Genomic DNA, 57,469 nt, shown 5'->3' with positions numbered 1-57,469 from the left:
AGGGCAACCACGCACCGTCGGTGGCGGCCTGCACCAGGCGGCGCGTCGCGGCGTCGAGCACGCGCGGGGTGAGCCGGTGCAGGGTCTCCCGGTCCAGCCGCACCCGGGAGTGCGGCGCGGGACGCAGGGACGCGAGCTCGACCAGGGCGCCGTGGGCCTGGAAGGCGCTGACGCCCCAAGGGCTTCGCGGCGCGTGCAGCGCCTCGACGTGCCCCTGCAGCACCGTGGTCGCGTCGTGCAGGTCGGTCAGGGTGTCGTGGTGCGGCTCGATGCGGGCGGGCACCGCGAGGGTGGTGATCGGGCCGTGCACGTGCCGCAGGTCCGGACCGTCATGGGCCTCGGTGACCAGGTCGAGCCCGACCTCCAGCAGCCGGGTGCGGACCGCGTCGATGGCGGCCCGCTTGTGCGAGACGAGCAGGGTGCTGCGGCCCTGGGCGGCGAGCCCGGCCACGGCGTTGGCGACGACCTGGGTCATCCCGGTGCCGGGCGCGCCCTGGACGACCACGTCGTCACCGGCCGCGATGGCGGCGAGCGCCGCCCGCTGCGAGGCGTCGGCCGCGAGCACGAGGGGCATCGGCGCCGGGTCGGGCGTCGCGTCCCGCAAGGTCGTGGGCAGTCCTGCCATGGCGCGGACGAGCGGGTGGTCCGCCACCGCGGTGTCGACCAGGTCGGCGACCATGCCGAGCTTCACGTACGGGTAGATCCCCACGCCCAGCCGGCGCGCGATCTGGAAGCCGGGCAGGCGGGCGCACCGGGACTGGATCTCCCGGTAGGCCGCGTCGGGGTCGAACCCGTTGCGCCCCCACGTCATCTCGACCAGGCGGGGCACGTCGAGCTCCACCCCTGCCTCGGTGCGCAGCAGCTCCACGAGGGCGGGGTTGAGCTCGACGCCGGGACCGACCACCACGTCGAAGTCGTCCTGCGCCAGGTCGCGCGGCACCAGCTCGCAGGCCCGCAGGAAGACCGGGGCCGCCGGGATGCGCGAGCCCGCCATCCGCCAGGCCGCCATACCGGCCGTGGAGAAGCAGGACGCCAGCCCGTGCTCCTGCCACAGCCGCCGCTCGGTGCGGCGCAGGGCGCGGGCTTTGACACGGGCGTCGGACAGAGCCGCGGGATCGCGAATCAGGTCCGACAGCCGGGTGTCTCGCCCGGACAGGAAGATCGCCAGCCCCGCCGGGTGCGCCCGCGCGAAGTCCAGCCGGACGACGTCCTCGGTGCGCCACAGCAGGGTGTTGGGACCCCCGATCTCCACCAGCTCACGACGCCACCGACGGACCGCTGCCAGGGCCGGATCGAGCTCGTCCGGTGGGGGCGCGGGGGCGCATGGGGTGGCAGTCACCGGCCCAGGATAGCGATCAGGGAGCGTTCAGGCCGGGCACCGGGCGCCCAGTGACCTGCGGTTCCGTGGATCGTTCGACGCAGCACCGGGACATGGAGGCGGCGCGCATCATGCAGGGGGAGGGATGATGCGCGCCGCTGGTTGAATCATCAGCGACCCACCTGAGCAGGTCAAGAGCAACAAGGATCGCATGTCCGATTTCGCCCGTATGGCGCTTTGGGTGAGGATTTCGTCACGCGTTGTTCATCGTCACCTGGGCCACTCAGGCGTATGCCGTGAACCGCGGAGGGCGCCTCGCCGTGGGTCGCGCCCGAGTCGATCAGGAGGCGCAGGTCGTGCGAGGATAGGTGGCCGTGGCGCCTCGAACGCCACCCCCGCCCTCGTAGCTCAGGGGATAGAGCACCGCTCTCCTAAAGCGGGTGTCGATGGTTCGAATCCATTCGGGGGCACCACACATCACCGCAGGTCAGAGCCCCTTTCCGGGGTCGATCGCCAGCACGTCGAGGGCCTCTGAGGGGCCCTTGTGGCACGTTTGTGGCACACCCTGCACGGGCACCAGTGCGTCAAGGAGCGTCCGACGGCGTCCAGGTCATCGGGGAAGAGCCCGGCGTAGACGTCGAGGGTCATGGCCGCCGAGGCGTGGCCCAGCATCTGCTGCACCGCCTTGACGTTGGCGCCCGCCGCGATCGCCAACGACGCCGCCGTATGCCGCAGATCGTGCGGCGTCAGGTCCACCAGCCCGGCCCGCTCCACTGCGGGGTCGAAGACGCGGCGACGCCAGTTGTTGAGCCGCAACGGGCCACCCATGGGAGCCGAGAACACCAGCTTGTCCACTCCCCTCCCCTTGCACTGCTCCTCGATGTGGCGCATGAGCGCCGGCGGCACCGGCACCGACCGCACCTGATGCGTCTTCGGGGTCGTCCACGCGAGCTTGGACCCGACGACGCTCACGGACTCGGCCACGGTCAGCCGGTTGCGCACCGGATCGACCCGCCCGACCTTGAGCGCCGCGAACTCCCCGAACCGCAGCCCGGTCAGTGCCAGCACGAGCACGTGCAGGCCGCTGTCCCCCGCCGCGTCCACGAGCTGCTGCAACTGCGCGGCGGTCAGGAAGCGCGGCTCACGACGCGACTGACGCGGCAGGCGCACACCCTGAGCAGGGTTGCGGGCGATCCGGTGGTCCGCCACGGCGGCGTCAAAGATCATCGACGCGACGAGGTAGACCTTGCGGACCAGGCCGAGCGACATGCCCTGCCCGACGAGGTCACCGATCCAGGCGGCCACGTCCGAGCGCGCGACCTGGGCCAGCGGCCACGGACCCCACTTCGGGATCACGTGCGTGCGCGCCACCTCCCGGTAGCGGAGCGCGGTGCTCGGCTTGAGGTGCCCGAGGCCGGCCATCCACGTCTTCGCGTAGACCTCGAAGCGCACCTTGCCCGCCGCCGGGTCGAGATAGGCCCCACGGTTCATCTCCGCCTGCAGCTCGGACAGGAACCGCTCGGCGTCGACCTTGCGCCGGAAGGACTTCTTGCGCTGAGCGCCCGTGGGGTCGCGCCAGCGGCCCAGCCACTTCCCGTCGCGCGGGTCCTTGGTGATCGTCGCCATGTCAGGCGGCCTTGGAGACGGCCCACGCCCGCACCACGGCGGGGTCGAAGCGAAGGTGCTTGCCGAGGCGCATGCACGGCGGGCCGTCGCCACGGTGGCGCCACTGATAGATGGTCGGGACGCTCACGCTGAGGAAGGTCGCCACGTCGTCGATCGTCCACAAACGGTCGCAGGCGGGCACGGGCGCGGGCACGGACGACGGCCCCGTCATCCTCACCGACGATCGCCTCAGCAAGATCGGCGTCGGTCTCCGCACGCTCTACCGCCAACGCCTCCGCCAAGGCCACGGCTTCGACGACCGCCACCGCGAGATCCTCCAGGCCTTGCAGCGTGTGGAGGCCGCCCACCGAAACCGCCGGGGAGGCTATTGGATTGCGGGAGACGTCCTCGCTGCGGCAGCTCACGCCCGTGCCACAAAGATCCCCAGGGCTGCAGGGACGCACGTGTATCTCGCCAGCGACGGCGCACCCCCTCCCCACTGTGTCTTGAAATGGGGAGGGGACTGGTCGCCAAATCGTCGCCTACGGGAGCTCGAGAGAATTATTCACAGCGACCTTTCCGCAAAACGCTTCCCGCGAAGCAAACCTCAAGACGATGGCACCGCGATCGCCCTCCGTTCAGGATGAAAGAGAGCAGGGAAATTAGACCGCATACTTTTCCTTGCGCTTCTGAAATGCCTCTAGGCCGCCGTCGAGAATTTCACAGGCATGCTCACGGGTTCCCCCAGAATCCAACACGAAACCCGAGCCCTTCGGTGCGGCCGTCCACTCCAGCGAGCCAGTCAGGTAGTCAAAGACTCGACCCTCAGGGTTCCGCCTATCATCACCATGCCGGTTCGCAACAATGAGCTGCTCCGAATCGGCCCCCACGACCAGGTTTGCATTATGGCTGACCATAATAATCTGACGGAGGCGCTTTCGCCTCAAAAGGAATGGCACGATGGTGCCGTATATCGAACGACTATCGAGGTCATCCTCGGGCTGGTCCAGCAACAGCGGCCACGCATCAGGGGATTCATCGATGATCAAAGTCAACGCAAACAGCGCCTGTTTCCCTGGCGTCATCGAAGACCGCCAGAATCCGCCAATGCGGTCCCCTTCCATATCGGCATAGAAAGCAACCTTCGGCGTTATCGATAGTGGCCCTGCCGCGGCCGCCCTGGCGTCAAATCCGGCCCTCAGCTTCTGCAACCCAGACCGAACATCGGAAAGGAAACTAGACACATTTTGCGACACCTCCCGCAAGTCAACGCATTCTCTCCTCGATCCACCCAGGTATCTGCTTGCCTCTCGCTTATTGAAGGCCTCCGACGCGGCCACCAGGTCTTCTTCGCAGAAATCACTCTCAACACCAAAAGACATCTCGCCAATACGCCTGGGTGATTGATTGAACTCAGAAACAAAGTTATCAATAAGAGTCTGGCGCCTTGTAAGATTGCCCTCGATGTCCCTGATGACCGATGCCTGCTCGTCGCGAATCGCACGAGCTTCTGATTCCCCTTCTCGCAGCTCACCCAAGAGTTTTTCATAGGCATCGATCCGCGCCTGCAGGACACGCGCGCCTTCATCTCCGTCACCCCGAGCAATGAGATCCGAGTTATCACCCGCGACTCGTGTCCGCAAATCCTGAAATTCGGCTATCGCACTTTCTGCAACCCCGATCTCCCATGCAATCATGGCGACAATCTTCGCAGAGATCCGCGCCTCCTCATCCCTACGCAGAGACTCAATCTTCTCCGCAATGGGGCCCGGCACCGGAAGGCCTGAGGTGTTGAACGACAACTCGACGCGCACCCCCTCCCCCAGGTTCGAACAGATGCCATCAGAGCTACGGTCAACCAAACGATTCAGATCAAGGGTCAGCGCACGTTGGCCTTCCTCTTGCCGTTCGAGGTCACTCAGCACCCCCCTTACCCTCCTGAGCTCTGCCTCCTGCTCAGGTGTCAGCCCTCGAATTGAGCGGCGATGTTCTGCCAGTTCATGCGCGACGGTATCCCGGGACGCCGCTATCGCGGTCGGGTCGCCCAAGTCAGAATTTTGGCGTAGCAACCTCTCCAAATCGTCTTGTAGTTCAAACCAACGGTCTACCCGACCACGAATTATTGTAGGAATGCGACCCAACTCGGCGCCCAGCACCTCATAATTCGACACGAGATCAGGAGCCAGCCGCCTGAGGACCGGAACGATCTTCTGCGTCACATCAGCGGGTCGCTCACTGACCCTGAATAGAGAATTCTGCGGAATATAAACAACCTGACCGCGAGTCTCAGCGCCGCTCGCCCACTCGACTTCACATGTCACATCCGCCACATCAGCCCACTTCAGCCCTGCGGCGGGCCCAACCTCGCCCTCTGGGACCCCCGCCGCAATCTGCTGCGCCACTGTGTACTGCGGGTCTACAGAGTGACTCATGTATGCCAAGAGGGCAGACTTCCCTGCAGATCGACTACCAATAATTGAGACCAAGTTTGGATTGAATTCAATCTTCGAATCCGGGAACACCCCAGGCGCAGTGAACCGCACGCTCTTGATGACTCGGAACGCTTCCTTCTGATCCGGAGGATCCAACTGAAGACGAACCCTCTCTTCTGGCTCAATGAGAGTCTGCAGTAAACCCTGATAAGTTAAGTCCGCCTTAACCCACGACACTTCCCGGTTCTCACCCTCACGCTTGACTTGGCGACCAAGCCTCTCCTGAACGTGGTCGAGGCTATGGCAATCACTACAAGCAAACACCGGCTTTGGCAACGAAACCTGGTCCTTGTCGGCATACCTATCCCCCCGCAAATACCAGGCTACATTCTGGGTGCCCCCGAATATCGCATGGCAGAACTTGTCAATTTCATCCGCAATGCTTTCCTTGCGAACTTTCCCGGACTCTGCGCGAATCCCATTATTGCTGGCAGGAACAACAATGAGGGCATCACTTTCACTCCAGGACGGGCCAAAGGAATGGTCAAGACATTCTCTCAGATCCGCTCGGGAAACGACCGCGCTCTCATAATGGGATTTCATGGAGAGTTCCGAACATGGCAGGCGCCTCTCCCTGCTATCCGTCATCTGTGTCAGCAGTCTCCCCGTAATGCCATGGAGCACCGTGTCCGACGTCTCTGGCGGCAGAATTAGGTGACAATCCACCTGATCGCCCTGGCGATTCACGTTTTCGTTAAGGCGCAACTCCATGTTCGGAAAGAGCACCTTTTCAGAAAATGGATACATTTCCACATATCGATTTCTAACCGTTATGAAGCCATCAAACGAGAAGTAGTCAGTGATGCCGAATGCGAATACGTCCGACCCCTCCAGATGAGTGATAAACTTATCAAGAGAGTCCTTTGGGTAGCCATCCGAAAGCTTGGTGCCCGGGGGGTGGAGGTGGAGATCCCACTTTCGCCATTCAGATCCCCGACGGCGCGTCGCCATAATCGCTCCTAGCCCTTGGCGGTTTGATCGGGTCTAGACTATTGTCTGTTCCTTCACGGGAATCATAGTGCGAGGCCGCTACCCACGGGGGTAGGGGCGCACGGTGCAACGATCACCTGGTGGATATAGGCGGAAGTGCTGCCGTGAGAATTTCCTGTACTGGTTCAAGGCCCGTCCGCCTGCGGCGGCCGGCGCTGCGCTGCGGCCTGGCGGCCGTTCTCGCGCTCGGCCGCCGCAGCCTCCCTGGCCCAGGGCATGACGAAGGGCGCCCCGGAACCCTTCCAGGACGCCCCATCACCGCATCGGCGCAACCGTCAGCAAACCCCTCCTCACGCGCCAACTACGCCGCTACCGTCCTCCCCATGGGCTTCCTCTCGCGCCTCCTCGTTCCCCGGTCCGTGCGCCGAGCAGCGCACCCAGTCCGCACTGCCAAGGGCGCCGTCCGCAAGGCAGTCGTGCCCAAGAGCGTCCGTTCGGCGACATACGCCGCGAGCCAATTGAGGAACCCCGTGGGAGCGGCGCTGTACCACGGTGTCGAACGTCCACTGATGACCAGCCGCTCCACCTCCGGCTCCCTGGTGTTCCGACACGGTGAGTGCCCCGTGAAGCACCGCACGGAGGAAGCCGCCCGAAAGTGTCGCAACCGCTAGTCCTTTTATAGGTCGCGAGGCCGTTGGCGGACCTCCCGGGCTTCGCAGCCCGGACCCGCGGCCCGACGCAATCCGCCAAAGTTCTCACGCACGTCACCCACACGAGGAGGTGGCGGATCACGTCGGAACGAGAGGGAGGCGACGCCGGTAGGGAGTACCCGGGCTGTGGCACAGTTGTGGCACACGAGCTCCAGAACCAGCGCTCCCCCACGTCAGGCACCGAGAGACAAGCGCGCAGGTCAGAGCGATATGGACCATCCGAGCTGGGGCGCCGATGCCACTCCTAAAGCGGGTGTCGATGGTTCGAATCCATTCGGGGGCACTACCTCCCATGGGAGTCTGATCGGCAGATGCGCCACCAACCCGATCATGCTGCTGCCCGCAGCCCGCGCCCTCACCACCGGCACGTCTACCCTCGCACCGTGGACAGGCACCCGACGAAACCCGGACTCGCCTCCTGCGTGCCCTGCTCACCCTCGTCGTCGCCGTCCAGCTCGTGAACGGCGCCACGGCGGCGAGCATCAGCACACGTATGGCGGGCCGGTCTGACTGTTTGCGTCTCCGTCAGTAGGGATGACGAGACAAGTCACGCCGCTTCATCGCGGGATCGCGAGCCCTGCACCGCCAGATGTCGAGCCCCAACTTCTTCGAGACACCAATTCCGTGGGATCGCCCACTCATGAGCGTCCACGAGCTGACTGCCTGACGTCCTGCCATGCTTGCCCTACCCATCCGCATCATCACCGCCGGCACTGCACTCGCCGCCCCCACGGGGAGCACTGTGACCGTGTGCAGGATCATCGATGAAAAGCCCTGCTCGGGCGGCTCCTATCCCACCAGAGCCCACGGACCGCTGGGCGATGCTGGCCCGGACGATCCACATCAGCAGCCAGCCGTGGATCAGAGCCCACTCGCGCGATCCGGCCTTCAGGGAGACCCACCTCGGGCGCCTGCATGCCGCCCCCATGCCCGTTGCTCCGCCCGCAGAGGCGACCTGGTGCGGAGCGTCCGCTTCGTCCGCGGACGCCCTGGGTCAACGTCTTGGAGAACGCGGCCGTCGTCGTGCCACCAGCACGTCCCAGAGCACCTGCACACCGCCGCCACCAGTGCGGCGAGGAGCGCGTCGAAGCCAGCGGTGCTGCTGAACCGTCCACAGCCAGACCGTCAGCCACACCAGCCCCCAGACGATCCCGGCCCAGGCGGCACGAGCCGTGCCAAGCGGCCACGAGATCGAGTCCTCCCCCGAGGATTCGATCACTCCATCACCTTACGCAGCCATCAGGACCTGCCAGGACGGCGGACCCGGCCGCGGGACATGCGAGGGCGGCCTGCTCGGTGCCTGGCCACCCGCGAACAGACGCGAGGGACGCGGCGAGACCCCCACCGAAAGATCTCGGTGGGGGCCTCGCCGGTCAGGCAGGAGAGGCTCAGGCGCGACCGTAGGTCACGCGCGAGGACCAGATCGCGTGCAGGCCGGTGGTGCGGCCGGTGCGCGGAGCGTCGTACATCATGCCGCCACCGGCGTAGATGCCGACGTGGTAGGCCGGGGAGCCGAAGAACACGAGGTCGCCGGGGCGCGGGTTGGAGACGCGGCGCGTCGCGCGCTGCTGCTGCGCGGCCGTGCGCGGCAGGGAGATACCGTGGGCGCGGAAGACGTACCCGACGAACCCGGAGCAGTCGAAGCCCGCACGGGTGGTGCCACCCCAGCGGTAGTAGATGCCCGACAGGCTGGCGGCCGTGCCGAGGATGCCACCACGAGCGGCGCGGGGAGCGGGGTTGGCCTTCGCCTTGCGGACCGGACGACCGACCGCACGACGCACGTACGAACGCGAGACGCGACGGTAGGTGCGGTTCACGCGGCGGTAGGTGCGCGAGGTGCGACGGTAGGTACGGCGGTACGTGCGCGAGGTGCGACGCGTCGCGCGCTTGCGCTTGAGGGTCGCGCGCTTGCGCTTCACGGCGGTGCGCTTGCGCACGGTGCCGCGAACCTTCTTAAGGCGCGACTTCTTCAGGCCGACCTTCGACACCTGGCCCAGCTGTCCGGCCGCCGCGACCGTGGCGGTCGTGGAGGTGGTGGACGCAGCAGGCGCAGCAACCGCGGGCATCGCCGCGGCGATGACCATGCCACCGGAGGCGGCGGCCACGGTAGCGACCTTGACCGAGGGGGCGGAGTGGTGCTTGGCGGCGTCGATCAGCAGAGTGGCAGACGAGACATCGGCCGTGCGGTGACGACCGTTGGAGCGAATGGACACGATTAACCTCTCGAACGCCTGCGAAGTTAGCTGTCGGGTTCGGGCGGAAGTTAACGACGCCCGGCCACCTAAGTGGCTTCACCCCGTGGTGCTCGCGCACCAAAGGTGGGTCCCCCGCTCCTGTCAGCGGAATAAGCAACCAGCTGGAGTGACAGGACTCGGCGTCTCCAGCTGCGGACCTTCCAGGGGGAGAAGGGCCACGACGAACGTAGCGGACCTTCCGGGCATTGTCACGCTCAGGTCACGAATGGATTAAGACGGCACCGGGGAGGCAGCACGTGTGGCAACGCTCAGCGACGTCACAGTTCGCTGGGTGATGATGTGTCAGACAGGGGACAGGTCGTCGACGAACACATGTGACGCCACCTCGACCGGCAGTGAAACTCCCTGCTCAGCCGGGGAATTCACGCCGACGACGACGATGCGGTCGCCGTCCGCGGACACCTGGACCCGACTTCCGGGGAGGGCTCCGGCGGTCGTGAGCAGACCCAGCGCCTCCTGGTCAACCTGCAAGGGCTCACCGATCCGGCGCACTCGGACTGTGACACACGTCACGCCGGGACCCACCACCTGGTGCAGGGCGCGCAGCCCATGCACCCCGGTCTCGGGCCCGCCGGCGCCCCCTCCAGGCGCGCCGGAACCCCCGGGCGCCGCACCGCCGTCGGCGCCTGCCGCGCCCTCGGACCCCTGCGGACCGCCCCGCAGCTCCTCCAGGCCCGGGATCGGGTTGCCGTAGGGCGACACCTGTCCCTGCCCGTCACCCTCACCCAGGAGCGCCAGGATCTTGCGCTCCACGCGGTCGCTCATGACGTGCTCCCAGCGGCACGCCTCGTCGTGGACGTACTCCCACTCCAGCCCGATGACGTCGACCAGCAGCCGCTCGGCGAGCCGGTGCTTGCGCATCACGCGGGTCGCCTGCAACCGACCCTGCGGCGTGAGCTGGATCTGACGGCTGCCCGCCACGTGCAGCAGCCCGTCCCGCTCCATCCGCGCCACGGTCTGCGACACCGTCGGACCGGCGTGCCCGAGCCGCTCGGCGATCCGGGCGCGCAGCGGCAGCACCCCCTCCTCCTCCAGCTCGTAGATCGTGCGGAGGTACATCTCGGTGGTGTCGATGAGCTCAGTCACACGTCAAGCGTGCCACGGTGCCCGCTCCTCGGCGACGCCCCCGAGCCAGGCGCGCACGCGCAGGTATGCCGGCACACCCGCGCCTGCGCGAGCAGCGCACGCCAGGTCAGGGCATCAACCGTGTGCGGCGCCAGGACGCGGGGTCGTCCAGGTCGCCGTCCCCCACCCGCTCGTAGACGATCCGGTCGTGCAGCCGCGACGGGCGCCCCGCCCACAGCTCCACCCGCTCGCAGCGGATCCGCCAGCCGCAGAAGGTCTCGGGCATCGGCACCACGAGCTCCTCCCCCGCAGGTCCGGTGAACCGCGCCGCCTGCTCGGCATACCGCCGCTCCAGCTCGGGGCGCCCGGAGACCGGGGTGGACTGCAAGGAGGCCCAGGCGGAGACCTGCGAGCCCCACGGCCGGGTCTGCCAGTAGCCCTGCAGCTCGTCAGGGCCCAGCTCCTGCGCCACGCCCCGGAAGCGGATCACCCGGAACAGGTCGGTCCAGCGCAGGGCGGCCGCCACCCGCGGGTCGGCCGCGAGCTGACGGGCCTTGGCCGAGCCGCGGTCGGAGATGAAGCCCGGGCCCTCGGGGCCGAAGAACTTCATCAGCACGGGCCGCACGTCCGGGGCGCCGTCCTCGCCGACGGTCGCGACCTCCAGGCAGTCCGGCTCGGAGTGCCCGCCGCGCGCCGCGTCGTGGGCCACGGCCTCGGCCATCCAGTCCGAGAGCTGCTGCCACGGCGCCGGACCGAGGCACGCCTCGTCCAGGCCCTCGCCGGAGTAGTCGGTGCGCGGGACCCCGGTCAGGCCGGATGGCTGCTGGCTCATGCCCCGAGACTAGGCTGAGCCCGTCATCGGACGCGAGGAAGGGTGCACCATGACCGCTGGAAAGCCCACGGGCACAGGCAAGAGCTCGGGCGCGAGCCCGAGCAGGGGCACGGACACCAGCGCCCTGGCGAGCGCACTCGTCGCGCTGGGCATGAAGTACGGCCCGACCGTCTACGAGGCCGTCAAGAAGGGCCAGGAGCCGGCCCGCAGGGTGGCCGAGCGCGAGGTGGACCGGGCGGCCATGCGCCGACGGGCCCTGGAGCACGCGCACCACCTCGTCGACGGGTCGGTGCTGACCGTCTTCGACGGCGACCAGCGACTCTTCGTGGTGTTCAACGGTGATCGCCCGATCGCCTCCCACCCCTCCACCACCAAGTCCCTCGAGGTCCTCATCCAGGGCTACGACCTGGACAAGCGGGTGCGGTCGACGCCGCGGCCCCGCCTCACCCCGCGCATCAAGAGCGTGCTGTCTCGACCCCGAGGCGTGACCCCCCGGCGCCCCACCGGTGAGTGAGCGCCCCAGGGCGGACGCCGGGGCCCTGCCCGTCCTCACCACGGCCATCGCCGAGGCGGACGGGGCGAGCGGCACGCTGCGCTACCGCGGGGTCGACGTGCGCGAGCTCGTCGGACGAGTCCCCTTCGAGCAGGTCTGGGGCCTGCTCGTCGACGACTCCCTGACCCCCGGGCTGCCGTCCGCCGAACCCTTCCCGCTGCCGGTCCGCACCGGGGACGTGCGGGTCGACGTGCAGAGCGCCCTGGCCCAGCTGGCGCCCGTCTGGGGCTTCCGGCCGCTGCTCGACATCGACCGCGACCAGGCCCGCGACGACCTGGCCCGCGCGTCGGTGCTCGCCATGAGCTTCATCGCCCAGTCCGCCCGGGGCGAGGACCTGCCCGCCGTCCCGCAGCGCGAGGTCGACCGGGGCCGCTCGCTGGCCGAACGGTTCATGATCCGGTGGCGCGGCGAGCCGGACCCCCGGCACGTCGAGGCCGTCGACGCCTACTGGGTCGCGATCGCCGAGCACGGCCTCAACCCCTCGGCCCTCACCGCGCGGGTCATCGCCTCCACCGGCGCCGACGCCGCCGCCTGCCTGTCCGGAGCGGTCGGTGCGATCAGCGGCCCGCTGCACGGCGGCGCGCCCCGACGGGTCATGTGGCTGCTGGAGGACGTCGCCGCAGGGGCGCCCGTCGAGCAGGTGGTGACGACGGCCCTCGACCGGCGTGGCCGGCTGATGGGCTTCGGCCACAGCGTTTATCGCGACGCCGACCCGCGAGCCGTGATCCTCCGGCAGCTGTGCGAGCGGCTGCGCGCCCCCCGCTACGACGCCGCGTGCGCCCTCGAGGCGGCAGCCCTCGCCGCCCTGCGGGAGCGCTGCCCCGACCGCCCGATCGCCACCAACGTTGAGTTCTGGGCGGCCGTGCTGCTCGACCTCGCCGAGGTGCCCGCCCGGATCGTCACCCCGATGTTCGTCTGCGGGCGCACGGCCGGCTGGTCCGCGCACGTCCTGGAGCAGATGGCCCAGCGACGGATGATCCGACCCCGGGCGCGGTACGACGGTCCGCCACCTCGTCACCTCTCCCAGGTGTCGGGCGGCTGACCCCGCCCACGGGTCCGGTGCGGCGCGGCCGACCCCGCCCACGTCCGCATCGCGGCGTGCCCCGGTCGCCGACGGCATACCGCTGAGACGATGGAGCGCATGGCCGACCACGCCCCCACCCCGCCGATCGTCCTGCCCGCCGAGCTGCGGCCCGCCGACGGCAGGTTCGGCTCCGGGCCGAGCCGGCTGCGGCCCGCGCAGGTGCAGCGGCTCCTGGCGGACGCGCAGTCGGTGCTGGGCACCTCGCACCGACAGGACCCGGTCCTGCGGGTCGTCGCCGAGCTGCGCCGCGGTCTGGCCGAGCTGTTCGCGCTGCCGGACGGCTACGAGGTGGTGCTGGGCAACGGCGGGTCGACGGCCTTCTGGGACGTCGCGGCGCTCGGGCTGGTGCGCGAGCGGGTCCAGCACGTCGTGGTCGGCGAGTTCTCCGCGAAGTTCGCCGAGGTGACGTCCGGCGCGCCCTTCCTCGCCGAGCCGGACGTGCGCCGCTCGGCCCCGGGCACCCGCACGGCGCCAGTGCCGGTCGCCGACGTGGACTGCTTCGCCTGGCCGCACAACGAGACCTCGACCGGGGTGATGCTGCCCGTGGAGCGCATCGGCACGGCCGACCAGCTCGTCCTCGTGGACGCGACCTCCGCCGCGGGCGCCCTCCCGCTCGACGTGTCCTGCTGCGACGCCTACTACCTCGCCCCGCAGAAGGTCCTCGGCTCCGACGGGGGGCTGTGGCTGGCCTTGCTCTCCCCCGCCGCGATCGAGCGCGCCGGGCAGATCGCGGCCACCGACCGGTGGATCCCGGCCTCCCTGTCCCTCACCACGGCGATCGCCGCCAGCCGCAAGGACCAGACCTACAACACCCCGGCCCTGGCCACCCTGCTGATGGCGGCGGAGCAGGTGTCCTGGCTCAACGCCCAGGGCGGCCTGGACTGGGCCTGCCGGCGCGCGGCCGAGAGCTCGTCGCGGGTCTACGCCTGGGCCGGGTCGCGGGACTGGGCACGGCCCTTCGTGGCGGACCCGGCAGCGCGCTCGCCGGTGGTCTGCACCGTGGACCTCGTCGACGAGATCGACGCGGCCACCGTGTCGCGGGTGCTGCGGGCCAACGGGATCGTCGACACCGAGCCCTATCGCCGGCTCGGGCGCAACCAGCTGCGGATCGCGACCTTCCCGGCGGTGGAGCCGCGGGACGTCGAGATCCTCACCCGCGCCGTGGACCACGTGGTGGCGCGGCTCTGAGCCTGGTCAGCGAGCCGATCGGTCAGCGCACGAGCGTGCCGTAGGCCGCCAGGGCCAGGCACAGCGCCAGGACGAGCAGGGTCGCGGTGCGACGGAAACGTGGGGTCATCGGGCCAGCACCTCGGCAGGATCGGGGTCAGGGGCGGACGGGTTGACGACGACGAGGCCGCCGGCGCCGGTGCGCCATCGGAAGCGCACCCCGTCGGACACCATGATGTAGCCCACGGCCGCCAGGACGGCGATCCCGGTGGCGATGGCGCCCACACCGATGGTCCACCGCGCCCCGAAGGTGTCCCCGACCCACCCGACGAGCGGGGCCCCGAGCGGGGTGCCGCCGAGGAAGATCGCCATGTAGAGCGACATCACCCGGCCCCGCATCTCCGGCTCGGTCCCCAGCTGCACCGAGGCGTTGGCGGTGGTCATCACCGTGAGCGCGGTCAGCCCGCAGGGCACCAGGCAGGCGGCGAAGAACCAGTAGCTCGGCGCCAGGGCCGCCGCGGCGCTCGCGAGGGTGAATCCGGCGAGAGCGACGAGCAGCACCCGCAGCCGGGGGCGGGCGCGGCGGGCCGACAGCAGGGCCGCGGACAGCGAGCCGATCGCCATGATCGACCCGAGCATGCCGTACTCCCCCGGGCCACGGCCGAACACCGTCGTCGCCATCAGCGCCATGGTGAGCTGGAAGTTCATCCCGAAGGTCCCGAGCATGAAGACCACGAACATGAGCAGCTGGATGTCGGGTCGCCCGCGGACGTAGGCGATGCCCTCGCGGATCGCCCCACCCCCTCGGCGCAGCGGCGCGGGCCGCAGCTCGGACTGGCGCAGCAGCAGCAGGCTGGTGATGACGGCGACGAAGGACAGGGCGTTGACCAGCAGCGCCGGGCCGGTCCCCCAGGCCGCGATGGTGACCCCGGCGACGGCGGGTCCCACCAGACGAGCGGCGTTGAAGGACGCGGAGTTGAGCCCGACGGCGTTGCTCAGCAGCTCGGGGCCGACCAGCTCGGAGGCGAAGGCCTGGCGGGTCGGGTTGTCCACGGCCGCGGCGCAGCCCTGCGCGGCGGCGAGGACGTAGATCATCCACAGCTGCGCGGTGCCGGTGACCACGAGCAGCCAGGTGAGGATCGTGGTGACGCCGATGGCGGTCTGGGTGACGAGCATGATGCGGCGCTTGGGGAAGCGGTCGGCGATCGCCCCGGCCCACGGCGCGAGGAGCACCACCGGCGCGAACTGCAGCCCGGTGACCACGCCGAGGGCGGACGCCGAGTGGTCGGTCAGCTCGGTCAGGACCAGCCAGTCCTGGGCCACCCGGCCCATCCAGGTCCCGATGTTGGAGACGAGCCCGCCGAGGAAGAAGGTGCGGTAGCTGGGCACCCGCAGCGAGGCGAAGGTCGTGCTCATCGGCCGGACACCTCCAGCAGGATGTCGGTGGCCCGGCGCAGCGTCGCCAGGTCCTCGGGCGGCAGCGTCTCGATCCGGGTGAGCATCCAGGAGTCACGCTGCGCGCGGGTCCGTATGGCGAGCTCCTCCCCCGCAGCCGTGCGGCTGACGAGCACCTGACGCCCGTCGGTCGGGTGGGGTGTCCGCGCCACCAGGCCCAGGTCGGCCAGGCCCCCGATGGTGCGGGTCATGCTCGGGGCGCTCACCCGCTCGGTGTCGGCGAGGTCGCCGGGGGTGCGGGGCCGGTCGAGGCGGAAGAGCACGCTCGCCTGGTGCGGCGCGATCTCCTCGGTGCCCTCGAAGCGGACCCGGCGGCTGATCCGCTGGCAGGCGAGTCGGAGGTCATTGGCGAGGTGGCAGAGGTCGTCGGTCATCGATCCTTAGCATACCTCATTACCTTGGCTAACGATTTTCTTCTCGTGCGGCGGGGCCGCATCGGTGGCGACCGCCCGCTCCCCCCGACCGGCCGACACCCCGGTCAGCGGGCCCACGGTGCCGCAGGTCGGCGGGTCAGACCGATCTGCCCTGCGGCAAGGTCAGCCCTGCAGGAAGGTCAGCACCGCGCTGACCCGCCGGTGGCGCCCCTCGTCGCCGTGCAGCCCGAGCTTGGCGAAGATCCGCTGCGTGTGCTTCTCCACCGCCCCCTCCGTGACGACCAGGCGACCGGCGATCGCGGCGTTGGTGCAGCCCTCGGCCATGAGCCCCAGCACCTCCCGCTCGCGCGGCGTCAGCGACTCCACCGGCCCCGGCCGCGGCGGACGCGCCAGCAGCTGCCGCACCACCTGCGGGTCGACCACCGTCTCCCCCGCGCGCACCTGCTCCAGCGTGTCGAGGAAGCCGTCGATGTCGCTCACCCGGTCCTTGAGCAGGTAGCCCACCCCGCCGGTGCCCGACGACAGCAGCTCCTGGGCGTAGGACCGCTCGACATACTGCGACAGGACCAGGACGGGCGCCTCGGGCCAGCGGGTCCGCAGCTCGACGGCGGCCCGCAGCCCCTCGGCGGTGTGCGACGGCGGCATCCGCACGTCGACGATCCCCAGGTCCGGGCGGTGCTCGAGCATCGCCGCGACCCAGGCGGGCCCGTCGCCGACGGCGGCCACGACCTCGTGGCCGTCGTCGGCGAGCAGGAGCTGCAGGCCCTCGCGCAGCAGCACCGAGTCGTCCCCGATCACGAGATGCACGGGACCTCCGCCCGGATCACGGTGGGCCCGCCCTCGGGTGAGTCCACGACCAGTCGTCCGCCGACGCCCTCCACCCGCTGCGCCAGGCCGAGCAACCCGGTGCCGGCGCCGACGCGGGCACCCCCGACCCCGTCGTCGCGGACCTCGGCGGTGAGCCAGGGGCCCTCCTGACGCACCCGGACCTGCGCCTGGGCGGCACCGGAGTGCTTGGCGGCGTTGGTGAGCGCCTCGGTGACCACGAAGGAGACCGCGGTCTCCAGCCCGGGGTCGACGCGCGGCGCCACGACGTCCAGGGTGGTGGGTATGGCGGCCCGGCCCGCGAGCTCCTCGAGGGCGGCGGCGAGCCCACGGTCGACGAGCACCGGCGGGGCGATCCCGCGGGTGGCGTTGCGCAGCTCGTCCAGCGCCCCCGCGGCCTGGCGCGCCGCCTCGTCGAGCAGGGTCCGGGCCGCCTGGGGATCGCGGTCCTACTGCCGGGCGGCCCGGGCGAGGTCGAGCTGGAGGCGGACGAGTCGCTGCTGCGGTCCGTCGTGGATGTCGCGCTCCAGCCGGGTGAGGGCCCCCGCCTCGGCCGCCTGGGCCCGCTCGCGCTGGCGGCGGTGCACGGCCTCGGCGCGGGCGATCCGGGTGGGCGCGACGAGCAGCCAACCGGTCCAGCGCGACTGCACCTGGGCGAGCGTCCGCATCGCTCGGGGCAGCCCGGCCAGCAGCAGCAGTCCGAGCAGCGTGTGGACGATCACGTGACCGACCAGGCTGTCCCCCACCCCGAGCAGGTCGGCGAGGTCGTAGGACTGCCGGTCGTACCACATCCGCGGCTGCCAGACCCCGGCCGTCAGCGTGACGAGCATGGTCGCCCACCAGACGACCGCCAGGCACCAGGTGACGGTGGCCGCCGTCCAGCCGCCGAGGGCGAGCGTCACGTCGGCCAGCCGCTGCGGGTCGCGCAGGGCGGCGAGCGCCCGCCGACCCGCGGACCCGCCCGGTGCCTCCAGGGGCAGGGGCGCGGGCACCTGCCGGCCGAGCAGCGCGGACTGCAGGGAGCGCTCGAGCCCCGCCAGACCGTGGGCCAGTGCCAGACCCGCGACCAGGACCGGCAGCCCCACCCCGATGATCGAGGTCCCGACCCCGACGGCGAGCAGCACCACCACGGGCACGAACCCGGCGAGCAGCAGCGGCCAGCCGAGCAGGACGTAGCCGCTGTCGCGCACGGCCTGCGTCAGCTCCGGGCGGCGGGGGTGGCGGTCGGGTGCGGGCAGGGGGACGGGTTCGCCGGTCATGACCTCGACGCTAGGCATCGACGCGTCCCGTCCCCATCCCCCTGCCTGGTGTCTGCGGCGTCGGGCTAGCCGGCCTGTCCGGTCCACCCGTCGAGCACGGCCTCGGTGCCGGACAGCCCCAGGCGGGTGGCTCCCGCCTCGATCATCTCGCGCGCGGCCTCGGCGGTGCGGATCCCGCCGGAGGCCTTGACCCCCAGGCGATCTCCCACGGTCTCGCGCATCAGCCGGACGGCGTGGGCGGTCGCTCCGCCGCTGGGGTGGAAGCCCGTGGACGTCTTCACGAAGTCGGCGCCCGCGGCCTCCGCGGCCTGGCAGGCCCCCACGACCTGCTCGTCGGTGAGAGCGGCGGACTCGATGATCACCTTGAGCACCGCGTCCTCGCAGGCGGCCCGGACCGCCGCGACGTCGGCCTCGATCGCGTCCGTGTCGTCCGCGACGGCGGCGCCCACGTCGATGACCATGTCGATCTCGTCGGCCCCGAGACGCACCGACTCGGCGGCCTCGGCGGCCTTGATCGCCGAGGTGTGCTTGCCGCTCGGGAAGCCGCACACGACGGCCACCTTGACCGAGGTGCTGATCGGCAGCATCGACGGCGACACGCACACCGACCAGGCGCCCAGCCGCTCGGCGTCCGCGATCAGGGCCTGCACGTCGTCGGGCGTCGCCTCCGGCTTGAGCAGGGTGTGGTCGACCATCTGCGCGACCTGGTCACGAGTCAGCTCCGTCATACGACTCACCCTAGCGAGCGGGCGGCAGCCGCCTCCTGCCGCGCCGTCCGCCGGCGCGCACCGGGTGCGGCTCGGTGGGCGGTCGGTGGCTCGTCAGGCGACACCGAGGGCGGTCTTGACCGGGGTGATGCAGAAGTAGACGACGAAGAGCAGCCCGACGAGCCACAGCAGCGGGTGGATCTCGCGGGCCTTGCCGCGGGCGAGCTTGACGACGACGTAGGACACGAAGCCCGCGCCGATGCCGACGCTGATGGAGTACGTGAACGGCATGAGCACGATGGTGAGGAAGGCCGGGATCGCGATCTCCAGGTCCTCCCAGTCGATGCCGGTCACCTGCTGCATCATCAGGAAGCCGACGACGATCAGGGCGGGGGTGGCCGCCTCGTAGGGCACGACCGACACCAGCGGTGACAGGAAGGTCGCGGCCAGGAAGAGCACGCCGGTGACGACCGAGGCCAGACCGGTGCGGGCCCCCTCGCCGACGCCCGCCGCCGACTCGATGTAGGACGTGTTGGAGCTGACCGAGCCCAGGCCGCCCGCGATGGCGGCGATGGAGTCGACGACCAGGATCCGCTGCGAGCCGGGCGGGTTGCCCTCCTCGTCGAGCAGGCCCGCCTCGCCGCCGATGGCGACCATCGTGCCCATGGTGTCGAAGAAGTCGGCGAGCAGCAGGGTGAAGATCAGGAGCACCGCGGAGACCACCCCGATCTTGGGGAAGGAGCCGAGGATGTTGACGTCCCCCAGCAGGTCGAGGTGCGGGACCGCGAAGGGGGTGGTGGGCATGCGCGGGACGTTGAGGCCCCAGCCGGTGGGGTTGACGACCTTGCCGCCCGGACCGGTCTGCGAGCCGATGTGCAGGACGGCTTCCAGGACGATCGCGAGGACGGTCGCCCCGGTGATGCCGTAGAGGATCGCGCCCTTCACGTGGTTGACCATCAGGCCGATGATGAGGAACAGCCCGACGACGAAGACGAGCAGCGGCCACCCGTTGAGGAAGCCGCCGATGCCGAGCTCCACCGGGGTGGGGCCGCTCGGCTTGCGGACGAAGCCCGCGTCGACGAGGCCGATGATGGTGATGAACAGGCCGATCCCGACCGAGATGGCGGTCTTGAGCTGCGCGGGGATCGCGTGGAAGACGGCCCGGCGGAAGCCGGTGAGCACGAGGGCCAGGATGATGATGCCCTCGAGCACGATCAGACCCATCGCGTCGGCCCAGGTCATCCGCGGCAGCGTGGCGACGCCGAAGGCCAGGAAGGCGTTGAGGCCCAGTCCGGTCGCCAGCGCCAGCGGGTAGTTGGCGACCACTCCCATCAGGATCGTCATCAGGCCGGCGATCAGCGCGGTGCAGCTCGCGACCATCGCCAGGTCAGGGTGTCCCCCGCCACCGAGGAAGGCGCCCGTGGAGTCCTTGGCGGTGCCGATGATCAGCGGGTTGAGGACCACGATGTAGGCCATCGTGAAGAAGGTGACGATGCCGCCGCGGACCTCCTGGCCGACGGTGGAGCCACGCTCGGCGATGCGGAAGTAGCGGTCGAGGGCGGAGCGGCCTGCGGGTGCGCTGCCGGCGGGGCGTGCGGGGTCCTGCGTCATGGGAGGAATCTACCGACTTCTCGGGTTGCTCCCAGGCAGCCGTCCACCGCGACCCCGCCTAGGCTGGGTGCATGGCCCGTCGCCCGAGGATCGACCCCACGACGCTGCCCGTCATGCGGGTGCGCACCGACCGGGTCGTCATGCTCGGTCTGTGGTTGTGGGCCGCCGCCCTCGTGGTCGTCCTGCTGGTCCCCGGCCTCCACGCCCAGGGCCGGTCCTGGTGGCCCTACGTCTGCGTGGCCGGGCTGGCCATCGGGGTGGCGGGCTTGTGGTATGTCCGCAGCGGGCGTGGGCGCTCGCGCGGGGCCTGACGACACGCGATGGGCGAGCCCGCCACCACGGCGGTGACGGGCTCGACCCTGGTCGGCGGTATGCCGGGTCAGCGGGTGCGCGGCGGCCCCGCCGGCGCGCCGGCCGCGCGCCGCGCTGTCCGACGACCACGCCGGACGGGCGTCTCGGCGGCGGGCGGCTCGGGCCGGGCGGCCGGTGCCTCGGCGGGCTGCTCGGCGGCCGGAACGCCCTTGGGCGCCTCGGAGGCCGGAGCCTCGTCGATCACCTCGGCCGGGTCGGCCTCGGTCTCGACCGCGAGGGCGGCCGGCTCGCTCGGGAGCACCGCCTCGACGGCCGCCACGACGGCGACGGTCTCGGCCGCGGCCTGGTCGACCGGGTCCACCCCGTGCGCCGCGGCCTCGCCCGCGGCGACGGGCGGCTCGGGGTCGACAGGCTCGATCACCTCCAGGTCGACGGCGAGGTCGTCCACGACCGGGGGGTCCAGCGGGCGAGGCCGCGGACGCTCCAGGTCGCTCTCGCTGTGCGCCCCGCAGCCGTGGTCCAGCGAGACCACCCGCCCGTCCGAGGGCGACCACTCGTTGGCGCACACCCCGAAGGAGCGCCGCAGCGCGCCCGCCATCGGCACGAAGTAGCCGCACGTCGCGCAGCGCGCGGGCGCCTGCCGGGCCACGTCGGAGGTGGGGCCGTTGTCCCCGTCGTACCAGCGCTGGGCCGCCACCTCACGGCCCTCGGCCGAGAGCACCCGCTTGCGCCCCAGGCCGAGCTCCCACTGCGCCATCTGGTCCACGTCCTCCTCGCCCGTGGCCTCGAAGCCGGGCTCGAGGTTGGGGTCCTCCTCGACGTAGGGGCTGACGTCGCCGGGCCCCAGGTCGCCGGGAGCGATGCGCTGCTCGTAGGGCAGCCACGCGGGCGCAACGACCGAGGTCTCCCCGGGCAGCAGGTGGGTCTCGCAGACGGTCACCGTGCGCGAGCGGGACACCCGGGTCACGGTGATCGACCAGAGCCAGTCGGGATAGCCCGGGGCCAGGCAGGCGAACCGGTGGGTGGCCAGCCGCTCGGCGTCCATGGCCACGCCGACGTGCTCGCCGACCATGCCGGGCTCGGCGATGGACTCGGCGGCCTGCCGGGCGAGGTCCACGGCGGCGCACAGGGTGGTGTCGGGCTTGAGGGTGGCCATCGGTCAGCTCCCGTCGAAGGTGTCGGCGATGACGCGCAGCGCGGCCGCGAGGCGGGCCGCCGCGGCCGGGTCGGGGTAGCGCCCCTTGCGCAGCTGGGCGGACGCGCCGTCGAGCAGACGGATGGTGTCCTCGATGATCGGGACCATGTCCTCGGCCGGGCGTCGGGTGCGCTCGTGCAGGGTCCGGGCGACGGACGGCGCCTCGTCCAGGACCGTGACCGACAGCGCCTGGGGGCCTCGGCGGCCGTCCATGACCCCGAACTCGACCCGGGTCCCCGGCGTCAGGGTCGTCACCCCGGCGGGCAGGGCGTTGGCGTGGACGAAGACGTCTCCGCCGTCGTCGTCGCCCAGGAAGCCGAAGCCCTTGTCGGCGTCATACCACTTGACCTTGCCCGTTGGCACTGGTCCACCTCTAGTCCTCGTCGGGTGCAGGCCGGGCCCCGCGGGCGGGGTCGGCCGACGGTGCGAGCGCGTCGCACCGTTCGTCCAGGCTAACGGGTCACGCCGGGTGCCGCCCTCGGGCGCGACCGGGACGTCCCTCCGACCGGTCGCCCGGAGGTATGTCGGGGGCCGGGTCTAGCCTGTCCGGGTCGACAGACGAGGGGGACGACGTGCGACGAGACAGCGCAGCCGTGGGGGTGCTGGCCGTGACCGCGGCCTTCGCCCTGGCCGCCTTCCAGGGCCTGGGCGGCGCCGCACCGCAGGCCGCCCGCCCCTCGACGACGGCCGCCTCGCCGGGTGCCACCTCGCCGTCGCCGGTCAGCACCGAGCCGGTCCCCGCGAGCTGGACCGCCGTCGACACCCGCCCGGTCGCCCCGCCGGACCTGCTCCTCGCCCGCAACGTCACGGTCGAGGACCCCAGCTATCCCGAGCTGAGCCACCCCGAGGTCGACGCGCTGCACTACGCCCTCGACCTGGACTGGGACGGCCGCACCCTCACCGGGGCCGCGACCGTGCGGCTGCGGGTGACCCGCGACACCGACCGGCTGCAGCTGGCGCTCGCCGACCCCCTGCGCGTCGGTGCGGTGACGCTGGACGGCCGGCCCGCCCAGGTGCGGCGGAAGCAGGACACGCTCACGGTGCTCGCACCCGGGCTGCGCCGCGACGGCGAGCACCAGGTGGTCGTGCGCTACGTCGGCACCCCCACCACGGTCACGGCCCCCACCACCCGCGGGGACGACGTCGGTGGCCTCGGGTGGGGCTACGACGCGCAGGGGAACGTGAGCACCTACCAGGAGCCCTTCGGCGCCTACACCTGGTATCCCGTCAACGAGCACCCCTCGGACAAGGCCTACTACGACATCACGATCCGGGCGCCGCGGGGGCAGGTGGGCGTCGCGGGCGGCCGGCTGGTCGGCCGTGAGGACACCGGCGGGCGGGTGCGGACCCGGTGGCACCTGGACTCCCCCGCCGCCAGCTACCTGACCACGGTCGCCGTCGGCCGCTACCGGCAGCACGTGCAGACCCTCCCGGGCGGCACCCCCGGCTCGGTGTGGACCCTCCCGGAGGACGAACCGCTCGTGCCGCAGCTGCAGGCGGCGCTGCGGGAGGCCCACGACTTCCTCACCGCCCAGGTCGGCCCCTACCCCTTCTCCACGTCCGGACTGGTCGTGACCGCGGGCCAGTCGGCGATGGAGACCCAGTCCCTGATCACCCTCGGGCGGCTGCCCGCCCGCGCCGAGGCCGAGGAGGTCACCGTCCACGAGCTGGCGCACCAGTGGTACGGCGACCTGGTCACCACCCGGGACTGGCAGCACACCTGGCTCAACGAGGGCTGGGCGATGTACTGGGAGCTCGCCTTCGACGAGGACCAGGGCACCCCGGCCGCGCCCGGGGAGCTGGCCCGGGGCTGCGCGGACGGCGTCGCCGAGGCCGGGCAGGCGGGCCGCCCGGACAAGGACCACTTCGCCGCGGACAACATCTACCTCTGCCCGGCCCTGATGCTCGCCGAACTCCGGCAGCAGGTGGGCGACGACGCCTTCCGGCGGCTCGCGCGGGGCTGGCCGGCGGAGCACCGCTACGGCACCGCGACCCGCGCCGACCTCGAGGCGTACGCCCGGCGCGTGACCGGGCTCGACATACGCCCGCTGACCCGCCGGTGGCTCGACCAGGTGGACCCGCAGGCGCCCCCGCAGGTCGCGCCGAGCCTCTCCGGCACGGGGTGGGCCGGGCGCCCGGTCTGACCCGAGCCGCGGGCGGACGCCTGCCGGTCGCTCAGTCCTGACCGACGAGCCGGACCGCCTGGTCGCGCATCTCGACCTTGCGGATCTTGCCGGTCACCGTCATCGGGAAGGAGTCGGTGATGTGCACGTAGCGCGGGATCTTGTAGTGCGCGAGCCGCCCCGAGCAGAACTGCGTGACGTCCTCGACCGTGAGCGCGGGCACGCCCTCGCGCATGATGATCCAGGCCATCAGCTCCTCGCCGTACCTCTTGTCCGGCACCCCGATCACCTGGACGTCCTGGACGTCCGGGTGGGTGTAGAGGAACTCCTCGATCTCGCGCGGGTAGACGTTCTCCCCGCCGCGGATGACCATGTCCTTGATCCGGCCCACGATCGCGACGTAGCCGTCCTGGTCCATCGTCGCCAGGTCGCCGGTGTGCATCCAGCCGTCCTGGTCGATCGCCTCGGCGGTCTTGTCCGGCTGACCCCAGTAGCCCAGCATCACCGAGTAGCCGCGGGTGCAGAACTCGCCGGTCTCGCCGCGCGGCACCTGCTCCCCCGTCGCCGGGTCGACGATCTGGATCTCCACGTGCGGCATCACCCGCCCGACGGTCTCGGTGCGGTGCTCGATCGTGTCGGCCGGGCTGGTGATGGTGGACACCGGCGAGGTCTCGGTCATGCCGTAGCAGATCACGACCTCGCGCATCCCCATCCGGTCGATGACCTTCTTCATCGCCTCGACCGGGCACGGCGAGCCCGACATGATCCCGGTGCGCAGGCTGGACAGGTCGTAGGAGTCGACGTCGGGCAGGGCCAGCTCGGCGAGGAACATCGTCGGCACGCCGTACAGGCTGGTGCAGCGCTCCTGCTGCACCGCCGCGAGCGTCGCGACCGGGTCGAAGGTCGGGGCCGGGATCACCATGGCCGCGCCGTGGGTCGTGCAGGCGAGGTTACCCATCACCATCCCGAAGCAGTGGTAGAAGGGCATCGGGATGCACACCACGTCCTGCTCGGTGTAGCTCAACCCCTCGCCGACGAAGAAGCCGTTGTTGAGGATGTTGTGGTGGGACAGGGTCGCGCCCTTGGGGAATCCCGTGGTGCCCGACGTGTACTGGATGTTGATCGGGTCGCTGCTCGACAGCCCGGCCATCCGCGCGTCCAGGTCGTCGTCGCCGACCGACCGGCCCGCCGCGAGCAGCTGGTCCCAGGAGTCGTCGTCGAAGTAGGCGACGAGATCCAGGTCGGGGCAGTCGTGCCGGATCGACTCGAGCATCTGCCGGTACGCCGAGGACTTGTAGGACACGGCGCTCACGACCATGCGCATCCCGGACTGCTTGACGACGTACTCCAGCTCGTGGGCGCGGTAGGCCGGGTTGATGTTGACCAGGACGACGCCCGCCTTGGCCGTGGCGTACTGCACCAGGGTCCACTCGGCGCGGTTGGGCGCCCAGATGCCCAGCCGGTCGCCGGGCTGCAGCCCCTGGGCGATCAGGCCCTTGGCGACCTCGTCGACCGCGGCGTCCAGCTCGCGATAGGTCCACCGGCGGCCGGTCCACACCTCGACCATCGCCAGCCGGTCGCCGTGCTGCTCGACCGCGCGCTCGAGGTTGGCACCGATGGTGTCGCCGAGGAGCGGCGCGTCGGAGGGGCCGTTGTCGTACGAGAGCGTCGTTGCCGTCATGAGGGGAGTCTGACCACGCGGCGTGACCGAGGCAACACATGACACGCCCTCGGCGTCGAGCGGTCGCCCTCGCCCCACGAGCGCCAGGTGGCCGAGTCCCGGCACGTACCGTGGTGCGGTGACCCCTGTCCCTGAGCGCACCGACGACGGGCCCCGCCGTCCCCGTAGCCTGGCCGACGACCTGCGGGGCCGCTCCGAGGAGGAGCTGGTCGCGCTGCTGCTCGCCCGTCCCGATCTCGCGCGCCCCGCTCCGGCGGACCTGACCGCGCTCGCGGCCCGCGCCGGCACCCGGGCCTCCACGCAGCGGGCCCTGGAGGGCCTGGACGCCGGGCGCCTGCAGCTCCTGGAGGCGCTGCTCGCCACCGGCTCCCCCGCAGACGTGACGCAAGCGGCCCGCTGGCTCGGAGCCGGGTCCGGGCCGGAGCGCCAGGCCCTGGACCGGGCCCTGGCCGATCTGGAGACGGCGGCGCTCGTATGGCGCTCCGGTGCGGACCTGGCGGTGACCCGCACCGTCGGTGACCTGCTGGGTCCGCGCCCCGGGGGGCTCTGGCCCGGCCTGGCCACCCTGCTCGTCGCCGTGCCCGCCTCGGTGCGCACGCCGCAGTCCCTGGCGGCGGAGGTGGCCTCGGTGCCCGCCGGGGCCCGCGCCGTGCTGGAGCGGCTCGCGTGGGGGCCGGGCGCGCTGGCGGCCGACGAGCGCGCGCTGGCCAGCGCCGACGTGCGGGCCCTGCTCGACCGGCGGCTGCTGGTGCCGTGGGGCGAGGACCAGCTTGTCCTGCCCCGCGAGATGGCTCTGCACCTGCGTGGCGGACGGCTGCTCGCGGAGCCGGCGCTGCTGCCGCCCGCCGTGCCCACGACCAGCCGGCCCGGGGCGGTGGTGGACCTCGCCGCGGGAGGCGCCGCCTCCGAGCTGCTCGCCCAGGTCGACGAGCTCGCCCACCGGTGGGAGGCCGAGCCGCCGCGGGTGCTGCGGGCGGGCGGCCTGTCGGTGCGCGACCTGCAGGGCCTCGCGCGCGCCCTGGACGTGACGCCCGAGCGGGCGGCCTTCGTCGTCGAGATCGCCCACGCCGCAGGGCTGCTCGCGGACGACGGCGCCCTCGACCCCGCCTGGGTGCCCACCTCCCTGCTCGACGAGTGGGCCACCCGCCCGCCGCAGGACCGGTGGGCGACCCTCGCTGCAGCCTGGCTAGCGTCCACGCGCGCCCCGCACCTGGTCGGCCAGACCCGGCCGGGCGCCCGCTCGGTCACCAACGCCCTCGGCCCGGACGTGCGGTGGCCCGTCATCCGCACCGTCCGGGCCGACGTCCTGGCTGCGCTCGCGGACGCGGGCCCCGGCACCGCCGTCGCCCCGGACGGGCTCGTCGCCCTGCTCGCCTGGCGGCGTCCGCTGCGGCGGCTCGCCGACGGGGTGCAGGTCGTGGCCGCCGTGGTGCGCGAGGCCGAGTGGCTGGGCGTCACCGGGCGCGGCGCCCTCGCGGCCGCGGGTCGGGCCCTGCTGGACCACCCCGACGACCCCGCCGCGTCCGCTGCGGCCATGGCGCCGCACCTGCCTGCCCCCGTCACCGAGATCCTGCTGCAGGCCGACCTGACCGCCGTCGCGCCCGGCCGGGTCGAGGGCGAGCTCGCCCGCCTGCTCCGGGCCGCCGCGGACGTCGAGTCCCGCGGTGGGGCAACGGTGTTCCGGTTCGGCGAGGCCTCGGTGCGCCGGGCCCTCGACGGCGGGCTCACCCCGGACGAGTTGCTCGACCAGCTGCGGGCCGCGAGCGCCACCCCGGTCCCACAGCCCCTCGCCTACCTGGTCCAGGACGTCGCCCGCCGGCACGGGCGCACCCGGGTGGGGCCCGCGTCGTCATACCTGCGCTGCGACGACCCGGTGACGGTGGACGCGATGCTGGCCTCGCCCGCCCTGGCCACGCTGCGGCTGCGGCGGATCGCGCCCACGGTGCTGGTGAGCGCGGCGTCCGGCGACCGGGTGCTGGCCGCTCTGCGCGACCACGGTTTTGCGCCCGCCGCGGAGAGCGAGGACGGGGTGGTCACCGTGCCGCGGGCTGCGGCCCGGCGTGTGCCGGCCCGCAGCAGGGGTGACGGCCCGACCCTGACGGCCGTGGTCGACGAGGAGCACGCCCGGGGCGTGGTGGCGGCCCTGCGCTCCGGTCAGGTGGGCACCGACCAGACCCGCGACGGGGTCCCCACGGAGGCGACAGATCCCGCGGTCGTCCTGGCCCTGCTGCGGGACGCGGCGGAGGACCGCCGACCGGTGCAGGTGTCGTATGTCGGGGCGGACGGCGAGGCCACGCCGCTGCTGTTCACCCCTCGGCGGGTCGAGGCGGGCCGGGCCTACGGGACGGTGGGGACGAGCGAGGTGGAGCGCGTCCTGAGCATCCATCGGGTGAGCTCGGCAACCCCTCTTCAGGGCCATCCCCGGATGGCGCGAGTCGGCCATGGCGTCACGGATCGAACTCCGGCTGTGATGGTCGGGCGCACCGATGCGCCATCACACCAGGGGGATTCATGAACACTCGCACCCGTGTGCTCGCCTGCGCCACCGCGCTCGCGGCCACCATGACCGTCGCGCCGGGCACCGCCACGGCGGCCCACCGCGTGACGCCCGCTCCCGGCCACCATGCCGGCGGCTTCGCACCCGTCACCACCCTCGACTTCGACGCCCTGCGGATCGCCTCCCCGGCGGCCGGCCAGTCCGCGGTCGCCGGGATCCGCCGCGCCGACGCCACCTCCGAGGGGCCGCTCGTGGTCGCCACCGCCACCGGCCGCAGCTGGACCACCACCACCCTCGACGCGACCGCGCAGGACGTCCGGATCGCGGCGAGCGACGGCAAGACCTTCGTGATGGGCGTCGGAGAGAAGCCCAGCCTGTGGCAGCACGACGGCCGGCGGTGGACCCGCCTGTCCCTGCCGACGACGGTGGAGACGATGCGCTCGATGGCCCTCACCTCCGCCCACGGCACCCCCGTCGTCATCGGCACCCCGACCCAGGGAGCCGTCCCGGCGGGAAGCACCGCGTCCCAGTCGCTCATGGTCACGCGGTATGCCGATGGGACCTGGCAGGGCAGGGCCACGACCTTCGACGGCGCCAACCCGGCACCGGGCGGGGTGGCGGCTCCCTACCTCGCCTTGGCGGTGCAGGGCCACGTGCTCTCGACGACCCGGCAGGTGAGCGGCCATCCCGTGGTTCAGGACCTGTCCACGTCCCCGGCAACCCCGCTCCTGGCCTTCGGGCTCCGGTATCGCACGGTCCTCGACACCCCGGCCGGGTTCACCGCCCAGGGGCCGACGGAGGTCGTCGGGTGGGGAAGCCGTCTGGCGAGCGACTCGACCGGCAGCAGGACCGAGACCGGTCTGTGCCGGCGCTCCTCCGGCACCGACTGTCCCGCGCCCCCGTGGGCCGTCTCGGCAGCCACCCGGCTCGCGGACGGCCGCGACGTCCTCGGTGGGCGCGACACCGCAGCCACCACGGACCGCGAGGGCACGGTCCTCCGGCGAGTGGAGGGCGGTTTCGCGTATGCCGCGCCCGGCGCTACCCCCACCCCCGTCGCCGGAGACCCCGGGGACACCACCTCGTCCATCGCCGCCGAGCCCACCGGCACCACCGTCTGGGCCCTGACCCGGGCCGGCGACCTGCGCCAGGTCCAGAAGGCCACCCTCCCCGCCATCGACACCCGCCGCTGACCCGATCACTCACCCCTCCCGGTGCGTCCCCCTCCAGCGAGGCGGGGCGCGCCGGGTCCGGTCAGGCGGGATGGAGCCGGGCGAGGTGGGCGTGGCCGACCGCCTCGAAGGCCTGGTCCGCGACGTCGAAGGCCCGGGCCGCGGTCCCGACCGCCTCGACGACGTTCATCCGTCGCCACGTCGCGGGGTCCCGCGGGTCCTTCCCGTAGCCCTCGAGGAAGGCGGCCTCGAGCCGTGGGTCGCGCAGGAAGTCCTGCCGCGAGAGCCGGATCAGGTCCTCCTCGGGCGGGCGCAGGTCGGCCCGGACCAGCTCGACGAGGGCGGCGCCGATGCGGTGCGGCATCGCCAGGAAGCGCAGGGCGCGATCTCGCAGACGGTCGTTCCACCCGGGGTCGACCGTGGCCGACCGGCCGTGGAACGCCGCGATGAGTCGTCCGGCCTGCCGGTAGGTCTCGGGGTCGTCCTGGGCAGCGGTGCCCTCCACCAGGTGCCCGGGCAGCCAGGTCGTGACGAGGACCTGCGCCTGCTCGTCGGCGGCCACCAGACGGGCGACCTGCCCGGTCGCGAGCCACGGACGGGTCCACTCGCGGTGGCCGCGGATCTCGCGGGCGAGGTGGCCGTTCGTGGGGCCGCCGGCCTTGACGACATACCGGCCGTGCCTGGTCTGCACCTCCGGCACGACGGTGTCCGTCTGGCCCCACGAGTGGTCGGCCAGGACGGCCCCTGCGCCGAGCCAGCCCTCGACCAGCCGGCTCTGGGCGGGGCCGAGCGCGTCCAGCCCGGTGATCACGGCGCGTCCTGACACGCCTCCAGCATGCCGATGCCGCACGGCCGCTCGAGCCGCCCCACCCGGCCCCGGGCTACTCACCCGAGAGGGCCTTGACCACGCGCGACGGGGAGGGACGGCCGAGCTGCTCGCTCATCCACACCGAGGTCGCCACCAGACGCTCCAGGTCGACGCCGGTCTCGACGCCCATGCCGTGCAGCGCCCACACCAGGTCCTCGGTGGCCAGGTTGCCGGTGGCCGACCTGGCATAGGGGCACCCGCCCAGGCCGCCTGCCGACGCGTCGATCGTCCGCACGCCGAGCCGGATCGCCTCCAGCGCGTTGGCGAGCGCCTGGCCGTAGGTGTCGTGGAAGTGCACGGCGATCTGGTCGGTGGCGATCCCGCGGGCGTCCAGCGCCTCCAGCAGGCGCCCCACGTGCCCGGGGGTGGCGACGCCGATGGTGTCGCCCAGGGAGAGCTGGTCGGCGCCGAGGTCCATCATCCGACGGCACACGTCGGCGACCTGGTCGACGGGCACGTCCCCCTCCCAGGGGTCGCCGAAGCACATCGAGACATAGGCGCGCAGCCACAGGCCGTCGTCCTTGGCTCGCTTGGCGACCGGCTCGAACATCGTGAACTGGTCCAGCACCGTGGAGCTGAGGTTGCGGGCGGCGAAGGTCTCGGTGGCCGACCCGAAGATCGCGACCGAGGAGACGCCCAGGTCGAGCGCGCGGTCCAGGCCCTTCTCGTTGGGGACGAGCACCGGGCGGTGGGTGCCGAGGGCGAGCTCGCCGAGGGAGGAGACGAGCTCGGCGGCGTCCGCGAGCTGCGGGACCCACCGCGGCGACACGAAGCTCGTGATCTCGACGGTCTCCAGGCCGGCGCCGAGCAGCCGGCGCACGAACTCCGCCTTGACCTCGACGGGCACGAGCGACTTCTCGTTCTGCAGGCCGTCGCGGGCGCCGACCTCGTAGATCGTGACCCGGTCGGGGGCGCCGCTCATGGGCTCGAGCTGGGGCTTGCGCATGTCACTCCTGAACGTCGTCGGTCGAGGATCTGCTCCCATCCTGCCCCACGGCGGGCGGGCGGCCACCCGGACGGCGACCCCGCCTCGGCACCGGCGCGACAGCCGCGGGAAGTCCGTCGCGTGTGGCAGCGTGGGGCGGAGGGCGACCCCGGTCGCCTTCCGGCCTACCCCCGCCCGACCACCGAGGAGCCCCGCGTGCCCGACGGCCCCCTGATCGTCCAGAGCGACAAGACCCTCCTGCTCGAGGTCGACCACCCCGACGCCGAGGCGGCCCGGCGGGCGATCGCACCGTTCGCCGAGCTGGAACGGGCGCCGGAGCACGTCCACACCTATCGCGTCACGCCGCTCGGCCTGTGGAACGCACGCGCCGCCGGTCACGACGCCGAGCAGGTCGTCGACGCGCTCGTCACGCACAGCCGGTATGCCGTCCCCCACAGCCTGCTCGTGGACGTGGCCGACACGATGGACCGCTACGGCCGGCTGACCCTGGACAAGCACCTCACCCACGGCCTGGTCCTGCGCACCACCGACCGAGCCGTCCTGGCGGAGGTGCTGCGGCACGAGAAGATCCGCCCGCTGGTCGGCGCCCCGGTCGACGACGACACCGTGGTGGTGCACCCCTCCGAGCGCGGCCACCTCAAGCAGGAGCTGCTCAAGGTCGGATGGCCGGCCGAGGACCTCGCGGGGTATGTCGACGGCGAGGCGCACCCCATCGACCTGGTCGAGGACGGCTGGTCGCTGCGTCCCTACCAGCAGCAGGCGGTCGACGGCTTCTGGCACGGCGGGTCCGGGGTCGTGGTGCTGCCCTGCGGCGCCGGCAAGACCCTGGTCGGCGCCGCTGCGATGGCCAGGGCGCGGGCCACCACCTTGATCCTGGTCACCAACACCGTCTCCGCGCGGCAGTGGCGCGACGAGCTGGTGCGGCGGACCACCCTGACCGTGGACGAGATCGGGGAGTACTCCGGCGCCCGCAAGGAGATCCGGCCGGTCACCATCGCGACCTACCAGGTGCTCACGACCAGGCGCAAGGGCGTGTTCGCGCACCTGGAGCTGCTCGACGCCCGCGACTGGGGGCTCGTGGTCTACGACGAGGTGCACCTGCTGCCCGCGCCGATCTTCCGGATGACCGCGGACCTGCAGGCCCGACGGCGTCTGGGGCTGACCGCGACGCTGGTGCGCGAGGACGGGCGCGAGTCCGACGTGTTCTCCCTGATCGGACCCAAGCGGTACGACGCCCCGTGGAAGGACGTCGAGGCCCAGGGCTGGATCGCGCCCGCCGACTGCGTCGAGGTGCGGGTGACGCTGCCCGACCCGGAGCGCCTGGCCTATGCCGTCGCCGAGCCCGACGACCGCTACCGGCTCGCGTCCTGCGCGGAGGCCAAGGAGCGCGTCGTCGAGCGGCTCGTCGAGCGCCACGCCGGCGAGCCGACCCTCGTCATCGGGCAGTACCTCGACCAGCTGGAGTCCCTCGCCGCCCGCCTGGACTCGGCGGTGATCACCGGGCAGACCACGGTGCGCGAGCGGCAGCGACTGTTCGACGCCTTCCGGACCGGCGAGATCTCCCGGCTGGTGGTCTCCAAGGTCGCGAACTTCTCGATCGACCTGCCCGAGGCGTCCGTGGCGATCCAGGTGTCGGGGACCTTCGGGTCGCGGCAGGAGGAGGCCCAGCGCCTCGGTCGGGTGCTGCGACCCAAGGGCGACGGCCGGGCCGCGCACTTCTACACGGTGGTGACCCGCGACACCGTGGACGCCGACTTCGCCGCCCACCGGCAGCGCTTCCTCGCCGAGCAGGGCTACGCCTACACCATCGTCAACGCCGACGACCTGGGCTGAGACCCCGAGCTCGTGCAGCAGATTCCCAGCAAACCTTCAGTGTCCGTCGTCATACTGTCGGCATGAGCACCACACCCGAGGCCCGCCTGCTGGTCGTGGAGGACCAGCCGAACATCCGTGAGCTCCTCGCCACCAGCCTGCGATTCGCCGGTTTCGAGGTCTACACCGCCGGGGACGGGGGGGCCGCGCTGATCCTCGCCGAGGAGCACGAGCCGGACCTGGTCGTGCTCGACGTGATGCTCCCGGACATGAGCGGCTTCACGGTCACCACCAAGCTGCGCGAGGCCGGGCGCCACGTCCCGATCGTCTTCCTCACCGCCCGCGACGCCGTCGACGACCGCGTCAAGGGCCTGACGATCGGCGGCGACGACTACATCACCAAGCCGTTCAGCCTCGAAGAGGTCGTGGCCCGCATCCGCGCCGTGCTGCGCCGCACCCGCACCGACGAGCCGCAGGACTCCACCATCGTCTTCCACGACCTGGAGCTCAACGAGGACTCCCACGAGGTGCGCCGGGCGGGCAAGGTCATCGACTGCTCCCCCACCGAGTTCAAGCTGCTGCGCTACCTCATGCTCAACCCCAACCGGGTGCTCTCCAAGCCGCAGATCCTCGACCACGTCTGGGACTACGACTTCCGCGGCGAGGCCGGGATCGTCGAGTCCTACATCTCCTACCTGCGCCGCAAGGTCGACACCATCGACCCGCCGCTGATCCACACCAAGCGAGGTGTGGGCTACGTGCTGCGGCTGCCTCCCGAGATCTCGTGATCGCACCGCCCGCCGCGTGGGGCGGGGCCGCGCGCCGGGCGCTGCAGCGGGTGCCGCTGACCCACCGGCTGGTGCTCATCACCGTGATGATGATGGCGGGTGCGCTGACCCTGACGACCGCGGCCAGCTCCTGGCTGCTCGAGCGGCAGCTCGTGGCCCGGCTGGACCAGGAGCTCGCCACCAGCGCCGTGCCGCTGCGCGACGCCGCGATCGACGCGCTGCTGCGCGACCGCGAGCTCGACAACTTCCCCACCAACTACGGCGTCTACATCTACCTGCGCGGCTCCAACCAGCAGATCGCCTTCCACCCGCCGACCGAGACCGAGCGCCCCGACATACCCCCGCTGACCCTGACCTCGCCGCAGGTCACCAGCCGGACGATCTTCGAGGTGCCGTCCAAGGACGGCGGGTCCAAGCACTGGCACGTCATCGCGGGCACCCTCACCGGAGGGTCCGGGACGTATGCCGTGGCGGCGTCGCTGCGCGGCGTGGAGCGCACCACCAGCCAGGCCGTGCTGTTCAACCTCGGCGTGGGCCTGGTCGCGCTGACCACCCTGATCGGGCTGGGGTGGCTGGTGATCCGCCGCGCCTTCCGGCCGCTGCGGCAGATCGAGGACACCGCCGCCGTCATCGCGGGCGGCGACCTGACCCGACGGGTCCCGATCCGCGACTCCCGCGACGAGGTCGCCAGCCTGGGCCTGTCCATCAACCGGATGCTGAGCCACATCGAGGAGTCCTTCCAGCGGGTGGAGGCGAGCGAGGCGCGGATGCGTCAGTTCGTCGCCGACGCCAGCCACGAGCTGCGGACCCCGCTCGCGGCCGTGCGAGGGTATGCCGAGCTGTACCGCCAGGGCGCGGTCACGCAGCCGGACCACGTGCACCAGGTCTTCACCCGCATCGAGGACGAGGCGACCCGCATGGGTGCGCTCGTCGAGGACCTCCTGGCCCTCGCCCGCCTGGACGAGCAGCGGCCGATGACCATGACCGACGTGGACCTGACCGTGCTCGCCGCCGACGCGGTGCAGGACGCCCGCGCCCTCGCGCCGGACCGGGCGATCACGCTCCAGGGCGTCGGCGGCCCGCTCGGGCCGGTGCCGGTGCGCGGTGACGAGGCCAAGCTGCGCCAGCTGATCACCAACCTGGTCGGCAACGCCGTCAACCACACCCCGGCCGGCACCCCCGTCGAGATCGCCGTCGGGAGGCCCGACCCCGAGCACGCCCTGCTGCAGGTGATCGACCACGGGGACGGCATCGCGCCGGAGCTCGTCGAGCGCGTCTTCGAACGCTTCTTCCGCGACGACCCCTCCCGCGGCCGGACCGAGCACGCGGGAGGCACCGGCCTGGGTCTGGCCATCGTCCAGGCGATCACCGGCGCCCACGGCGGCCGGGTGTGGATCGACCAGACCCCGGACGGCGGTGCCACCTTCACCGTCCGACTCCCCACCACGACCCCCACGGCGCAGACCCAGGAATCACCCATCGATCCCCTAGGTTGACCGAAGAACCTGCGTGACACCACCCCCGAAGGAGCCCAGCGATGTCCGAGCCGCTCGACCCGCACTCGCCCACGGCCGGCCGACCGGCCACCCCCGGCCACACCGGCCCGGGCCTGCCGGCCCCCGCCGAGCACACGCAGGAGATCCCCCGCCACGCCACCACGCACGAGCTGCCCCAGACCCCTGGCCGGCCCGGCGACGCCGCAGGCGCCCACCCCGTCGGCGCGCAGGCAGCGGCCGGGTCGGCCGCGGGTGGATCGGCCGCGGGTGCGCCGGCTGCGGGCGGGACGCCCGCGGGTGCGGGCGCCACCTCCGGCTCCGTGCTCCCTCCCCCGCAGGGGGCGCCGTACGCCTCGGGCGGATCGACCCCGGCGGGCCCGTCCGCGCGACCGCCCCGCCGCGGCGGCTGGTGGCAGGTGCCGACGGCCGCCCTGGCCGCGGCGCTGCTGGCGAGCGGCACCACCGCGGCGCTGGTCTCCCACAACACCGACCGACGCGCCGCCTCCGCCGTGACCACCCACTCCCCGAGCCCCGCGGCCGGCTCGACGCGCATCACGCAGGCGCCCCTGCAGCAGGCCAACGCCGACGCCCCCAACTGGAAGGCCACCGCCGCCGCGGTGTCCCCCAGCGTCGTGTCCATCTCGGTGGCGGACGCGGGCGGCAACGGCGGTGAGGGCTCCGGCGTGATCCTGGACCAGCAGGGCCACATCGTCACCAACAACCACGTCGTCGGCGGCAACGGCAGCGACCCGCAGATCGTCGTGACCCTGTCCGACCAGCGGGCCTTCCGCGCCAAGATCGTGGGCCTGGACCCCTCCACCGACCTGGCCGTGATCCAGCTGCAGGGCGGCGTCAAGGACCTGCGGCCCATCGCCATCGGCGACTCCGACAAGATCGCCGTCGGTGCGCCGGTCATGGCCGTCGGCAACCCGCTCGGCCTGTCCGGCACCGTCACCACCGGCATCGTCTCCGCGCTGAACCGCCCGGTGCGCACCACCCAGGAGACCCCGCAGGACCCGATGGGCGGGCTCTTCGGGGGCCAGCAGCAGTCGGGCGCCAACGAGGTGATCACCAACGCGATCCAGACCTCGGCACCGATCAACCCCGGCAACTCCGGCGGCGCCCTCGTCAACGCCGACGGCCAGCTCGTCGGCATCAACTCCTCGATCGCGTCGATGGGCTCCTCGTCCGGCGGCCAGGGCGGGTCCATCGGCATCGGCTTCGCGATCCCGGTCAACGAGGTGACCTCGATCGCCGACCAGCTGATCAAGAACGGCAAGGCCGAGCACGCCTTCATGGGCGTCACCTCCGCGACCGGCATGGTCAAGGACGGCGACGGCCAGCGCGTGGCCGCGGTCATCGGCACCGTGGTCCCCGGCGGCCCCGCCGAGCGCGCCGGCATCCGGCCCAAGGATGCGATCATCGCGATCGACGGCGAACCCATCACCGGCTCGCAGTCCCTGGTGGCCCAGGTCCGCGAGCGCAAGGTCGGGGACAAGGTCACGATGACCTACCTGCGGGACGGGACCCGCCGCGACGTCGAGGTGACCTTCGCCCTGAAGTCCCAGAGCTGAGCCGGGCCGCGCGGACCGGGACGACCCCGCCGCCAGGAGGGGCAAGCCCGCGGCGGAGAGCTTCTCGCCCGGCGGGCGGGTGCGGTCGACGATCCGCACCCGCCCGACGGCGCTTCCTCGGACGTTCCCCCACCACCCGCGCAAGAGGTCCGCCATGCCCTCTGCCCCCGACACCGGCGACCTCGGCGCCCAGCAGGAATACCTCGTGCGGGCCCGCGCCGCGGAGCGGCTGGCGGTCGCCCTGTGGCAGCGGGCCCGTTCCCTGGAGGACGACCCCACGACGGCGCTGTTCTTCGGACGGCTCGACCTGGACGCCGCTGCCGCCGCGGTGCACGAGGGGCGACCGGTTGTACGTCGGGCGCCGGCACGTCTCCGACGAGTCGGGCGACCCCATGGTCATCGACTGGCGGGCCCCGTGTCGACGGCGTACCACCTCGCCTCCCCCGTCGACCCGATGGGCGTGCGGCTGCGGCGTCGCTTCGGCCACGACCACGGCCAGATCACCGCGATCCAGGACGAGGACCTGACGGGCTGCGCGTCGACGACAGCACGACCGTCTGCATCCAGGGCGCCCCCGGCACCGGGAAGACCGCGGTCGGTCTGCACCGCGCGGCCTGGCTGCTGTACGCCTACCGCGAGCGGCTCAGCCGCCAGGGCGTCCTCGTCGTCGGGCCGCTCCACCCCGGTCACGAGGTATGCCGCGAGCATCTGGCCGCGGCTGGACGCCCGCGCGGTCCTGCACCGGCTCTGGTCGGACCCCGACGCGCTGGCCGCGGCCGCCGACGGGATCCTCACCGCGGACGAGCATCGGATGCTGCTGTGGGACAAGGCACCCCGCACGCCCGGCGCCGCCCGCTGGACGGCCGCCGACGCGGTCCTCGTCGACGAGGTGGAGGGTCTGCTCACCCGCACCCCCAGCCTGGGGCACGTGGTGCTGGACGAGGCCCAGGACCTGTCCCCCATGCAGCTGCGGGCCGTCGGGCGGCGCTGCTCGACGGGCGCGGCGACGGTGCTCGGCGACATCGCGCAGGGGACGACGCCGTGGGCGACGGGGTCCTGAGCCGAGTCGCTGACCCACCTGGGCAAGCCCGACGGGCAGGTCACCGAGCTGGTGCGGGGCTTCCGGGTGCCTGCCTCGGTCATCGCGTACGCCGCGCGGCTGCTGCCCGCCATGGCCCCGGGTCTGGCCGCCCCCGAGGCGGTGCGCTCCGACCCGGGCCGGCTCGCCGTGGTGGCGGCGGCACCGCAGGAGCTGACCGACCGGGTCGCCGAGCAGGTGCGTGACCTGCTCGCCGGCCCGGGCTCCCTCGGGGTGATCGTGGCGGACGACCAGGTCGCCACCGTCGCCGGCGCCCTCACCGCCGCGGGGATCGAGCACGGGGTGCTCGGCGCCGACCACGGGGACGTGGCGCACCGCGTGGACGTGGTGCCGGCGACGGTCGCCAAGGGCCTGGAGTTCGACGCCGTGGTGGTGGTCGAGCCGTCCCGCATCGCCGCGGCGGAGCCGGACGCGCGGACGGGCTTGCGCCGGCTCTACGTCGTGCTCACCCGCGCGGTGTCCCGGCTCGTGGTGGTCCACGCCGAGCCGCTCCCACCGCTGCTGGCGTCCGGCGTACCGGAGGAGTAGGCCTCTCACCCACCGGGACAGGTCAGAGGTGGGTGCCGGGCTCCAACCGGGTGCCGGCGGGCAGGTCCACACCCGCCCCGACGTGGCACTCACGCCCCAGCAGCGTGACCTCCTCGTCCTCGAGGGCGCGGTGGGGACGCAGCCGCCCCACCTTGGCGCCCTCACCGATGACGCAGTGGGTGTCCACGATCGCCGAGGCCACCCGGGCCCCGGCCTCCACGCGGCCGTGGGCGAAGATCACGCTGTCCTCCACCACCGCGTCCTGGGCGACGTGGACGCCCGGCCCCAGGACGCTGCGGCGCACCGTGCCGTGCACCTCGCAGCCTGCGCTCAGCAGCCCGTCGTCCACCTCGCCGCTCGGGCTGACCCGGGCGGGCGGCAGCTCGGGGAACCTGCTCAGGATCGGCCAGCCCGCCCGCTCCAGCGCGTCCACCTGCCCGTCGAGCAGGTCCCGGTGGGCCAGCAGGTAGTCCGAGGGCGTCCCGAGGTCGCGCCAGTATCCCGACAGGGGGTAGGCCCGCACCTCCCCCTGCTCGACGAGGTACGGGAGCAGGGTCTGCCCGAAGTCCCCCAGGCCCGAGCCCTCCGCCTCCGCTCCCTCGGCGCGCAGGGCCTCCAGGGCGGTCACCAGCGCGCCCGCGTCGTAGGCGAAGATCTCGGCCGCGATCGTGGTGCTCGGCGGCTGCTCGGACTTGTAGGCGACCTCGGTGATCCGGCCGTCCTCGTCGACCACGACCGCCGCCTTGGCCCGGGCCTGCTCGGGGGACACGTCCACCGTCACCACGGTGCAGGCGGCACCGGAGCGGCGATGCTCCTCGACCACCTCGGCGAGGTCCAGGGCGAAGACCGAGTCCGCGCTCAGGACCAGCACGACCTCGGGCCGAGCGGCCCGGATGTCGTCGACCCGTCGCACCAGGTCGTCGGCGTTGCCCTCGGAGAAGCCGCTGTGCGCAGCCCCCTGCTCCGGCACCAGCCACTGGAGTCCGCCCTCGGTGCGGTCCAGGTCCCAGGGGCGACCGCCGGCGACGTGCCGGGCCAGCGAGCTCGCCTGGTACTGCACCCCGAGCCAGACGCTGGTGATCCCAGAGTGGGCGAGCGACGACAGGGCGAAGTCCACCAGCTGGTAGTGCCCGCCGAACGGCAGCGCCGGCTTGGCCCGCTCCCGGGTGAGCACGTCCATGCGGGAGCCCTGTCCGCCTGCCTGGACGATGGCCAGGACCGGGTGTCGACGCGAGGTGCGGATCATGGGATCGAGCCTAGGTCGACAGGCCGATCCACGGCGTCCTGGGACCGGACGGGTTCGTGTGGCACGCTGGCCGGCATGGACGACATCGTGGCGTCGTGCGCCGCCGACCTGCGGGTGCTCTCGCCGGGCGCCGACGACCACGTGCTGGAGTCGGTGGCCACGGACCTGGTCGACAGGTGGCTCACCCCTGACCGGAGCCATCGCACGCTGCGCCACCTCGCCGAGGTCCTGGCGGCGCTGGGACGGCTGGCGGCGGTCGGGGAGATGGACGACCGGGAGCTAATGCTGTGCCGGGTGGCGGCGTGGTTCCACCACGCGTGCGGCCCGATCGCGAGCCCCGACGACGGCGCCGCCCTGGCCGTGGCGTCCCTGGACCGGCTGGGCGCCGACCTGACGGTGATCGAGCAGGTCGCCGAGCTCGTGGCCGCCACCGAGGACCACTCCCCCGGCGCGGACCGGGCGCGCGCGGCGCTCCTGGACGCGGACCTGTGGATCCTCGCGGCCCCGGAGCAGCGGTTCGACGAGCACTGCGCCCAGCTGGCCGCCGAGCACGCCCACGACGAGGCGTATGCCGAGAAGCGCGCGGCCCGGCTGCGGGTCCTCGTCGAGCGGGAGCACCTCTATGCCACGGAGCACGCACGCCGCTCCTGGGAGCCCGTCGCGCGTCGTGCGGTGGACCGCGAGATCGCCCGTCTCGCCGAGGCCTGAGCGGCCGCGTCCCGGCCCGGGCCGCCTCGGTCGACAGCGCCCCTCAGAGGTGGGCGCGCAGGAAGGCCACGACCTGGCGCTGCAGGTCGGGCCGGGTGTAGAAGGCCTGGTCCGCGTGACCTGCGTCGACCAGGACGACGGGGGCCGGGACGCCCGCCCGGGTCAGGGCCTGCGCGAGCCGCTGCGACTGGGCCATCGGCACCACGCAGTCCTGGCGCCCGTGCAGCAGGAGCATGGGCGGTGCGCCCGGGTGGACGTGGTGCAGGGGGCTGGCGAGGGTGCCGGGTGCCGCTCCGGCCGGCGTGCTGGGGTCGACCCCGACGAGCGCGGTCTCCGGGCCCAGGTCGGACGGCGGGCAGCCGGCTGCCGTGCGGTCGGCAAGCAGGTGGGGCAGGTCCGCCACGCCGTACAGGGCGACGACGGCCTTGACCGCGCTGGACCCGCCGGACCGTCCGAGGGCGCCCTCCAGGTCGGGGCCACCTGCGCGTGCCCGGGTCGGCCCGAGCAGCCCGGCGAGCTGGGCGAGGTGCCCGCCCGCGGACTCGCCCATCACGGCGATCCGCTCGGGGTCGAGCCGCAGCCGGGGTGCCTCCCCGCGCAGGTGACGGATCGCGGCCTTGACGTCGTGGATCTGGGCGGGGAAGTGGGCCTCGCCCGTCAGCCGGTAGTTGACCGACGCGACGGCGTAGCCCTGGGCGAGCAGGACGTCCCGCAGGTGCTCCACGCCGATGGAGTGGGCGGTGCCGTCCAGGAGCGCCTTGTCGCCCGTCCTCCAGGCACCGCCGTGCACGAACACCACCAGCGGGTGGACGCCCGGGGTGGCCGGTAGGTGCAGGTCGAGGCGGTGCGAGCGGGAGCGGTCGCCGACGTAGTCCACGTCGCGCAGGACCGCACCGGGCGCCGCACCGTCGCGGGCCGCACCGTCCGGAGAGGTCGGGGCGGGCGCCGGCGAGCCCGCCCCGCTCCCGGTGGCCGTGGAGATGCCGGAGGTGGCCGACCCGGTGCTCGGGGTCGTGCCGTCGGTCCCGGCGCAGGCGGTCACCACGAGCAGGGACGACGTGACGAGGGTCGTCGCGCGGAGCATCGGTCGGCGCATGCGGTGGGCTCCTCCGGTGGGCTGGGACCCCAACCTATCCCGCGGGCCGCAGCCCCTGGATCGCCCGTGACTGTCGGTGTCCGTCCCCACGCCGACGGGTGAACGCTGGGGACCTGTGGACGGCCGGGCGGTCCGTTCCCCGCTCTGCCGGACAGTGGTAGGCGGCCGACACCTCGTCGGCTGCACCCACCGGACAAGGACATGGTCATGAGCGCTACCTTCACCGTCGACACCGAGCGCATCGCGGCGGCAGCCGTCGACGTCGGGCACATCTCCGGGGAGATCGAGTCGCAGGTCGCGGCCCTGATGGGTCGGCTCACGGCGTTGCAGGACGCCTGGCAGGGCTCGGCCTCGGCCGGGTTCCAGGGCGTGATGGCCCAGTGGCGTGGCACCCAGAGCCAGGTCCGGGAGTCCCTCGACGCGATCAACCGGACGCTCCAGCAGGCGGGCGTGCAGTATGCCGACACCGAGTCCGCCAACACGGCGATGTTCCGGTGACCCTCGGGGGTGCGGCGGCGGGTCACAGGCCGGCAGGCTCGACGGGCGGGTGCGCGCGGTCCGGGGCGTCCGGTCGCGGCGCCCGCCGCGGGCCGATGACACCCAGCGCCATCAGGACCCCCACGATGATCACCGCAGCCCCCACGAGCCCCGTGGTCGTGGGGGTCTCGCCGTTGTAGAGGTAGGCCGCCACCGTCCCCACGACGGGGACGAACATGGACCAGGGCGCCACCGTCGACGCCGCGTGCCGGGACAGCAGCATGTTCCACAGGCCGTAGCCCGCCATCGACGCGAGGTAGGTCACGAAGGCCAGGCCCACCAGCGACATCGGCGTCAGGTGGGTGAGCGCGTGCCGGTCCCGCTCCCAGCCCTCGAGCCACAACGAGAGCCCGAGCAGCGGGACCGGGGCCACCAGCGCCGACCAGACCACGAGCGAGAAGCCGGTCCGCGGCGGGTAGCGACGGGTGAGCACGTTGCCGGCGCCCCAGGAGGCGGCCGCCGCCACGGTGAGCAGGAAGGGCAGCAGCGGCGCCGAGGCCATGAACTGCCAGCCGACGAGGGCCATCCCGGCCACCCCCAGGGCGATGCCGGCGACCTGCCAGCGGGTGGGCAGCTCGCGCAGCACCAGGGCGGCCAGACCCACCGTGAAGACCGACTGCACCTGCAGCACCAGGGAGGCCAGGCCCGCCGGCATACCCAGCTGCATGGCGGTGTAGAGCAGCCCGAACTGCCCGGCGCCCATCGCCAGACCCGCCCCCACCACCACCCGCCACCCGGTGCCCGGCGGCCGCACGAGGAACACCGCCGGCAGAGCGACCAGGGTGAACCTCGTCGCGGCGAGGAGCAGCGGCGGGATCACCTCCATGGCGAGCTTGGCGGCCACGAAGTTCACGCCCCAGATCAGGACCACGACGCCGGCGAGCAGCATGTCCTTGCGGGGCATCATGGCGGGCTCCTCGGGGCCGGGGGACGGGGACCTAGGTCAGTCTGCGCCTTCGACGCGTCGAGCGGGTCCGCGGGCCGCGGCTCGGACGGGGCGTGTCCTGTCGGGCACCGGCCGAGAGGACACGGCAGGCGGGAGCCGGCATGCCGAGGGCCCCGGACGACGAGCGTCGTCCGGGGCCCTCCAGCCGTGAGGCAGACCGGGTCAGAAGCCCATGCCACCCATCTCGTCGCCACCGGGCATGGCCGGGGCGGCCTTCTCCGGCTTGTCGGCGATGACGGCCTCGGTGGTGAGGAACAGCGCGGCGATGGACGCGGCGTTCTCCAGCGCGGAGCGCGTGACCTTGGCCGGGTCGATGATGCCGGACCCGATCATGTCGACGTACTCACCCGTGGCGGCGTTCAGGCCCTGTCCGGCGGGCAGGTTGCGCACCTTCTCGGACACGACGCCGCCCTCGAGACCGGCGTTGACCGCGATCTGCTTGAGCGGGGCCTCCGCGGCGACCTTGACGATGTTGGCACCGACGGCCTCCTCGCCCTGGACGTCGAGCTTGGCGAAGGCCGCGTCGGTGGCCTGGAGCAGGGCCACGCCACCACCGGCGACGATGCCCTCCTCGACGGCGGCCTTGGCGTTGCGGACCGCGTCCTCGATGCGGTGCTTGCGCTCCTTGAGCTCGACCTCGGTGGCCGCGCCCGCCTTGATGACGGCGACGCCGCCGGCGAGCTTGGCGAGGCGCTCCTGGAGCTTCTCGCGGTCGTAGTCGGAGTCGCTGCGCTCCATCTCCGAGCGGATCTGGGCCACGCGACCGGCGATCTGGTCGGCGTCGCCGGCTCCCTCGACGATGGTGGTCTCGTCCTTGGTGACGACGACCTTGCGTGCGCGGCCGAGCATGTCGAGCTCGGTGGTCTCGAGCTTGAGGCCGACCTCCTCGGAGATGACCTGGCCGCCGGTGAGGATGGCGATGTCGCCGAGCATGGCCTTGCGACGGTCGCCGAACCCCGGCGCCTTGACCGCGACGGACTTGAAGGTGCCGCGGATCTTGTTGACGATCAGCGTGGACAGGGCCTCGCCCTCGACGTCCTCGGCGATGATCATCAGCGGCTTGCCGGACTGCATGACCTTCTCGAGCAGGGGCAGGACGTCCTTGATCGCGGAGATCTTGGAGTTGACGACGAGGACGTAGGGGTCCTCGAGGACGGTCTCCATGCGCTCGGTGTCGGTGACGAAGTACGGCGCGATGTAGCCCTTGTCGAAGCGCATGCCCTCGGTGAGCTCGAGCTCCAGGCCGAAGGTGTTGCTCTCCTCGACGGTGATGACACCCTCCTTGCCGACCTTGTCCATCGCCTCGGCGATGAGCTCGCCGATCTGCGGGTCGGCGGCGGAGATGGAGGCCGTGGAGGCGATCTGCTCCTTGGTCTCGATGTCCTTGGCCATGGCGTGCAGCTCGTCGGAGACGGCCTTGACGGCCTTCTCGATGCCGCGCTTGAGCGCCATCGGGTTGGAGCCGGCGGCGACGTTGCGCAGGCCCTCCTTGACCATGGCCTGCGCCAGGACGGTCGCGGTGGTGGTGCCGTCACCGGCGACGTCGTCGGTCTTCTTGGCGACCTCCTTGACGAGCTCGGCGCCGATCTTCTCGTAGGGGTCCTCGAGCTCGATCTCCTTGGCGATGGACACGCCGTCGTTGGTGATCGTGGGGGCGCCCCACTTCTTCTCCAGCACGACGTTGCGGCCCTTGGGGCCGAGGGTGACGCGGACCGCGTCGGCAAGAGTGTTCATGCCGCGCTCGAGGCCGCGGCGGGCCTCCTCGTCGAAAGCAATCAGCTTGGCCATTCGGGGGGTTCCTCCCACACGAGACGGACTGGGGACCGCACACCGCCCGCGACGGACGGACCGGACCAGGAGGGTTCACATCACCCGTGGCCCGGGCCTCGGCATACGGCCCAGAATTATCACTCTGACACTGAGAGTGCTAAGACCATGATGAGCACTCGGCCCCCCCGAGTGCAAATGGCGCGGCGGCCACCCGGGCCGCCCCGCCCTCCCCCAACGCGTCCCCCCAGCCGGCCAGCTCGTCCAGCCCGGGGAGCAGGACCGCGTCCTGGGGCCGGGCGTACCAGTAGCCCTGGGCCAGGGGGACCCCGAGCTCGCGCACCCAGCGGGCCTCCGCGGCCGTCTCCACCCCCTCGGCGACCAGGGTGATGCCGAGCTCGCGGGCGAAGGTCACCACGCCGGTGACGATCGAGCGGGCGGCGGACGACCCGGGCAGGTCCCGCACGAACGCCCGGTCGATCTTGATGCCGTCGACGGGCAGGTGCACCAGATAGCTGAGCGAGGAGTAGCCCGTCCCGAAGTCGTCGATGTAGACCCGGAAGCCCTGCGCGCGCAGAGCCTGCAGGGTGCGGGTCACCTGGGGGCCGCGCTCGACCATGGCCTCCTCGGTGAGCTCGAGGTGCAGCTGGGCCGGCCGGACGTCGTGAGCCTGGAGGTGGGCCAGCAGCCGGCGTGCCGGATCCGGCGAGTGCAGCAGGACCGTCGGCACGTTGACGGCGACCGGCACGGTGCGCGGCTCCAGGGCCCGCAGGGTGCGTACGGCGGCATCCACGGTCCAGCCGGTGAGCCGTGCCAGCTGCCCGGTCCGGGCGGCGTAGTCCAGGACGCGCCCGGGCCCGGTCACCACCCCGTCCTCGGCGGCCCACCGCAGCAGCGCCTCCACGGACCGCACCTGCAGCCCGTCCGTGGTGACGATGGGCTGCAGGTGCATCTGCACGGCGTCCTGGCCCCACTGGCGCGAGAGCTCGCCGTCCTGGTCGGCCCGGCGCTGGGCGGCGAGGGACAGGCCGGGCTCGTAGGTCCGCACCACGGACGTGGACTGCTTGGCGGCGTACATCGCCAGGTCGGCACGGCGCAGCAGCTCCTCGGCGTCCACGCCGGGTGCGCCCACCGCCAGCCCGATGGAGGCCCCGACCTGGTGGACGCGCTCGGCCACCAGGAAGGGCGGGACGATCGCGGCGTGGACCCGGCGGGCGGTGCGGGTGCCCTCCTCGACCCCGCCGTGCAGGACCACCACGAACTCGTCGCCTCCGAGGCGGGCGACCAGGGGCTCGGTGCCCTGCTCGCCGCGGACCGCCTGCCCGATCCGGACGGACACCTGTCTGAGGAGGGCGTCGCCCGCGTGGTGGCCGTCGGAGTCGTTGACCTGCTTGAACCGGTCGAGGTCGAGGTAGAGCACGACGGTGCGGCCGCCCCCGGCGAGCCGGGCGGTGAGCTCCTGGACGAGCTGCTGCCGGTTGGGCAGACCGGTCAGCACGTCGTTGAAGGCGAGGGCCCGGAGCCGCTCGCGCAGGCCGTCCCGCTCGGTGACGTCGCGCACCGCGACGACGTACCCGTCCTGGCGTCGACCGACGTTGGCCTCCAGGACCTGGCCTCCCTGGTGCACCTCGAGGCGCGAGCGGCCCGTCCGCTCCGCCTCCACCAGCGCGTCCCGGACGGTCCGCGGGTCCGCGCCCAGCAGCTCGTGCAAGGTGCTCGGCCCGGGCTCTCCTGCGCCCCGGCGGGCGTGGGGCGTGCGGATGACCCGCTCGGCGGCCGGGGAGACGTAGTCCAGCCGGCCGGCGGCGTCGCTGATCAGCACCACGTCCTGCGAGTCCTGCACGAGGGTGCGGAAGTACTCCTCCCGCTCGCGGGCCTCCTGGATGGCCTCGCGCAGGCGGGTGTTGGCGACCAGCTGCCGGGCGAGCAGGGCGAGCACGAAGCCGCCGCCCACGACGAGCACCGAGGCCCGGGGCACCCGGGGGGCCGCGGCGCGGGTGACGACCGCGCAGGTGACCACGACCGCCGTGACGACGTAGGGCAGCCGGGCCGCGGCGTACACCCCGGTGTCGCGCTGCGGCACCCACCGGCGGGGGCGGTCCACCACGGGCAGCGCCAGCAGGGCGACGTGGGCGAGGGCCAGGGGGACGGCGGCCCACCGCTCCAGGTCCGGGGCGGGCAGGGAGGTGGCCAGGAAGGTGAGGCCCCAGGCGATCGCCCGGACCATGACCACGGCGCAGACCAGGAGACGCAGCGTGCGTCGACCGGCGAAGACCTGGCGGCCCACGAGCAGCACGGCGGCGGCGACGTAGCCCACCAGCGCGAGCTGCACCAGGTCCACCTCGGACTGCAGGGAGTCGCCGTTCCGGCCGGACAGCTGCAGGACGAAGTTCACGACCAGGGCGACGCCTCCGGCGAGCATCCAGCTCTCGGCCAGGATCTCCGTCCAGGACCGGAACAGCCCGTAGGCCGACAGGCCCAGCCCCAGGGTCGCCACCTGCAGGATCACCAGGGCGGCGGTCGGCTGGTGCAGCCAGGTCCGCGCGACGTCCGCGCCCAGGGACCCGACCAGGAGCAGGACCAGCCCGACAGTGGTGGCGGGGGCGCGACGCACCTGGGCGCGAGCGCGCAGCAGGAGGCCGAGCGCCAGCAGGAGGAGACCCGACGTCAGCCAGGCCACGGTGCCGCTCACCGGCATCGTCTAGGCCGTGCCGGTGGAGCGCACGCACAATGACATACGGACAGTATGTCGCCGACTACCGTCCGGTACGGCGCTATCCGCCCAGATGCCCCGGAAAGGCTCAGTCGGCGGCGAGCGCCCGCAGCTGGCCGTCGGCCTCGCTGGTGACGGGGTCGGCGAGGTCGTCCACGTAGACCACGACGAGCTCCCGCGCCGGGTTTCCGGCCACCTCGTCGAGCAGTCCGCGCCAGGCGACGAGGTTGGGGTGCTCGACGCCGGGGCAGGCCTCGGCGGGCGCGAGGTCCGCCACGGCGCGCCGCAGGACCTCCGCGCTGACCGGCAGCGTCTCGGAGGTGCGGGTATGCCGGACCAGCCGCCCCAGCACCACCGCGGGCATGAAGCCCCCGTCGCGGTTGACCACCGGGAACTCCCAGGTCGGCTGCGAGGTCGCCGGGCTGATGCCCACGGCCCACAGGACGGGCCGCCGCCAGCCGGGGATGGCCGCCTCGGCCGCGTCCCGGACGGCGGCGAGCTTCTCGGGGGTGTCCCAGGACGGGGACTCGGGTGCGTTCATGGCGCCAGTGTCTCAGGTGACGGCAGGCTCAGGCGGTGGCAGGCTCAGGTGGCGGCGACGGCCGAGGGGAAGGCGTCGCGGGAGCTGCGCCAGGCTCCGCCCCCGTCGGCGGTCCGGTCGGTGCTGTGCGCCACGAGGACGGCGTGGGCGATCGCCCGGGTGACGCAGTCGGCCCCGGCCTCCATCAGCAGCGTGAGCTCCAGCAGGGTCGGCCGGTGCTCGTGGGTCCCGGAGGCCGTGGCGAAGAAGGTGTCGCCGTCGAGACAGGTGTGGACGGGTCGGACGGCGCGCGCCAGCCCGTCGTGGGCGACCCCGGCCATCTTGCGGACCCGATCCCGCCCTTGAGCCCGCCGGCCCGGGCGCCCGTGCCGGCACCGACGCAGCCCTGCGGGACGGCGCGACCCGCTCCGGCGCGGGCGTCGGCCTACGCCGCGCGCCCTTGGCGGGGCCCGGGTGGTGGCGCCATACGCCCGCCCGTCCCAGGTCGAACACCACGGCCGCGGGCACGATGGGCACGACCTGCCCGGGCTGCCCCATGGGCCAGCCGAGCTCGTCGGCGAGCAGGGCCTGGGCCACGCCGTCGGCCGCGGACCGTCCGAGCGCGGAGCCCCCGGACAGGACGACGGCGTCGACCAGGTCGACCAGGGCGGCCAGGTCGAGCAGAGCGACCGGGTCGAGCAGAGCGACCGGGTCGAGCAGAGCGACCGGGTCGAGCAGGTCGGTCTCGCGGGTGCCGGGCTCGTCGCGGGTGGCATGCCCGACGAGGAAACCGGGGACGTCGGTGAGGGAGTTGGTCGGTCCGCTGCGCATGACCGAGAGCCTTCCGCAGACCGGGGGGCTGGTCGACCCCCCCGAGAAGCTGACGGGTGGGTTCGCCTCGCGGCGTCGCTCAGGCCTGGACGCCGAGGCGACGGGCGCTGCGTGCCCGCTGGCGCTGGGCGCGCATCCGGCGCAGGCGCTTGACCAGCATGGGATCGTGCTCGAGGGCCGCGTCGGTGTCGATGAGCGCGTTGAGCAGCTGGTAGTACCGGGTGGTGCTCAGACCGAAGAGCTCCTTGACGGTCTGCTCCTTGGCGCCCGGGTGCTTCCACCACTGCCGCTCGAAGGCGAGGATCTCGCGCTCCTGGTCGCTCAGCGACGCGACGGGTCGCTCGGCCGAGGTGGGCTGCAGGGCTGCGGTCATGCCGGTGAGGATATCGACCGAATCACAAGGGCGTCATTCACCTCGCCGTCGGTTGGGCCACACGTGTCGGACGGCGGGGCTTCATCGTGAGGGGCGAGGCCCAGCCGTCCGGAGGGGCGGTGCGGGAGGTGGCGCGCGAACCCCGCACCGCCCCGACGTCACTCGGTCTGGATGGCCCTCAGGACGTCCATCCGGGAGGCCCGGTGCGCCGGCCACAGGGCGGCGACGACACCCACGACCGCGGCGACGAGGAGGAAGGTCACGAGCTGGAGCCACGGCACGTGCAGGCTCAGGCCGTCGTCCACGAGCGCCTGCACCACGGCCGTGCCGAAGAGCAACCCCATCCCCAGCCCGAGCACCGAGCCGAGCAGGGCGATCCCGACCGACTCGAGCCGGATCATGCGCCGCAGCTGACCGCGACCCAGCCCGATGGCCCGCAGCAGGCCGATCTCGCGGGTGCGCTCGATGACCGACAGCGCCAGGGTGTTGACGATGCCGAGGACGGCGATGACGATCGCCAGGCCGAGCAGTCCGTAGATCATGGCCAGCAGCTGGTCGATGCTCCCGGCCCGGGCGTCGGCGAACTCCTGCTGGTCCTGCAGCGAGACCATCGGCAGGTCCTTGACGATCGCCTCCAGCCGGTCCCGGGTGGCGGCCTTGTCGGCACCCGCCGCGAGGTCGACGTTCACCTGCGAGTCGACGGCCGGGAGCCCGGCCCGGACGAGGGTCTGCAGGGTGGTGACGACGCCGCCGCGGGTCCCCTTGGGGTGCTCGGAGAGGGCGACGATCCGGACCGGCACCGGCGTGCGACCCGCGCGGTAGTCCAGGGTCTGCCCGACCTTCCATCCTTTCTCCTCGGCGGTCTTGCGGGCGACGATCGCCGTGCCGTCCTGGAAGTCCGAGAGCGAGCCTGCCACGACGGTGCCCGCCAGGATCTTGTCGAAGTCCTGGGCACCGATCGCGCCGAGCATGGCCCGCTCGCCGCCGAGCTCGACAGGCACCCGGCGGAAGCGGTGGACGGCGGCGACCCCGTCGACCTTGGCGACCTGGTCACCGATGGCGGTGGCGAACGGCTGGTACGTCGGGTTGGCGTACACGAAGTCCCCGCGCAGCCCCTCCTCGACGGCCGAGCGCGTGCTCGCCTTGGCGGAGTCCCCCAGCACCGACATGGCCGTGACCAGGGTCAGGCCGATCATCAGGGCCGACGCGGTGGCGGCGGTGCGCCGGGGGTTGCGGATCGCGTTGAGCTCGGCGAGCGCCCCGACCTGCCCGAAGACCGCGCGGTAGCCGCGCCCGAGGGCCCACAGCACCGGCTTGCCCAGGACCGGGGAGCTGAAGGACACCCCGAGCAGGGTCAGCAGCGCCCCCGCGCCGATCCACCACATCGGCTGCGGCGCGCCGTCCCAGAACAGTCCGGTGAGCAGCATGGCCAGGCCGACGGCCGTCATACCCAGGCCGATGACGAGGCGCCGGCCCAGGTCCTGCGCCCCGGTCGTCGCGGCCCCGGACATCGCGGCGACCGGCGGGACCGTGGAGGCCTTGCGGGCCGGGAGGTATGCCGCGAGCATCGTGACGAGCATGCCGACGACGTACGACGCGACGATCGCCCGCGGGCTCAGCGTCGGCGTGACCGCGCCCATGTCCAGGCCCAGGGTGCCGAAGATCGCGGCGATGCCCTTGGCGATGGCCAGGCCGAGGACGAGCCCGATCGTGGAGCCGACCAGCCCGACGACGAAGGCCTCGAAGAGCACCGACCCGCGCACCTGGCCGCGACTCGCCCCCATCGCCCGCAGCAGGGCGAGCTCGCGGGACCGCTGGGCCACCAGGATCGAGAAGGTGTTGACGATCAGGAAGGACCCGACGATCAGCGAGATCGCGGCGAAGACGAGCAGGAAGGTCGAGATGAAGCCGAGCCCCTGGGCCACGGCGTCCTCGGACTTCTTGGCCAGGTCGGGGCCGGTCACGGCGAGGAAGCCCGCCGGAGCGACCTCCTTGACCCGCCGGGCGACGACGTCGACGTCCTGGCCCTCGCGGACGGTGACCCAGGCCATCTGGTAGGCGTTCCTGCCGCCCGTCCACTGCCGCTGGGTCGTGCGGGCGTCGAACATGGCGTAGGTCGCGCCGGCCGTCGACTCCTTGCTGCCCCACAGCACGGTGCCGGCGATCCTGGCCTTGAGCGAGGGCTGGGCGCCCGAGCTCGCGACGGTGATGGTGTCCCCGATCCGGTAGCCCGACCTGTCCAGCGACGTCGGGTCGATCAGGACCTCGCCGGGGCCGGGCAGGTGGCCGCTCTTGACGACCATGCCGGGCTGGTGGCCGTAGGCCGGGGCGGTGACCACGTTGCCGCCGATGGAGGGCGCGCCCTGGCCGCCGATGACCTTGCCGTTCTTGCCGATCAGGAAGGCGTCCATGACCGTGGTGACGCCCTGTGCGGACTCGACCCCGTCGACCTTGGCGATGGTGTCGATCTGGGCCTGGGTGATCTCGCCGCGCATGGCCGTGGACATGGAGTCCGGGTCGCCGTCCGTGGTCTGCACGTTGATGTCGGCGACGGTGCCGCTCATGATGCCGTTGAAGGCGGTGCTCATCATGTCGGTGAAGATGAGCGAGCCGCTGACGAAGGACACGCCCAGCACGATGGCGAAGGCGCTCATCAGGAGTCGGAGCTTGCGCGCCAGCAAGGACTTCCACGAGGCGCGGAGCACGGCTCAGGCCTCCCGGCCGGCGCGACGGGCCTGGACCATCTCGTCGAGGTGCGTCATGGTCTCCAGGACGCTCTCGCGGGTGGGCCGGTCCAGCTCGCTGACGATCTGACCGTCCGCGAGGAAGACCACGCGGTCGCAGTACGACGCGGCAACCGAGTCGTGGGTCACCATCACGATGGTCTGGCCGAACTCGTCCACGCTGCGCCGCAGGAACCCGAGGATCTCCGCGCCCGAGCGGGAGTCGAGGTTGCCGGTGGGCTCGTCGGCGAAGATGATCTCCGGCCGGCCGGCCAGGGCCCGCGCGCACGCGACGCGCTGCTGCTGGCCGCCGGACAGCTCGGAGGGCTTGTGCTGCAGTCGGTCTCGCAGGCCTACGGTGTCGATGACGGTGTCGTACCACTGCTGGTCCGGCTTGCGACCGGCGATGGACAGCGGGAGCAGGATGTTCTCCTGCGCCGTCAGCGTCGGGATCAGGTTGAACGCCTGGAAGACGAAGCCGATGCGGTCGCGCCGCAGCTCGGTCAGCGCCTTGTCCTTGAGACCGCCGATCTCGGTGTCACCCACGAAGACCCGCCCGCTCGTCGGGGCGTCCAGCCCGGCGGCGCAGTGCATCAGCGTGGACTTGCCGGAGCCCGAGGGCCCCATCACCGCCGTGAACCGGCCCCGCTCGACGTCGAGGTCGACCCCGGCGAGGGCGACCACGCGCGCGTCACCCTCGCCATACACCTTGGTCAGGCCCCGGGTCCCGGCCGCGACCGCCGGGCTCCCGGGCCGAGCCCGTCCGCTCGCCCCGTCCGCCGGGGCCGTGACGGGCGTCGCTGCGGCGAGCCCCGCACCCTCCTCGCCCGGCCGCGTGTCCTCCTGCGGGCGGCTCCTGCCGAACACTGCCATGGTGGTGCTTCCCCTCGACTCGGTCGACCCCGCGTCCCGGGGCGGTCACGGCACCGACGCTAACCGCCTGACGTCACGGCAGCACCAGCCCGCGACCCTGGTTCGGTCCCTGACGCGCCCCTGAGCCGACGGGCGGGACGCCTGTCCTCGGCCGCGACGCCAAGGGCCACCCCCGGGCCGCACCGACCTAGAGTGGGCGGGTGACCTCCCCCCGACCGCTCGCCGAGCTCGTCCATCCCACCTGGGCCACCGCGCTGGAGCCGGTCGCCGACCAGGTCCGTGCCATGGGCGACTTCCTGCGCGCCGAGGTCGCGGCCGGGCGGCCCTACCTCCCCCCGGGGCGACTGGTGCTGCGGGCCTTCGAGCGACCGCTCCCGGACGTCCGGGTCCTGATCGTGGGGCAGGACCCCTATCCCACCCCGGGCCACGCCGTCGGGCTGTCCTTCTCGGTCGCCCCCGACGTGCGCCCGATCCCCCGCTCGCTGGTCAACATCTTCCAGGAGCTCGTCACCGACCTCGGCGTGCCCCGACCCAGCTCGGGCGACCTGTCGCCCTGGGCGGACCAGGGGGTGCTGCTGCTCAACCGGGTGCTCACCGTCCGGCCCGGCCAGGCCGCGAGCCACCGCGGCAAGGGCTGGGAGCAGGTCACCTCCTGCGCGATCTCCGCCCTCGCCGAGCGCGGTGGCCCGCTCGTGGCGATCCTGTGGGGACGGGACGCGCGGGGCCTGGCGCCGCACCTTCCCGGCATACCGTGCCTCGAGTCCGCCCATCCCTCGCCGCTGTCCGCGCACGCCGGGTTCTTCGGCTCGCGGCCGTTCAGCCGTGCCAACACCGCCCTGCAGGAGCAGGGTGCCGACCCCGTCGACTGGAGACTCCCGTGAGCGTCGCCCACCAGCCCAGGGCCTGGAGCCGTTACGTCGCCGTCGGCGACTCCTTCACCGAGGGCATGTGCGATCCCTCCGTGGAGGACCCCGAGGTGTATGCCGGCTGGGCCGACCGGCTCGCCGGGATGCTCGCCGTCGTCGCCGCCAAGGACGGCCGGGAGCTGGACTACGCCAACCTCGCGGTCCGCGGGCGGCTGCTCGCCGACGTGGTGGGTCCACAGCTCGACGCGGCGCTCGCCCTGGGGCCCGACCTGGTCTCGATCGTGGGTGGCGGCAACGACATCCTGCGGCCACGCGCGGACATCGACGCGCTCGCCGGGCGGCTCGACGAGGCGGTCGGGCGGCTGCGGGCGACCGGCGCCGACGTGCTGATGGTGACGCCCACCGACCCCGCGGGCGCACCGCTGGTGGGGCTCACGCGGGGCCGGGCCGCGACGTACGTCGCGCACATCTGGTCGATCGCCCAGCGGCACGAGGCCTATGTCCTCAACCAGTGGGCGCTCACGGCGCTGCAGGACTGGCGGATGTGGGCCGAGGACCGGATCCACATGACGCCCGACGGGCACGCCCGGGTCGCGGCCGAGGCGTTCACGACCCTGGGCTTCGAGCCCGACACGGCCGACTGGGCGACGCCGCTGCCGCCCCTGCCGCCGCCCGCCCGCGTCGAGGCGATGCGTGAGCACGCCGCCTGGCTGCGTACGCACGTCGGTCCGTGGGTGCAGCGCCGGGTGACCGGCCGCTCGTCGGGCGACGGCCGATCCGCCAAGCGACCCGAGCTCCGCGCCGTGGACCCGCACCGCGCCTTCGCACCGGCCGCGCACCGACCGGTCGGGCACTGACGGTCCAGGGCGCGCGGTGCGGGCAGCCCCGGCCTACCGCCGGGTCACGTCGGGGAGCTCCCGGCCGGGGCGTGCTGGGCAAGGGTCTGCCGGATCTCCCGGCCGGTCGACCGGGTCGCGACGAGGAGGGCGCCCAGGCTGACGTCCCGGGCAGCCAGCACCAGCAGGATGTGCCCCAGGTGGGGCACCGCCAGGCGCTGCAGCACGCACTGGAACTCGGTGTCACCGATGTTGACCGTGGTCGAGCCCACGTCCTTGGTGGGGTCGATGCCCTCCCGGTGGGCCTTGGCGACGGCGAAGACCGAGCTGCTCAGCGCTGCGAGCTTGCCGACCTGGGAGGGGTCGATGCCGGTCGCGGCGAGGTTGAGTCCGTCGTCGGTGCAGGCCATGGCGCCGATCAGCGTCGGGACGGAGTCGTGCAGGCGCTCCAGGTGCGGGCAGATGGCCGTGCCGAGCGGGCGCGACCAGGCGTCCCAGTCCTCGCGCCAGTCGGGAGTCGTGTCGGGGGCCTGGGGGGTCACTTCTCCTCCATCCTGCGCAGGGCCGCCCGGATGACGTCGTAGACGTCGTCGGACTCGCGGGGGTCCGCCGCGGTCAGGGCGATCTGCGGGTCGATCTCGTCGAGGAGGCTGCGGAAGTCCGCCAGCTGGAAGGCGCTGTCGTCCCGGTCGAGCCGGGTGACCGCCACCGTCAGGCGCTGGAGCACGTCGGGCACTCCCCTGCTGATGTAGTCGATCCACTCCTGGGCCTCGCCCAGCGCGTAGTCGTTGTGGCCCATCAGCCACAGCACGACGGCGCAGCGGGAGTGGAGCGCGCCCTTGCGCGTCAGGTCGAACCGCTCCTGGCCCGGGGTGCCGTACAGCGCGACCTTCCCGAACTCCTCGCTGTGCCACTCGCCGTAGTCGATGCCGACCGTGGTGGAGCGCTTGGGCGTGGTCGGCATCGCCGGCGCCTCGTTCCAGGGGACCTCGGTGTTCGCCACGTCGATGGTGGAGCTCACGCGTACCGCCGTGGTCTTGCCGACCCCCAGCGGACCGCAGAAGGCCACCTCGCGCTGCACGGTCTTGCCGATGACGGACGCCGGGCGCGACGGCGACCTCCGGGCAGTCTTCTTTGCCACAGGAACCTTCAATTCTTCAGGTCGGAGAAAAGTCCGTGAATCCTCGCCCAGGTCTGTCGGGTGCCTTGAGGGCGACCGGCGAGGAGAGGTGCTCGATGACGCGCTCCTGGTGCGGCGAGAGTCTCGACGACCCTGCTCCCGGGCACGACGCCTGCCGAGGTGGAGAGCGGGGAAAGACATCGTCGGGGTGCAGAGCTGCCGTCGTCGGACGGGTGGTGGAAAATGAAAATTATGATGGGTCCATCTCCTGGGAAGAAACCGGGAAACAATGCGTCAGAGTTGTTTCACCCAGCGTCAACGCGGAGACATCGGTGAACCATCACCCATGAGTCAGCACCGTGCTACCCAGCGTCCGCCCCGGGACCTCGTCGCCGTCAGGGAGTCGCCGGCCATCACCTCCCGTGCCGGATCGGCCCCCGACCCGTACCCCCGGTGCCGCCACGGGTGCCCGGAGGCGTCCGGGCAGGAGGATGGGACCTGCGGCATACTCGCGGGCAGTCGCACGCGAAGGAGCGGACCATGAAGCTGGGACTGGGACTGGGCTACTGGGGCGCCGGCCGCCCCGACGGGGTCGACGAGGCCGTGCGGGCGGCGGAGGAGAGCGGCTTCGACAGCGTGTGGACCTCGGAGGCCTACGGCTCGGACGCCCTGACCCCCCTGGCCTGGCTGGGCGCCCGGACCACGCGCCTGACGCTGGGCACCGCGGTCTGCCAGCTGAGCGCCCGCACCCCGGCGGCCACGGCGATGGCCGCGATGACGATGGACCACCTCAGCGGGGGACGCTTCACGCTGGGCATCGGCGCCAGCGGACCCCAGGTGGTCGAGGGGTGGTACGGCCAGCCCTACCGTCAGCCCCTCGCCCGCACCCGCGAGTACGTCTCGATCCTGCGTCAGGCCATGGCTCGTGAGGTCGTCCGGCACGAGGGCCGGCACTACCACGTGCCCCTGCCCGCCGACAGCGGCACCGGCCTCGGCAAGCCGCTGCGCTCCACGCTGCACCCGGTCCGCGAGCGGATCCCGATCCTGCTCGCCGCCGAGGGTCCCAGGAACGTCGCGCTCGCCGCCGAGATCGCCGACGGCTGGCTGCCGCTGTTCTACTCCCCGTACGAGGACTCGTTCCACCGCCGGTGCCTCGACGAGGGATTCGCGGCCCGCGGCGGGCGTCCGGCGGACTTCGAGGTGGCGCTGCCGGTGCAGGTGGTCGTCGACGACGACGTGGAGCGCGCGGCCGACCGGCTACGTCCGCACGTCGCGCTGTACGTCGGAGGCATGGGCGCCAAGGGGGCGAACTTCCACCGGGACGCAGTCGCCCGCCTCGGGTTCGAGCGCGAGTGCGACGAGATCCAGGAGCACTTCCTGGCCGGCCGCAAGCAGGAGGCGGCGGCCGCGGTGACCACCGAGATGGTGAGCCGGATCGCGCTGATCGGTCCGCCCGCCCGGATCAAGGACGAGCTGGCCGCGTGGGAGGAGTCGCTCGTCACCACGATGATCGTCCACGGGGACGCCGCGACGGTGCGCCGGATCGCCGAGATCGTGCTCTGAGGCGCGCTCCCCGCGGCCCGCCGGCCCGGGGCGCACGCCGTGGCCTGCGCCCCGGGGCGCGGCTCGACGTAGGCATGACGCCACGTCAGGACCTAGATTGGCGTCATGCCCGCAGAGCGCCTGATGCCCAACGAAGAGTCCCAGGACCTGATCGACCTCACCCGCGAGATCTGTCGCGACGAGCTCGCCCCCAAGGTCGACGCCATGGAGGCCGCGCACGAGTTCCCGCGCGAGATCTTCCACCTGCTGGGCCGCTCCGGCCTGCTGACCCTCGCCTACCCCGAGGAGCTCGGCGGCGGCGGTCAGCCCTACGAGGTCTACCTCCAGGTGGTCGAGGAGATCGCCTACGCCTGGATGTCCGTGGCCGTCGGGGTCTCGGTGCACTCGCTGACCTGCTTCCCGGTGGCGACCTTCGGCAGCG

General features: G+C 72.4%; 50 protein-coding genes, 1 tRNA gene and 1 riboswitch (2 of these 52 running past the window's edge). Of the genes, 20 read left to right on the top strand and 31 right to left on the bottom strand.

Features of this window, described 5'->3' with window-relative positions; genetic code table 11:
- Positions 1-1,339, bottom strand: the 5' portion of a protein-coding gene (locus ACK2IS_RS04050) for a hypothetical protein (protein WP_409484872.1). The gene continues 2,213 nt to the left of window position 1, outside the view; only the first 1,339 of its 3,552 coding nucleotides appear in the window; its start codon is at positions 1,337-1,339; the stop codon falls past the left edge of the window.
- 376 nt (positions 1,340-1,715) lie between these two features.
- Between ACK2IS_RS04050 and ACK2IS_RS04045 the strand changes: the two genes are divergently transcribed.
- Positions 1,716-1,791: transfer RNA gene (locus ACK2IS_RS04045), tRNA-Arg, on the top strand.
- Between the two features lie 4 nt (positions 1,792-1,795).
- Here ACK2IS_RS04045 and ACK2IS_RS04040 read toward each other — a convergent pair.
- From ACK2IS_RS04040 to ACK2IS_RS04015, 6 genes are all read right to left on the bottom strand, one after another.
- Positions 1,796-2,944 carry a tyrosine-type recombinase/integrase gene (locus ACK2IS_RS04040; protein ID WP_409484871.1) on the bottom strand — a complete coding sequence of 383 codons (1,149 nt, stop codon included), beginning with the start codon at positions 2,942-2,944 and terminating at the stop codon, positions 1,796-1,798.
- A gap of 1 nt (position 2,945) precedes the next feature.
- The gene (locus tag ACK2IS_RS04035) at positions 2,946-3,155 is read right to left on the bottom strand and encodes a helix-turn-helix transcriptional regulator (protein WP_409484870.1); all 210 of its coding nucleotides are present in this window, start codon (positions 3,153-3,155) and stop codon (positions 2,946-2,948) included.
- Positions 3,156-3,585: 430 nt separating this feature from the next.
- Positions 3,586-6,366, bottom strand: a complete 2,781-nt coding sequence (locus ACK2IS_RS04030; protein WP_409484869.1) for a TrlF family AAA-like ATPase — start codon at positions 6,364-6,366, stop codon at positions 3,586-3,588.
- 2,077 nt (positions 6,367-8,443) lie between these two features.
- Positions 8,444-9,268 (bottom strand): C40 family peptidase, encoded by an 825-nt coding sequence (locus tag ACK2IS_RS04025; RefSeq protein ID WP_409484868.1) that lies wholly within the window; start codon positions 9,266-9,268, stop codon positions 8,444-8,446.
- Positions 9,269-9,442, bottom strand: a riboswitch (cyclic di-AMP (ydaO/yuaA leader). It lies immediately after the preceding gene.
- A gap of 150 nt (positions 9,443-9,592) precedes the next feature.
- Positions 9,593-10,396: an iron dependent repressor, metal binding and dimerization domain protein gene (locus tag ACK2IS_RS04020; protein ID WP_409484867.1), complete on the bottom strand. Its 804-nt coding sequence runs from the start codon at positions 10,394-10,396 to the stop codon at positions 9,593-9,595.
- 106 nt (positions 10,397-10,502) lie between these two features.
- A complete protein-coding gene (locus tag ACK2IS_RS04015) occupies positions 10,503-11,207 on the bottom strand; it encodes a pyridoxal 5'-phosphate synthase (protein WP_409484866.1) in 705 nt (234 codons plus the stop codon).
- A 49-nt stretch (positions 11,208-11,256) separates the two neighbouring features.
- Between ACK2IS_RS04015 and ACK2IS_RS04010 the strand changes: the two genes are divergently transcribed.
- The 3 genes from ACK2IS_RS04010 (at position 11,257) to serC (ending at position 14,032) form a co-directional block, all read left to right on the top strand.
- Positions 11,257-11,721: a hypothetical protein gene (locus ACK2IS_RS04010; protein WP_409484865.1), complete on the top strand. Its 465-nt coding sequence runs from the start codon at positions 11,257-11,259 to the stop codon at positions 11,719-11,721.
- Positions 11,714-12,802 carry a citrate synthase 2 gene (locus ACK2IS_RS04005; protein ID WP_409484864.1) on the top strand — a complete coding sequence of 363 codons (1,089 nt, stop codon included), beginning with the start codon at positions 11,714-11,716 and terminating at the stop codon, positions 12,800-12,802. The genes ACK2IS_RS04010 and ACK2IS_RS04005 overlap by 8 nt, the downstream gene beginning before the upstream one ends.
- A 99-nt stretch (positions 12,803-12,901) precedes the next feature.
- Positions 12,902-14,032, top strand: a complete 1,131-nt coding sequence (gene serC / locus ACK2IS_RS04000; RefSeq protein ID WP_409484863.1) for a phosphoserine transaminase — start codon at positions 12,902-12,904, stop codon at positions 14,030-14,032.
- Positions 14,033-14,137: 105 nt separating this feature from the next.
- On the opposite strand, the gene ACK2IS_RS03995 is transcribed toward serC, so the two are convergent.
- From ACK2IS_RS03995 to ACK2IS_RS03965, 7 genes are all read right to left on the bottom strand, one after another.
- Positions 14,138-15,427, bottom strand: a complete 1,290-nt coding sequence (locus ACK2IS_RS03995; protein ID WP_409484862.1) for an MFS transporter — start codon at positions 15,425-15,427, stop codon at positions 14,138-14,140.
- Complete coding sequence (locus tag ACK2IS_RS03990) at positions 15,424-15,840, bottom strand: MarR family winged helix-turn-helix transcriptional regulator (RefSeq protein WP_409484861.1); 417 nt, start codon at positions 15,838-15,840, stop codon at positions 15,424-15,426. Before ACK2IS_RS03990 ends, ACK2IS_RS03995 begins: the two co-directional genes overlap by 4 nt.
- A gap of 162 nt (positions 15,841-16,002) precedes the next feature.
- Positions 16,003-16,647, bottom strand: coding sequence for a response regulator (locus tag ACK2IS_RS03985; RefSeq protein ID WP_409484860.1), 645 nt, complete (start codon positions 16,645-16,647; stop codon positions 16,003-16,005).
- The gene (locus ACK2IS_RS03980; protein WP_409484859.1) at positions 16,635-17,009 is read right to left on the bottom strand and encodes a sensor histidine kinase; all 375 of its coding nucleotides are present in this window, start codon (positions 17,007-17,009) and stop codon (positions 16,635-16,637) included. The genes ACK2IS_RS03985 and ACK2IS_RS03980 overlap by 13 nt, the downstream gene beginning before the upstream one ends.
- 105 nt (positions 17,010-17,114) lie before the next feature.
- The gene (locus ACK2IS_RS03975) at positions 17,115-17,924 is read right to left on the bottom strand and encodes a sensor domain-containing protein (protein WP_409484858.1); all 810 of its coding nucleotides are present in this window, start codon (positions 17,922-17,924) and stop codon (positions 17,115-17,117) included.
- Positions 17,925-17,989: 65 nt separating this feature from the next.
- Entirely contained in the window at positions 17,990-18,652 is a 663-nt protein-coding gene (deoC, locus tag ACK2IS_RS03970; RefSeq protein ID WP_409484857.1) for a deoxyribose-phosphate aldolase, read from the bottom strand.
- Positions 18,653-18,745: 93 nt separating this feature from the next.
- Positions 18,746-20,242, bottom strand: coding sequence for an NCS2 family permease (locus ACK2IS_RS03965; protein ID WP_409484856.1), 1,497 nt, complete (start codon positions 20,240-20,242; stop codon positions 18,746-18,748).
- Between the two features lie 71 nt (positions 20,243-20,313).
- Here ACK2IS_RS03965 and ACK2IS_RS03960 point away from each other — a divergent pair, with 71 nt between their 5' ends.
- Entirely contained in the window at positions 20,314-20,553 is a 240-nt protein-coding gene (locus tag ACK2IS_RS03960; RefSeq protein WP_409484855.1) for a DUF2530 domain-containing protein, read from the top strand.
- Between the two features lie 68 nt (positions 20,554-20,621).
- Here ACK2IS_RS03960 and ACK2IS_RS03955 read toward each other — a convergent pair whose 3' ends face one another.
- Both ACK2IS_RS03955 and ACK2IS_RS03950 read right to left on the bottom strand, forming a co-directional pair.
- Positions 20,622-21,710: a DUF3027 domain-containing protein gene (locus tag ACK2IS_RS03955; protein ID WP_409484854.1), complete on the bottom strand. Its 1,089-nt coding sequence runs from the start codon at positions 21,708-21,710 to the stop codon at positions 20,622-20,624.
- 3 nt (positions 21,711-21,713) lie between these two features.
- Complete coding sequence (locus tag ACK2IS_RS03950; protein ID WP_409484853.1) at positions 21,714-22,112, bottom strand: cold-shock protein; 399 nt, start codon at positions 22,110-22,112, stop codon at positions 21,714-21,716.
- A gap of 209 nt (positions 22,113-22,321) precedes the next feature.
- Between ACK2IS_RS03950 and ACK2IS_RS03945 the strand changes: the two genes are divergently transcribed.
- Positions 22,322-23,893, top strand: a complete 1,572-nt coding sequence (locus ACK2IS_RS03945; protein ID WP_409484852.1) for a M1 family metallopeptidase — start codon at positions 22,322-22,324, stop codon at positions 23,891-23,893.
- A gap of 31 nt (positions 23,894-23,924) precedes the next feature.
- On the opposite strand, the gene ACK2IS_RS03940 is transcribed toward ACK2IS_RS03945, so the two are convergent.
- On the bottom strand, positions 23,925-25,553 hold the full coding sequence (locus ACK2IS_RS03940; RefSeq protein WP_409484851.1) for an AMP-binding protein: 1,629 nt from the start codon (positions 25,551-25,553) through the stop codon (positions 23,925-23,927).
- Between the two features lie 118 nt (positions 25,554-25,671).
- Between ACK2IS_RS03940 and ACK2IS_RS03935 the strand changes: the two genes are divergently transcribed.
- Positions 25,672-28,068 (top strand): helicase-associated domain-containing protein, encoded by a 2,397-nt coding sequence (locus ACK2IS_RS03935; protein WP_409484850.1) that lies wholly within the window; start codon positions 25,672-25,674, stop codon positions 28,066-28,068.
- Positions 28,065-29,240: a hypothetical protein gene (locus ACK2IS_RS03930; protein ID WP_409484849.1), complete on the top strand. Its 1,176-nt coding sequence runs from the start codon at positions 28,065-28,067 to the stop codon at positions 29,238-29,240. The genes ACK2IS_RS03935 and ACK2IS_RS03930 overlap by 4 nt, the downstream gene beginning before the upstream one ends.
- Positions 29,241-29,301: 61 nt before the next feature.
- Here the strand turns inward: ACK2IS_RS03930 and ACK2IS_RS03925 are convergent, their stop codons facing one another.
- Together ACK2IS_RS03925 and ACK2IS_RS03920 are read right to left on the bottom strand one after the other, a co-directional pair.
- The gene (locus ACK2IS_RS03925) at positions 29,302-30,045 is read right to left on the bottom strand and encodes an aminoglycoside phosphotransferase family protein (protein WP_409484848.1); all 744 of its coding nucleotides are present in this window, start codon (positions 30,043-30,045) and stop codon (positions 29,302-29,304) included.
- 55 nt (positions 30,046-30,100) lie between these two features.
- A complete protein-coding gene (locus ACK2IS_RS03920; protein ID WP_409484847.1) occupies positions 30,101-31,033 on the bottom strand; it encodes a hydroxymethylglutaryl-CoA lyase in 933 nt (310 codons plus the stop codon).
- A 195-nt stretch (positions 31,034-31,228) separates the two neighbouring features.
- Here ACK2IS_RS03920 and ACK2IS_RS03915 point away from each other — a divergent pair, with 195 nt between their 5' ends.
- From ACK2IS_RS03915 to ACK2IS_RS03890, 6 genes are all read left to right on the top strand, one after another.
- On the top strand, positions 31,229-32,866 hold the full coding sequence (locus ACK2IS_RS03915) for a DNA repair helicase XPB (RefSeq protein ID WP_409484846.1): 1,638 nt from the start codon (positions 31,229-31,231) through the stop codon (positions 32,864-32,866).
- Positions 32,867-32,928: 62 nt separating this feature from the next.
- On the top strand, positions 32,929-33,633 hold the full coding sequence (locus tag ACK2IS_RS03910; RefSeq protein ID WP_409484845.1) for a response regulator transcription factor: 705 nt from the start codon (positions 32,929-32,931) through the stop codon (positions 33,631-33,633).
- Positions 33,630-35,129 (top strand): ATP-binding protein, encoded by a 1,500-nt coding sequence (locus tag ACK2IS_RS03905; RefSeq protein WP_409484844.1) that lies wholly within the window; start codon positions 33,630-33,632, stop codon positions 35,127-35,129. The genes ACK2IS_RS03910 and ACK2IS_RS03905 overlap by 4 nt, the downstream gene beginning before the upstream one ends.
- Before the next feature lie 41 nt (positions 35,130-35,170).
- A complete protein-coding gene (locus ACK2IS_RS03900) occupies positions 35,171-36,703 on the top strand; it encodes a S1C family serine protease (RefSeq protein WP_409484843.1) in 1,533 nt (510 codons plus the stop codon).
- Positions 36,704-36,857: 154 nt separating this feature from the next.
- Complete coding sequence (locus ACK2IS_RS03895; protein WP_409484842.1) at positions 36,858-37,763, top strand: hypothetical protein; 906 nt, start codon at positions 36,858-36,860, stop codon at positions 37,761-37,763.
- Between the two features lie 66 nt (positions 37,764-37,829).
- The gene (locus ACK2IS_RS03890) at positions 37,830-38,330 is read left to right on the top strand and encodes an ATP-binding domain-containing protein (protein ID WP_409484841.1); all 501 of its coding nucleotides are present in this window, start codon (positions 37,830-37,832) and stop codon (positions 38,328-38,330) included.
- A gap of 22 nt (positions 38,331-38,352) precedes the next feature.
- On the opposite strand, the gene ACK2IS_RS03885 is transcribed toward ACK2IS_RS03890, so the two are convergent.
- Positions 38,353-39,576 carry a glucose-1-phosphate adenylyltransferase family protein gene (locus tag ACK2IS_RS03885; protein WP_409484840.1) on the bottom strand — a complete coding sequence of 408 codons (1,224 nt, stop codon included), beginning with the start codon at positions 39,574-39,576 and terminating at the stop codon, positions 38,353-38,355.
- Between the two features lie 75 nt (positions 39,577-39,651).
- Here ACK2IS_RS03885 and ACK2IS_RS03880 point away from each other — a divergent pair, with 75 nt between their 5' ends.
- Positions 39,652-40,284, top strand: coding sequence for a hypothetical protein (locus ACK2IS_RS03880; RefSeq protein WP_409484839.1), 633 nt, complete (start codon positions 39,652-39,654; stop codon positions 40,282-40,284).
- Positions 40,285-40,327: 43 nt separating this feature from the next.
- Here the strand turns inward: ACK2IS_RS03880 and ACK2IS_RS03875 are convergent, their stop codons facing one another.
- Entirely contained in the window at positions 40,328-41,380 is a 1,053-nt protein-coding gene (locus ACK2IS_RS03875) for an alpha/beta hydrolase fold domain-containing protein (protein WP_409484838.1), read from the bottom strand.
- 207 nt (positions 41,381-41,587) lie between these two features.
- Here ACK2IS_RS03875 and ACK2IS_RS03870 point away from each other — a divergent pair, with 207 nt between their 5' ends.
- Positions 41,588-41,878: a WXG100 family type VII secretion target gene (locus ACK2IS_RS03870; protein ID WP_241450989.1), complete on the top strand. Its 291-nt coding sequence runs from the start codon at positions 41,588-41,590 to the stop codon at positions 41,876-41,878.
- Between the two features lie 22 nt (positions 41,879-41,900).
- Here the strand turns inward: ACK2IS_RS03870 and ACK2IS_RS03865 are convergent, their stop codons facing one another.
- The 8 genes from ACK2IS_RS03865 to ACK2IS_RS03830 form a co-directional block, all read right to left on the bottom strand.
- On the bottom strand, positions 41,901-42,824 hold the full coding sequence (locus tag ACK2IS_RS03865; protein WP_409484837.1) for an EamA family transporter: 924 nt from the start codon (positions 42,822-42,824) through the stop codon (positions 41,901-41,903).
- Positions 42,825-43,025: 201 nt separating this feature from the next.
- Positions 43,026-44,651 carry a chaperonin GroEL gene (gene groL / locus ACK2IS_RS03860; protein ID WP_409484836.1) on the bottom strand — a complete coding sequence of 542 codons (1,626 nt, stop codon included), beginning with the start codon at positions 44,649-44,651 and terminating at the stop codon, positions 43,026-43,028.
- Between the two features lie 139 nt (positions 44,652-44,790).
- The gene (locus ACK2IS_RS03855) at positions 44,791-47,322 is read right to left on the bottom strand and encodes a putative bifunctional diguanylate cyclase/phosphodiesterase (protein WP_409484835.1); all 2,532 of its coding nucleotides are present in this window, start codon (positions 47,320-47,322) and stop codon (positions 44,791-44,793) included.
- A gap of 109 nt (positions 47,323-47,431) precedes the next feature.
- A complete protein-coding gene (locus ACK2IS_RS03850) occupies positions 47,432-47,884 on the bottom strand; it encodes a hypothetical protein (protein WP_409484834.1) in 453 nt (150 codons plus the stop codon).
- Positions 47,885-47,928: 44 nt separating this feature from the next.
- On the bottom strand, positions 47,929-48,204 hold the full coding sequence (locus ACK2IS_RS03845) for a P1 family peptidase (protein ID WP_409484833.1): 276 nt from the start codon (positions 48,202-48,204) through the stop codon (positions 47,929-47,931).
- Between the two features lie 569 nt (positions 48,205-48,773).
- The gene (locus ACK2IS_RS03840; RefSeq protein ID WP_409484832.1) at positions 48,774-49,067 is read right to left on the bottom strand and encodes a DUF3263 domain-containing protein; all 294 of its coding nucleotides are present in this window, start codon (positions 49,065-49,067) and stop codon (positions 48,774-48,776) included.
- A 158-nt stretch (positions 49,068-49,225) separates the two neighbouring features.
- Complete coding sequence (locus ACK2IS_RS03835) at positions 49,226-51,772, bottom strand: ABC transporter permease (RefSeq protein ID WP_409484831.1); 2,547 nt, start codon at positions 51,770-51,772, stop codon at positions 49,226-49,228.
- Positions 51,773-51,775: 3 nt separating this feature from the next.
- On the bottom strand, positions 51,776-52,663 hold the full coding sequence (locus ACK2IS_RS03830) for an ABC transporter ATP-binding protein (RefSeq protein WP_409484830.1): 888 nt from the start codon (positions 52,661-52,663) through the stop codon (positions 51,776-51,778).
- 200 nt (positions 52,664-52,863) lie between these two features.
- On the opposite strand from ACK2IS_RS03830, the gene ACK2IS_RS03825 reads away from it, so the two are divergent.
- The gene (locus ACK2IS_RS03825; RefSeq protein WP_409484829.1) at positions 52,864-53,544 is read left to right on the top strand and encodes a uracil-DNA glycosylase; all 681 of its coding nucleotides are present in this window, start codon (positions 52,864-52,866) and stop codon (positions 53,542-53,544) included.
- Complete coding sequence (locus ACK2IS_RS03820; RefSeq protein ID WP_409484828.1) at positions 53,541-54,386, top strand: SGNH/GDSL hydrolase family protein; 846 nt, start codon at positions 53,541-53,543, stop codon at positions 54,384-54,386. The genes ACK2IS_RS03825 and ACK2IS_RS03820 overlap by 4 nt, the downstream gene beginning before the upstream one ends.
- Before the next feature lie 44 nt (positions 54,387-54,430).
- Here ACK2IS_RS03820 and ACK2IS_RS03815 read toward each other — a convergent pair whose 3' ends face one another.
- Positions 54,431-54,907, bottom strand: coding sequence for a hypothetical protein (locus ACK2IS_RS03815; protein ID WP_409484827.1), 477 nt, complete (start codon positions 54,905-54,907; stop codon positions 54,431-54,433).
- Positions 54,904-55,506, bottom strand: coding sequence for a hypothetical protein (locus tag ACK2IS_RS03810; RefSeq protein ID WP_409484826.1), 603 nt, complete (start codon positions 55,504-55,506; stop codon positions 54,904-54,906). Before ACK2IS_RS03810 ends, ACK2IS_RS03815 begins: the two co-directional genes overlap by 4 nt.
- A 519-nt stretch (positions 55,507-56,025) precedes the next feature.
- Between ACK2IS_RS03810 and ACK2IS_RS03805 the strand changes: the two genes are divergently transcribed.
- The gene (locus tag ACK2IS_RS03805) at positions 56,026-57,048 is read left to right on the top strand and encodes an LLM class F420-dependent oxidoreductase (protein WP_409484825.1); all 1,023 of its coding nucleotides are present in this window, start codon (positions 56,026-56,028) and stop codon (positions 57,046-57,048) included.
- A 105-nt stretch (positions 57,049-57,153) separates the two neighbouring features.
- Positions 57,154-57,469: the start of an acyl-CoA dehydrogenase family protein gene (locus tag ACK2IS_RS03800; RefSeq protein WP_409484824.1), read on the top strand. It continues 836 nt past the right edge of the window; only the first 316 of its 1,152 coding nucleotides appear in the window; its start codon is at positions 57,154-57,156; the stop codon falls past the right edge of the window.

Origin of the sequence: Arsenicicoccus dermatophilus, assembly GCF_046267915.1 — a bacterium.
In the GTDB taxonomy this organism is placed as follows: Bacteria; Actinomycetota; Actinomycetes; order Actinomycetales; family Dermatophilaceae; genus Arsenicicoccus; species Arsenicicoccus dermatophilus_A.
The sequence above is the reverse complement of the archived record's forward strand: the minus strand, read 5'-3'. Positions and strand labels throughout refer to the sequence as shown.

Excerpts from the sequence above, each read along its gene's own strand:
- ACK2IS_RS04040 (WP_409484871.1), bottom strand. The coding sequence starts at position 2,944 with ATGGCGACGATCACCAAGGACCCGCGCGACGGGAAGTGGCTGGGCCGC.
- ACK2IS_RS04035 (WP_409484870.1), bottom strand. The coding sequence starts at position 3,155 with ATGACGGGGCCGTCGTCCGTGCCCGCGCCCGTGCCCGCCTGCGACCGT.
- ACK2IS_RS04030 (WP_409484869.1), bottom strand. The coding sequence starts at position 6,366 with ATGGCGACGCGCCGTCGGGGATCTGAATGGCGAAAGTGGGATCTCCAC.
- ACK2IS_RS04015 (WP_409484866.1), bottom strand. The coding sequence starts at position 11,207 with ATGAGCCAGCAGCCATCCGGCCTGACCGGGGTCCCGCGCACCGACTAC.
- ACK2IS_RS04010 (WP_409484865.1), top strand. The coding sequence starts at position 11,257 with ATGACCGCTGGAAAGCCCACGGGCACAGGCAAGAGCTCGGGCGCGAGC.
- serC (WP_409484863.1), top strand. The coding sequence starts at position 12,902 with ATGGCCGACCACGCCCCCACCCCGCCGATCGTCCTGCCCGCCGAGCTG.
- ACK2IS_RS03995 (WP_409484862.1), bottom strand. The coding sequence starts at position 15,427 with ATGAGCACGACCTTCGCCTCGCTGCGGGTGCCCAGCTACCGCACCTTC.
- ACK2IS_RS03990 (WP_409484861.1), bottom strand. The coding sequence starts at position 15,840 with ATGACCGACGACCTCTGCCACCTCGCCAATGACCTCCGACTCGCCTGC.
- ACK2IS_RS03975 (WP_409484858.1), bottom strand. The coding sequence starts at position 17,924 with ATGACCGGCGAACCCGTCCCCCTGCCCGCACCCGACCGCCACCCCCGC.
- deoC (WP_409484857.1), bottom strand. The coding sequence starts at position 18,652 with ATGACGGAGCTGACTCGTGACCAGGTCGCGCAGATGGTCGACCACACC.
- ACK2IS_RS03965 (WP_409484856.1), bottom strand. The coding sequence starts at position 20,242 with ATGACGCAGGACCCCGCACGCCCCGCCGGCAGCGCACCCGCAGGCCGC.
- ACK2IS_RS03960 (WP_409484855.1), top strand. The coding sequence starts at position 20,314 with ATGGCCCGTCGCCCGAGGATCGACCCCACGACGCTGCCCGTCATGCGG.
- ACK2IS_RS03955 (WP_409484854.1), bottom strand. The coding sequence starts at position 21,710 with ATGGCCACCCTCAAGCCCGACACCACCCTGTGCGCCGCCGTGGACCTC.
- ACK2IS_RS03940 (WP_409484851.1), bottom strand. The coding sequence starts at position 25,553 with ATGACGGCAACGACGCTCTCGTACGACAACGGCCCCTCCGACGCGCCG.
- ACK2IS_RS03930 (WP_409484849.1), top strand. The coding sequence starts at position 28,065 with ATGAACACTCGCACCCGTGTGCTCGCCTGCGCCACCGCGCTCGCGGCC.
- ACK2IS_RS03920 (WP_409484847.1), bottom strand. The coding sequence starts at position 31,033 with ATGCGCAAGCCCCAGCTCGAGCCCATGAGCGGCGCCCCCGACCGGGTC.
- ACK2IS_RS03910 (WP_409484845.1), top strand. The coding sequence starts at position 32,929 with ATGAGCACCACACCCGAGGCCCGCCTGCTGGTCGTGGAGGACCAGCCG.
- ACK2IS_RS03900 (WP_409484843.1), top strand. The coding sequence starts at position 35,171 with ATGTCCGAGCCGCTCGACCCGCACTCGCCCACGGCCGGCCGACCGGCC.
- ACK2IS_RS03895 (WP_409484842.1), top strand. The coding sequence starts at position 36,858 with ATGCCCTCTGCCCCCGACACCGGCGACCTCGGCGCCCAGCAGGAATAC.
- ACK2IS_RS03885 (WP_409484840.1), bottom strand. The coding sequence starts at position 39,576 with ATGATCCGCACCTCGCGTCGACACCCGGTCCTGGCCATCGTCCAGGCA.
- ACK2IS_RS03880 (WP_409484839.1), top strand. The coding sequence starts at position 39,652 with ATGGACGACATCGTGGCGTCGTGCGCCGCCGACCTGCGGGTGCTCTCG.
- ACK2IS_RS03875 (WP_409484838.1), bottom strand. The coding sequence starts at position 41,380 with ATGCGCCGACCGATGCTCCGCGCGACGACCCTCGTCACGTCGTCCCTG.
- ACK2IS_RS03870 (WP_241450989.1), top strand. The coding sequence starts at position 41,588 with ATGAGCGCTACCTTCACCGTCGACACCGAGCGCATCGCGGCGGCAGCC.
- ACK2IS_RS03865 (WP_409484837.1), bottom strand. The coding sequence starts at position 42,824 with ATGATGCCCCGCAAGGACATGCTGCTCGCCGGCGTCGTGGTCCTGATC.
- groL (WP_409484836.1), bottom strand. The coding sequence starts at position 44,651 with ATGGCCAAGCTGATTGCTTTCGACGAGGAGGCCCGCCGCGGCCTCGAG.
- ACK2IS_RS03850 (WP_409484834.1), bottom strand. The coding sequence starts at position 47,884 with ATGAACGCACCCGAGTCCCCGTCCTGGGACACCCCCGAGAAGCTCGCC.
- ACK2IS_RS03845 (WP_409484833.1), bottom strand. The coding sequence starts at position 48,204 with ATGGCCGGGGTCGCCCACGACGGGCTGGCGCGCGCCGTCCGACCCGTC.
- ACK2IS_RS03840 (WP_409484832.1), bottom strand. The coding sequence starts at position 49,067 with ATGACCGCAGCCCTGCAGCCCACCTCGGCCGAGCGACCCGTCGCGTCG.
- ACK2IS_RS03830 (WP_409484830.1), bottom strand. The coding sequence starts at position 52,663 with ATGGCAGTGTTCGGCAGGAGCCGCCCGCAGGAGGACACGCGGCCGGGC.
- ACK2IS_RS03805 (WP_409484825.1), top strand. The coding sequence starts at position 56,026 with ATGAAGCTGGGACTGGGACTGGGCTACTGGGGCGCCGGCCGCCCCGAC.